The organism is Agrobacterium sp. 22-209-1, assembly GCF_053522485.1.
Window position 1 is genome coordinate 1 of record NZ_JBNWCH010000016.1, and the last position, 57,671, is coordinate 57,671.

At 59.1% G+C, this 57,671-nt stretch carries 46 protein-coding genes, 1 tRNA gene and 4 pseudogenes; 17 read left to right on the top strand and 34 right to left on the bottom strand.

All coding sequences use genetic code 11. The features are described 5' to 3' along the window. The 3 pseudogenes from ACQZ48_RS22435 to ACQZ48_RS22445 form a co-directional block, all read left to right on the top strand. Nucleotides 1-86 (top strand): annotated as a pseudogene (locus ACQZ48_RS22435) (IS5/IS1182 family transposase); the annotation flags it as partial. 99 nt (nt 87-185) lie between these two features. Then, a pseudogene (locus tag ACQZ48_RS22440) lies at nt 186-529 on the top strand (IS3 family transposase); the annotation flags it as partial. Further along, nucleotides 520-1,168, top strand: a pseudogene (locus ACQZ48_RS22445) (hypothetical protein); the annotation flags it as partial. The pseudogenes ACQZ48_RS22440 and ACQZ48_RS22445, both read left to right, overlap by 10 nt. 418 nt (nt 1,169-1,586) lie before the next feature. Here the strand turns inward: ACQZ48_RS22445 and ACQZ48_RS22450 are convergent. Together ACQZ48_RS22450 and ACQZ48_RS22455 are read right to left on the bottom strand one after the other, a co-directional pair. Beyond that, the gene (locus ACQZ48_RS22450) at nt 1,587-2,894 is read right to left on the bottom strand and encodes an Nramp family divalent metal transporter (protein WP_205635500.1); all 1,308 of its coding nucleotides are present in this window, start codon (nt 2,892-2,894) and stop codon (nt 1,587-1,589) included. Between the two features lie 132 nt (nt 2,895-3,026). After that, entirely contained in the window at nt 3,027-3,974 is a 948-nt protein-coding gene (locus ACQZ48_RS22455) for a dihydrodipicolinate synthase family protein (protein ID WP_165691241.1), read from the bottom strand. 150 nt (nt 3,975-4,124) lie between these two features. On the opposite strand from ACQZ48_RS22455, the gene ACQZ48_RS22460 reads away from it, so the two are divergent. Next, nucleotides 4,125-5,171: a LacI family DNA-binding transcriptional regulator gene (locus tag ACQZ48_RS22460; protein WP_443387494.1), complete on the top strand. Its 1,047-nt coding sequence runs from the start codon at nt 4,125-4,127 to the stop codon at nt 5,169-5,171. 771 nt (nt 5,172-5,942) lie between these two features. Beyond that, nucleotides 5,943-6,344, top strand: a pseudogene (locus ACQZ48_RS22465) (transposase); the annotation flags it as partial. A 165-nt stretch (nt 6,345-6,509) separates the two neighbouring features. Here the strand turns inward: ACQZ48_RS22465 and ACQZ48_RS22470 are convergent. Then, nucleotides 6,510-6,584 (bottom strand) — tRNA-Val (locus tag ACQZ48_RS22470). A gap of 81 nt (nt 6,585-6,665) precedes the next feature. Next, nucleotides 6,666-7,028, bottom strand: coding sequence for a cell cycle two-component system response regulator CpdR (cpdR, locus tag ACQZ48_RS22475; protein WP_003497910.1), 363 nt, complete (start codon nt 7,026-7,028; stop codon nt 6,666-6,668). Nucleotides 7,029-7,209: 181 nt separating this feature from the next. Between cpdR and ACQZ48_RS22480 the strand changes: the two genes are divergently transcribed. Then, nucleotides 7,210-8,094, top strand: coding sequence for an N-formylglutamate amidohydrolase (locus ACQZ48_RS22480; protein WP_448729491.1), 885 nt, complete (start codon nt 7,210-7,212; stop codon nt 8,092-8,094). A gap of 318 nt (nt 8,095-8,412) precedes the next feature. Beyond that, a complete protein-coding gene (gene hisN, locus ACQZ48_RS22485) occupies nt 8,413-9,189 on the top strand; it encodes a histidinol-phosphatase (RefSeq protein WP_448729492.1) in 777 nt (258 codons plus the stop codon). Between the two features lie 20 nt (nt 9,190-9,209). Here the strand turns inward: hisN and ACQZ48_RS22490 are convergent, their stop codons facing one another. Continuing rightward, nucleotides 9,210-10,151 (bottom strand): alpha/beta fold hydrolase, encoded by a 942-nt coding sequence (locus ACQZ48_RS22490; RefSeq protein WP_077983611.1) that lies wholly within the window; start codon nt 10,149-10,151, stop codon nt 9,210-9,212. A gap of 379 nt (nt 10,152-10,530) precedes the next feature. Between ACQZ48_RS22490 and hspL the strand changes: the two genes are divergently transcribed. After that, nucleotides 10,531-11,013, top strand: coding sequence for a heat shock protein HspL (hspL, locus tag ACQZ48_RS22495; RefSeq protein ID WP_003519731.1), 483 nt, complete (start codon nt 10,531-10,533; stop codon nt 11,011-11,013). Nucleotides 11,014-11,078: 65 nt separating this feature from the next. On the opposite strand, the gene ACQZ48_RS22500 is transcribed toward hspL, so the two are convergent. Continuing rightward, nucleotides 11,079-12,098: a bile acid:sodium symporter family protein gene (locus tag ACQZ48_RS22500; protein WP_448729493.1), complete on the bottom strand. Its 1,020-nt coding sequence runs from the start codon at nt 12,096-12,098 to the stop codon at nt 11,079-11,081. 98 nt (nt 12,099-12,196) lie between these two features. On the opposite strand from ACQZ48_RS22500, the gene ACQZ48_RS22505 reads away from it, so the two are divergent. Continuing rightward, nucleotides 12,197-13,057, top strand: coding sequence for a LysR family transcriptional regulator (locus ACQZ48_RS22505; RefSeq protein WP_077983255.1), 861 nt, complete (start codon nt 12,197-12,199; stop codon nt 13,055-13,057). A 5-nt stretch (nt 13,058-13,062) separates the two neighbouring features. Here ACQZ48_RS22505 and glpK read toward each other — a convergent pair whose 3' ends face one another. From glpK to ACQZ48_RS22600, 19 genes are all read right to left on the bottom strand, one after another. Further along, the gene (gene glpK / locus ACQZ48_RS22510) at nt 13,063-14,562 is read right to left on the bottom strand and encodes a glycerol kinase GlpK (protein ID WP_077983263.1); all 1,500 of its coding nucleotides are present in this window, start codon (nt 14,560-14,562) and stop codon (nt 13,063-13,065) included. Nucleotides 14,563-14,631: 69 nt separating this feature from the next. Continuing rightward, on the bottom strand, nt 14,632-16,353 hold the full coding sequence (locus ACQZ48_RS22515) for an ABC transporter substrate-binding protein (RefSeq protein ID WP_077983254.1): 1,722 nt from the start codon (nt 16,351-16,353) through the stop codon (nt 14,632-14,634). A gap of 74 nt (nt 16,354-16,427) precedes the next feature. After that, nucleotides 16,428-16,721, bottom strand: a complete 294-nt coding sequence (locus ACQZ48_RS22520) for a DUF2160 domain-containing protein (RefSeq protein WP_173991278.1) — start codon at nt 16,719-16,721, stop codon at nt 16,428-16,430. Nucleotides 16,722-16,723: 2 nt separating this feature from the next. After that, the gene (locus ACQZ48_RS22525) at nt 16,724-17,644 is read right to left on the bottom strand and encodes a carbohydrate ABC transporter permease (RefSeq protein ID WP_077983252.1); all 921 of its coding nucleotides are present in this window, start codon (nt 17,642-17,644) and stop codon (nt 16,724-16,726) included. Between the two features lie 3 nt (nt 17,645-17,647). Next, nucleotides 17,648-18,514, bottom strand: coding sequence for a carbohydrate ABC transporter permease (locus ACQZ48_RS22530; protein WP_077983251.1), 867 nt, complete (start codon nt 18,512-18,514; stop codon nt 17,648-17,650). Between the two features lie 2 nt (nt 18,515-18,516). Next, nucleotides 18,517-19,587, bottom strand: coding sequence for an ABC transporter ATP-binding protein (locus ACQZ48_RS22535; protein ID WP_448729494.1), 1,071 nt, complete (start codon nt 19,585-19,587; stop codon nt 18,517-18,519). A gap of 12 nt (nt 19,588-19,599) precedes the next feature. Further along, entirely contained in the window at nt 19,600-20,670 is a 1,071-nt protein-coding gene (locus tag ACQZ48_RS22540) for an ABC transporter ATP-binding protein (RefSeq protein ID WP_077983249.1), read from the bottom strand. 36 nt (nt 20,671-20,706) lie between these two features. Beyond that, nucleotides 20,707-22,230, bottom strand: coding sequence for a glycerol-3-phosphate dehydrogenase (locus ACQZ48_RS22545; protein ID WP_448729495.1), 1,524 nt, complete (start codon nt 22,228-22,230; stop codon nt 20,707-20,709). Nucleotides 22,231-22,338: 108 nt separating this feature from the next. Continuing rightward, nucleotides 22,339-23,112: a DeoR/GlpR family DNA-binding transcription regulator gene (locus ACQZ48_RS22550; protein ID WP_142913548.1), complete on the bottom strand. Its 774-nt coding sequence runs from the start codon at nt 23,110-23,112 to the stop codon at nt 22,339-22,341. 153 nt (nt 23,113-23,265) lie between these two features. Continuing rightward, a complete protein-coding gene (gene cysG, locus ACQZ48_RS22555) occupies nt 23,266-24,726 on the bottom strand; it encodes a siroheme synthase CysG (RefSeq protein ID WP_448729496.1) in 1,461 nt (486 codons plus the stop codon). Continuing rightward, nucleotides 24,698-27,346 carry a nitrate reductase gene (locus tag ACQZ48_RS22560; RefSeq protein WP_448729497.1) on the bottom strand — a complete coding sequence of 883 codons (2,649 nt, stop codon included), beginning with the start codon at nt 27,344-27,346 and terminating at the stop codon, nt 24,698-24,700. The genes cysG and ACQZ48_RS22560 overlap by 29 nt, the downstream gene beginning before the upstream one ends. 226 nt (nt 27,347-27,572) lie before the next feature. Beyond that, nucleotides 27,573-27,908 carry a nitrite reductase small subunit NirD gene (gene nirD, locus ACQZ48_RS22565; RefSeq protein WP_003519747.1) on the bottom strand — a complete coding sequence of 112 codons (336 nt, stop codon included), beginning with the start codon at nt 27,906-27,908 and terminating at the stop codon, nt 27,573-27,575. A gap of 5 nt (nt 27,909-27,913) precedes the next feature. Next, nucleotides 27,914-30,361 (bottom strand): nitrite reductase large subunit NirB, encoded by a 2,448-nt coding sequence (gene nirB, locus ACQZ48_RS22570; RefSeq protein ID WP_448729498.1) that lies wholly within the window; start codon nt 30,359-30,361, stop codon nt 27,914-27,916. A 5-nt stretch (nt 30,362-30,366) separates the two neighbouring features. Continuing rightward, complete coding sequence (locus ACQZ48_RS22575; protein ID WP_269823885.1) at nt 30,367-31,164, bottom strand: ABC transporter ATP-binding protein; 798 nt, start codon at nt 31,162-31,164, stop codon at nt 30,367-30,369. Nucleotides 31,165-31,177: 13 nt separating this feature from the next. After that, on the bottom strand, nt 31,178-32,071 hold the full coding sequence (gene ntrB, locus ACQZ48_RS22580) for a nitrate ABC transporter permease (protein WP_077983240.1): 894 nt from the start codon (nt 32,069-32,071) through the stop codon (nt 31,178-31,180). Nucleotides 32,072-32,184: 113 nt separating this feature from the next. Next, nucleotides 32,185-33,477 carry a CmpA/NrtA family ABC transporter substrate-binding protein gene (locus tag ACQZ48_RS22585; protein WP_077983239.1) on the bottom strand — a complete coding sequence of 431 codons (1,293 nt, stop codon included), beginning with the start codon at nt 33,475-33,477 and terminating at the stop codon, nt 32,185-32,187. A gap of 379 nt (nt 33,478-33,856) precedes the next feature. Further along, the gene (locus ACQZ48_RS22590) at nt 33,857-35,152 is read right to left on the bottom strand and encodes a CmpA/NrtA family ABC transporter substrate-binding protein (RefSeq protein ID WP_269833620.1); all 1,296 of its coding nucleotides are present in this window, start codon (nt 35,150-35,152) and stop codon (nt 33,857-33,859) included. Nucleotides 35,153-35,187: 35 nt separating this feature from the next. Continuing rightward, nucleotides 35,188-35,775: an ANTAR domain-containing response regulator gene (locus tag ACQZ48_RS22595; protein WP_077983262.1), complete on the bottom strand. Its 588-nt coding sequence runs from the start codon at nt 35,773-35,775 to the stop codon at nt 35,188-35,190. 101 nt (nt 35,776-35,876) lie between these two features. After that, nucleotides 35,877-36,542 (bottom strand): GntR family transcriptional regulator, encoded by a 666-nt coding sequence (locus tag ACQZ48_RS22600; RefSeq protein ID WP_077983237.1) that lies wholly within the window; start codon nt 36,540-36,542, stop codon nt 35,877-35,879. A gap of 266 nt (nt 36,543-36,808) precedes the next feature. On the opposite strand from ACQZ48_RS22600, the gene ACQZ48_RS22605 reads away from it, so the two are divergent. The 6 genes from ACQZ48_RS22605 (at nt 36,809) to amyA (ending at nt 44,712) form a co-directional block, all read left to right on the top strand. Next, on the top strand, nt 36,809-38,050 hold the full coding sequence (locus ACQZ48_RS22605) for an NRAMP family divalent metal transporter (protein ID WP_448729499.1): 1,242 nt from the start codon (nt 36,809-36,811) through the stop codon (nt 38,048-38,050). A gap of 123 nt (nt 38,051-38,173) precedes the next feature. Continuing rightward, a complete protein-coding gene (locus ACQZ48_RS22610; RefSeq protein WP_077983234.1) occupies nt 38,174-38,941 on the top strand; it encodes a LamB/YcsF family protein in 768 nt (255 codons plus the stop codon). 11 nt (nt 38,942-38,952) lie between these two features. Then, nucleotides 38,953-39,762, top strand: a complete 810-nt coding sequence (locus tag ACQZ48_RS22615; RefSeq protein ID WP_077983231.1) for a putative hydro-lyase — start codon at nt 38,953-38,955, stop codon at nt 39,760-39,762. Between the two features lie 7 nt (nt 39,763-39,769). Then, nucleotides 39,770-41,359 (top strand): 5-oxoprolinase subunit B/C family protein, encoded by a 1,590-nt coding sequence (locus tag ACQZ48_RS22620; RefSeq protein WP_448729510.1) that lies wholly within the window; start codon nt 39,770-39,772, stop codon nt 41,357-41,359. A 17-nt stretch (nt 41,360-41,376) separates the two neighbouring features. Continuing rightward, on the top strand, nt 41,377-43,113 hold the full coding sequence (locus ACQZ48_RS22625; protein WP_448729500.1) for an acetyl/propionyl/methylcrotonyl-CoA carboxylase subunit alpha: 1,737 nt from the start codon (nt 41,377-41,379) through the stop codon (nt 43,111-43,113). A 111-nt stretch (nt 43,114-43,224) separates the two neighbouring features. After that, nucleotides 43,225-44,712 (top strand): alpha-amylase, encoded by a 1,488-nt coding sequence (gene amyA, locus ACQZ48_RS22630; protein WP_448729501.1) that lies wholly within the window; start codon nt 43,225-43,227, stop codon nt 44,710-44,712. A gap of 30 nt (nt 44,713-44,742) precedes the next feature. On the opposite strand, the gene soxR is transcribed toward amyA, so the two are convergent. After that, nucleotides 44,743-45,198 carry a redox-sensitive transcriptional activator SoxR gene (soxR, locus tag ACQZ48_RS22635; RefSeq protein ID WP_003519761.1) on the bottom strand — a complete coding sequence of 152 codons (456 nt, stop codon included), beginning with the start codon at nt 45,196-45,198 and terminating at the stop codon, nt 44,743-44,745. A gap of 159 nt (nt 45,199-45,357) precedes the next feature. Then, nucleotides 45,358-47,466 carry a TonB-dependent receptor domain-containing protein gene (locus tag ACQZ48_RS22640; RefSeq protein WP_448729502.1) on the bottom strand — a complete coding sequence of 703 codons (2,109 nt, stop codon included), beginning with the start codon at nt 47,464-47,466 and terminating at the stop codon, nt 45,358-45,360. A gap of 146 nt (nt 47,467-47,612) precedes the next feature. On the opposite strand from ACQZ48_RS22640, the gene ACQZ48_RS22645 reads away from it, so the two are divergent. Then, nucleotides 47,613-49,082 carry a glycosyl transferase family protein gene (locus tag ACQZ48_RS22645; protein ID WP_269823891.1) on the top strand — a complete coding sequence of 490 codons (1,470 nt, stop codon included), beginning with the start codon at nt 47,613-47,615 and terminating at the stop codon, nt 49,080-49,082. Nucleotides 49,083-49,089: 7 nt separating this feature from the next. Here the strand turns inward: ACQZ48_RS22645 and ACQZ48_RS22650 are convergent, their stop codons facing one another. The 3 genes from ACQZ48_RS22650 to ACQZ48_RS22660 form a co-directional block, all read right to left on the bottom strand. Further along, the gene (locus ACQZ48_RS22650; protein WP_137411277.1) at nt 49,090-50,289 is read right to left on the bottom strand and encodes a low temperature requirement protein A; all 1,200 of its coding nucleotides are present in this window, start codon (nt 50,287-50,289) and stop codon (nt 49,090-49,092) included. A gap of 55 nt (nt 50,290-50,344) precedes the next feature. Continuing rightward, nucleotides 50,345-50,629 (bottom strand): hypothetical protein, encoded by a 285-nt coding sequence (locus ACQZ48_RS22655; RefSeq protein ID WP_077983224.1) that lies wholly within the window; start codon nt 50,627-50,629, stop codon nt 50,345-50,347. A gap of 69 nt (nt 50,630-50,698) precedes the next feature. Next, nucleotides 50,699-50,911 (bottom strand): hypothetical protein, encoded by a 213-nt coding sequence (locus tag ACQZ48_RS22660; protein ID WP_137411275.1) that lies wholly within the window; start codon nt 50,909-50,911, stop codon nt 50,699-50,701. A gap of 263 nt (nt 50,912-51,174) precedes the next feature. On the opposite strand from ACQZ48_RS22660, the gene ACQZ48_RS22665 reads away from it, so the two are divergent. Next, nucleotides 51,175-52,848, top strand: coding sequence for an IS66 family transposase (locus tag ACQZ48_RS22665; RefSeq protein WP_448729503.1), 1,674 nt, complete (start codon nt 51,175-51,177; stop codon nt 52,846-52,848). A gap of 5 nt (nt 52,849-52,853) precedes the next feature. Here ACQZ48_RS22665 and ACQZ48_RS22670 read toward each other — a convergent pair whose 3' ends face one another. The 4 genes from ACQZ48_RS22670 to repA all read right to left on the bottom strand — a co-directional run bounded on the left by ACQZ48_RS22670 (nt 52,854) and on the right by repA (nt 57,260). Next, entirely contained in the window at nt 52,854-53,201 is a 348-nt protein-coding gene (locus tag ACQZ48_RS22670; RefSeq protein ID WP_448729504.1) for a hypothetical protein, read from the bottom strand. A gap of 371 nt (nt 53,202-53,572) precedes the next feature. Continuing rightward, the gene (gene repC, locus ACQZ48_RS22675; RefSeq protein WP_448729505.1) at nt 53,573-54,850 is read right to left on the bottom strand and encodes a plasmid replication protein RepC; all 1,278 of its coding nucleotides are present in this window, start codon (nt 54,848-54,850) and stop codon (nt 53,573-53,575) included. Nucleotides 54,851-55,035: 185 nt separating this feature from the next. Further along, nucleotides 55,036-56,049, bottom strand: coding sequence for a plasmid partitioning protein RepB (repB, locus tag ACQZ48_RS22680; protein WP_077983222.1), 1,014 nt, complete (start codon nt 56,047-56,049; stop codon nt 55,036-55,038). Further along, nucleotides 56,046-57,260 carry a plasmid partitioning protein RepA gene (repA, locus tag ACQZ48_RS22685; RefSeq protein ID WP_077983221.1) on the bottom strand — a complete coding sequence of 405 codons (1,215 nt, stop codon included), beginning with the start codon at nt 57,258-57,260 and terminating at the stop codon, nt 56,046-56,048. Before repA ends, repB begins: the two co-directional genes overlap by 4 nt. Nucleotides 57,261-57,671 lie beyond the last annotated feature (411 nt).

Sequence of the window (57,671 nt, forward strand, 5' to 3'; positions counted from 1 at the left end):
TCGCCACGCGCTACGACAAGCGCCCGGAAAACTATCTCGCAGCTGTCAAACTCGTCGCCGCAAGAATCTGGTGTCAGAGTTTATGAGTCGACGGCCTAGGTCGCTCTCCAGTCGAGGCGCGCGGCTTCATGATGGACTTGCTTCGGAAAAGTGGAGAGGTTTTCTTGAGTTGAAAGGAAACCGTTATGACGAAGAAAGTGGCCTCTACGAAAGAATACGAGCGTGAGGCTGTTCGCGTGGCCGAAACGAACGGGCGTACGCGGCGCGAGGTTGCTGATGATCTTGGAATCGGGCTGTCGACACTGACGCGATGGCTTAGCCGAAGCGGGGATGTGGCTATGGATGATCCCGGACGTCGTGAAGGCGATGAAGATAAGGCGGCTGAACTCAAACGGCTGCGGCGGGAGAATGAGATTTTGCGTCAGGAGCGGGATATTCTGAAGAAGGCGACGGCTTTTTTCGCCAAGGAGGGAAGTCGAGGAGGCCCCGCTTCATCGATCAGGCGGGAAAAGAGGTCCCCGCACATCGCCACCGCTTCTGAATGGCCATATCGACTGGACGATGATCAGTCAGGCCCGTGGGATCGAAGCCCAGCTGACGGCAGAACTGAAAAAGCAGCTCCGGCCAGGCTTGGATGCAATCATCCGCTGGCTCGGCGCACCACCAACAGCCGAAGAACGACGACCGCCAAAGTCGACAGTTAGCTCGGGCAAGATGGCGCCCGCCAGGAAGGCAGCTTCTGCATCCTCAACCAGGAAGCCGCAATGCGCGGCAACCGACGGTGCCTTTGCCCGGTCTGCGTCGACACAGCGCGGGCCTGCACCAAAAGCAATAAGGCCCTTTCCCGGAAGCACTATTTGAAGCGACAAATGATCCGGCGAGCTTTCAGGACGCATTGATATACCATATGTGTCGTTTCGGTGACACATATTGGCAGCTCCACCGCGCTGTTGTTCATCTGGATGAGACATTCGATAACAAGACGCTGCTATCCTGGATGCAGGGGGAGCGCGTGCCCTGCTCCGTTGCCAGCTTTAATATCCTGCGCCGCATTGAGCGGCGCTATCGGTTGCAGGAAGGATATTTCAAGGACAAGCTACCGCACCAGGCGCGCTCGCTTTATGGTCATGATCTCGGCGATATCAGCCCGGTTGAGCGATGGCGCTTGTAGCTGACTGGCGAGGTGTTCATGCATGTGCGTCTATCGCAACCGCTCCTCACAAGGCGTTACCGTGACATCGCCCCATCGAGGGCCGTCAAGAAGCGTAGCGTGTCGTCGTCCAGCCCTGGGCGGCGCTGCGCCGCAGCGCCTCATCTAGCGATGTCGCGGACGTTAGCACGGCCACCGAAATAGCAGTTCTCCGTCTTGAACGGAGACAAACGCGGGGCACCGCAGTTTTCTCGCGCGCCTACGACAATCTAAAAATTCGTCGCAATCGACGCAGTCGCCGACAGATCAAAAACTCGGTAATCAAGAACAAGCGGATGAGATCCAACGCCTACAATTCGGAGCAGACACCGAAGGCTGATAAATGTGAACATGCACGGGGCTCAACCCCGTGCATGTAGTGAGCCAGTTGACGCCTTCAACTGCCAAGCATGCCCGACAGCTTGTAGATGAGAAGTCCGCTTGCAGCCAGGATGGACAGAAAACCGCAGACGCCGAGCACGTTCTGAAAAGGCTTGTTGCGCAGCGTGCCCATCTCCCGACGATTGGAGATGATCATCAGCAGGCCCGCCAGGAACGGTGCCACCAATACCGTCATTGCCTGGGCGAAGATAATCAACTGGACACGTGACCCGGGTGCAAGCACGACCACCAGAGCGCCGAAGGCGAGTACGCATCCGACCAGAATTTTCGTCCGCAGGGCATCGAACGAACCGCCCCAACCAACGCCATCGGAGAGTAGCGTCCCGCCCGCGGTTGAATTGGCGAGCATGGACGAGAAGGCGGCGGCGAAGAAGCCAAGGACAAAGAGCGTGCTGCCGACGGACCCCGCCAACGGTTGAAACACATTGGCAAGCTGCATCAGTGTCTGCACACGCTCCCCCGTATGGCCGAGCACAGCGGCCGCGACCATGATCACGAGGCAGGTCATTATGCCGGGCGCAATAATGCCCGGGAGCGTGTCGGTGACCGTCGAGTCCCGGTACTGGTCGGCGCGCGTCCCCTTGGCACGCGTAGCGTAGCTGGTGAAGAACGCCGCATTGATGGAGAAGTTTGTCCCTACAAGGGCGATAATCAGGAGTTGGGCGCCTGGGGGGAAGCTTGGAATGACACCGGTCGCGCTGGCGACCCAATCGGGTCGTGCGAGGATGGCACTGCAGACAAAGCCAATTGCCATCATCGCGACGAGAGCAAGCAGGATGCGCTCCACAACGCTGTATACGTTGCGCATCAGCAGGATGAACCCGACGGCAAAGCTGCAAACGAGCGTCCACAGGATCGATGAGCCCCCAAAAAGCATGGAGAGCGCAAGACCTGAACCCGCGGCATTTCCGACGGAAAAGCAAAGAGTAATGAAAAAGACACTGATACCGGCCAGCACACCGACGGGCTTGCCCAACGTGTCCTTGATCGTTTGAATTACAGAGCCGCGGGCGATGATACCGATACGCACGCTCATGTCGGTGAAGGCGATCATCAAGATCGTCGACAAGACGATTACCCAGATCAGTGAATAGCCATAGGCGCTGCCAGCCTCCACGGCCGAAGTCAGATTGCCGGGACCAAACTGCCAGGCGCCAGCAACGAAAGCCGGACCTATAAGGGCCAGGCGTTTGCTCCAGGTCAAGGCAGACGGTTTCGAATTCTCGACAGCTGCGGCGCGCATGGCCGGCAGCACGGAATCATTTTGCTCACGCACAGGCGTGTCCTCCTCCTCGAGCCACATACACACTTCGTCCTCCCGAAACGTGCGGTGGCGTGACATCCAACTTGATACAGCTCCTTCACGCTGTGCGTCGATCCTGCATCAAATACGGGCGAACTGGCCCCGCGTCGCCAGGAGCACGGGGCCGCGTTCTTATTCGGCGGCGATCAAGTCCTTGGCTCGACCGATTCCGGCAGCTTCAAACGCGGCGAAGATCTCAGCTTCCGCTTTTTCGCCCAGGTTCTTCAGCGGCTCGCGGATCGTTGCATGGTCGAGCACGCCGCGATGCACGAGGCCGAGCTTGAGTGCAACGGTGCCTTCCATATGCGAACCGCGGTGGTAGACGGCACGAGTGATTGGCAACAGACGCTCGAAGATTTCGCGAGCACGGGAATAATCCTGTGCCTTGCCGGCTGCAATCAGGTCGATGAGAAGCTCTGGAGCGATGTTGCCATATCCAACAAGCAGACCGTCGACATCGAACATAGTGGGAAGCAGCCACTCGTCATGGCAGCTGAGGATCTGAAGGTTCGAATTTGCCTTCTTGAGCTCAGGAATCTCGACGTACCACCGTTTCATATTGCGCACGCCGTTTTTGGTCGCGACAACGCCATCCTGCGTAGCGATCGCAAGCTGAGTATCCAGGTCGTAGCTTGCCCTGGTCGCATCCGGATACTGGAACAGGATGCACTGAAGCCCGGATTCCTGCCAGATCGCCTTATAGCGATCCTGCGGCGCGCCTTTCTGGAAGCCGAAGCGCAGCCAACCGTGATTGGGATAGACCAGCGCGCCGGTTGCCCCAGCAGCCTTGCACTTCTTTGCCTCTTCGGCTGCAACCTTCGTGCCTTCGCCAGTAATGCCGGCGATAATCGGAACCGCGCCATCGACGGCTTCGACGTAGGTTCTGACGAGCTTCAGGCGCTCTTCCTCGGTCAGGAAAGTGCCCTCCCCAGCGTGACCAAGAATGACTAGGCTCTTCACGCCATCCATGCTGACCAACCACTTGGCCAGGCGAGCATTGGCCGCGTAGTCGACTTCACCGTCGCGGGTGAAAACGGTTACCGGAGCGGGGCTCAGACCTCTCAAATCCATTGCTTGCATCGAACATCTCCTCCTGTTGTGCTCGCTGCCACTACTAAAGCAGCGTTGGGATCGTTATCGGGAACGTTCCCACTATCGTTTCCGAATATGTTGGAGTCAATCCCCATTTTGGTGCATGATCACGGTGCAGAATATTGATTGGTGCCAGTAATGAGCGACTTTGAGACAAAGACGGACGAGACGAGCCGACAGACACGGGTGACAATAATCGATGTCGCATTGGCCGCGGGGGTATCGAAGTCCACAGTATCGCGCATACTCGACGAACGGCTGCCGCGCTCGGACAACGACACAGCGCGCCGGGTGCGAAAAATTGCAGAAGACATGGGCTACGTACGCGATGTGTCCGCCGCAAGTTTGCGGCGTGGGAGCACGCAGACAATCGGGGTCATCGTGCCACGACTGACGGATACCGTCATGGCCATGCTTTACGAAGCGCTGACCAAAGCATGCAGCCGAAATGGCCGTTTTGCTATCGTAGCGACGACAGACGACCAGCCCGGTGCAGATCGTCTCGCCGCCGAATCGCTTTTGAAGCGGGGTGTAGACGGCCTGATCCTTTCGACGGCGCGGGAGGGCGACGATTTTGCAGATACGTTGGTGGAGAGGGGCATTCCCTTTGTACTGGCCTTGCGTACCGATGGCAGAAATCTCTCGGCCATAGGTGACGATCGGCTAGGGGGCTATCTGGCGACACGACATTTGCTCGATCTTGGGCATCGTAAGATCGGAGTGATTGCCGGCCCGTCCTATGCCTCCAGTGCCCGCCGGCGCCTCGAAGGTTATCGCCAGGCCTTTGACGAGGCTGGCCTCGCCGTGCACCCGGATTGGATCGTACCCTCAACCTTCGGAATAGATGCAGGAGCGCACGCAGGCGAAACGTTGATGCGGCTGAAAGACAGGCCATCGGCGATTTTTGCCGTCAACGACAATACGGCAATTGGCGCCCTATCAAGCTTATCGCGCCTGGGTCTTTCAGTTCCGGATGATGTGTCAATAGTTGGCTATAACGACATTCCAATCGTCAGTCATCTGCCGACCTCACTGACAACGGTGCGTGTACCTTTCGAACAAATCGCCTCTAATGCACTCGACTTGCTGACACACGGTGCCGCATCTGCAGATGACCGCATTCGCTTGTCAGCTCCGACCCTCATCCCACGTAAATCAACCTCCCTCGTCGGACTTCGACGCTGATCAACACACGTGTGTTCCGTGAGTGTTAACGACGGCGGAGCGATTACGAGGTAAGCGGTCTTGATTGGAATCGAGCCCGCGACCATCACATCTGTAAGTGGAGCCCTTGATTTCAATGATAAAAAACTTAACTTGCAAACAGGTGTATGTTCCCAATATGTTCCAGGCTGGACGGCGGGGACGTTGTTAGACGCCTGGAATTCGATGACGGATCGCCGGCGCTATTTCACTGAGCCGCGCTGATTAGGAAAATATTGTAGCTTTCATCGCGCGATCGCATCCGAGGCCGACAGGGACACAAGACCACAGCTGATGAAATGCGTGCTGAGGTTGACAAGGCCCGGTCCCGCAAATCCCGAGGAGCAAATGTTGCTATTCCACTCGGGGCGCCTCGAGCATCGTCTGGGCCTTGCTGATCCGGAAGCAATCCTACGCAGCGGCGGTTGCGTAATACCTATCCACATTCGAGGCATATCTTCTCGAAGTGGTTTGCATGAGGACTGGGTATTGATGACGCACCGGTCGAACAGGGGATTGGGACAACCCTTCCAAGCCAAGCGCTTCGTGCGCATAGAGGTGATTGGGATCCAATCTGCGGACTTCATCAAGGCCCGCGGCCACATGTGCGCCGCAGGTCGAGGCCTGACACATGGCTGCACCCGACCGCATCGAAACTTACTTTTTCCACTTACAAAAACGGGGCCGTCCACACATGGCTCGGGAAATCTGCACCGATAGGATAAGTGGAATTTCTGCCTGACTTCAGCTTCGATGCCAGGAACAGGAGATAGCACGACGAGACGACCGCGCCGGAACCATAGCCTGGCTCTCAAGGCAAAGGTGGCGCTCGCTACGATCCGCGGCGAGCAGACTCTGGTGGAATTATCGCAGCAATTCGACGTGCACGCCAACCAGATCAAACAGTGGAAAGACCAGCTCCTTGAGGGGGCGACAGGCGTTTTCGGCGATGAAGCCAAAGCGGAACCGGCGGGTCCAACCGTCGACGTCAAAACGCTGCACGCCATGTGACAAACTGCGTTTGCACGGAGATCGGCGAACTGACACTGGAGAACGATTTTTATCCGGTGCGCTCGGCAAGGCAGGATTGCTGGGCGCAAAGAAATGATCGACCGCGGGCACAAACTGTCGGTCGCACGCCAGACAAAGCTTCTCGCGCCGGATTACTCGAGCGCAGGTCGAATGGCCATAGACGCTTATTCGAGTCACTTGGCTTGTGACCTACACTGTTCCAAGGCTAGTTCACGTGTCAGAAGCATGTCAGTCGCTAAAAATGAAAAATCCCCAGAAGGGGATTTTTCAATGATATCAAAATTCGGATGGTGGGCGTGACAGGGATTGAACCTGTGACCCCTACGATGTCAACGTAGTGCTCTCCCGCTGAGCTACACGCCCTCCGTGGCGGCGGATAGACCACAAAACCGGTTCATGCGTCAACTGCTTTTTTTCGGTTTTGTGAAGGTTTTTTGAGAGGCCTTACGCCACAAGGAGTTTGTTCACTTCATCCACGAGATCGCGCAGATGGAACGGCTTGGAAAGCACCTTGGCATCCTTCGGAGCCTTCGAATCGGCATTCAGCGCGACGGCTGCGAAGCCGGTGATGAACATCACCTTCAGGTCCGGGTCGAGTTCGGTGGCGCGCCGCGCCAGCTCGATGCCGTCCATTTCGGGCATGACGATATCAGTCAGCAGAAGCGAGAAAGGCTCTTCGCGAAGCCGGTCGTAGGCGCTGGCGCCATTGTCGAAGGAAGAAACCTTGTAACCGGCTTTTTCCAGCGCCTTGACGAGAAAGCGGCGCATATCATTGTCGTCTTCAGCGAGAAGAATTTTCTGATTCATCATAAGTGACCGTAACTACTCAATGTTTGGGATACCCTAGCCCGATTATAGGATTTTCACGGTAAATATCCTGTGAACACGTGAATCGGTATAGCGCTGCTTGGGCGATAGTATGGACTTGCCGCACCGTAACTGGCAACATGAACATCCCGATTGTTTGCGACATGGTAAATGGCACTGAATGGACTGGGTAACGGGTGAATATGAACTCTTCGAAGTAACGGAACCTGCCGTTCAGACCCTGCCATTCGTCTATAATTCCCCCCATAGCGGCCGCTGCTACCCCATCTCCTTCTTGGAATCGGCAAGGCTCGATTCGCATGAGATCCGCCGCTCCGAAGATCACTTCGTCGACGAGTTGTTCGCGGCGGCGCCGGAGATCGGCGCGCCGCTTCTTAAAGCGAATTTCCCGCGCGCCTATCTGGACGTCAATCGCGAGCCCTACGAACTCGATCCCCGCATGTTCGACGGCACGCTCCCGCCTTACGCCAATATCGGCTCCATGCGGGTCGCCGGCGGCCTGGGCACAGTGCCGCGCATCGTCGCCGAGAATATGGACATCTATGCCCACCGCCTGCCCGTCGACGAGGCGCTTTCGCGGATCGAGACGATTTACAAGCCCTATCATGCCTGTCTGCGCCGCCTGCTTTCACGCACCCACGCCAATTTCGGAATGGCGGTGCTGATTGACTGCCATTCCATGCCGGGCAATATTCGCGTCGCCGGCTCGAATCTGAGGCCGGATGTGATCATCGGCGATCGCTATGGCACCAGCGCATCCCAGGAAGTCTCCCGCGCCGCGCTGCATTTTCTCGAGGAGCTGGGTTTCGTCGCGGTCTGCAACAAACCCTATGCCGGCGGCTTCATCACCGAACATTATGGCCGGCCAATCCGCTCTCTCCATGCACTGCAGATCGAGGTCAACCGAGCGCTTTACGTGGATGAAAAAACGCTTTTGAAAAAAGCCGATTTTCCCGCCATTCAGGCGTCGCTTGAAATCTTCATGCGCCAGCTCGGCGCCTTCGTTTCCGAATACGCGGTAGAAACGTCGCTCGCTGCCGAATAGCAGCGCGAATCATCCGCTATTTCAATTTTTATCCCGTATCGTCTGGCGGCCCGCCGGACAAAAAAAACCGCGCCTTGGCGCGGTCAAGTCTAGGGAGGAAACACCCAAGGAGGGTATTTACAGTCAAAGACTGCAGGATCACGCTACGTAGTAATTGCACAATTGTCAATCATTTTTTTATGTGCATATTTTTTAGGCTTATGCTGAAAATATGGAAACACAGGCGCCGCCATTCGTATGAGTGGACGGCGGATGTGATTCCGGTCTATGCATTGCCCCACAAAATTCAGACCAAATATCCAGGCAATGAGGTTTCGCATGCTGCCCGACCGGGATTTCTTCTTCAAACTTGCCGATGCCGCCAGCGCAGAAACGCTCCCCCGCTTTCGCACGGGCATTGCCGTCACCAACAAGCAGGATGGCGGCTATGATCCGGTGACAGAAGGCGATCAGGCGGCAGAAACAGCTATTCGCGCGCTTATCGAACATCGTTTTCCGCAGCATGGCATTCTGGGCGAAGAACACGGCAATATTGGTCTCGACCGCGATCACATCTGGGTCATAGACCCGATTGACGGCACACGCGCCTTCATTTCTGGCGTGCCTGTCTGGGGCACGCTGATCGGTTTCCAGTCCGCCGGCCGCGCCACCATGGGCATAATGGACCAGCCTTTCACGAAGGAGCGTTATTTCGCCGATGGCGAAGCGGCCTGGTATTTCGGGCCGGATGGCGAGCGGAAAATCCACACGCGCGACTGTGCGTCGCTATCGGACGCCGTGCTGTTCACTACGACACCCCACATCTTTACTGCGGAAGAAAAGCCCTTCTACGAAAAAGTACAGGATCAGGTCCGCCTTTTCCGCTACGGCGTGGATTGTTACGCCTATTGCCTGCTTGCGGCCGGCCACGTCGATTTGGTGATCGAATCCGGCTTGAAGCCCTATGATGTCGGCGCGTTGATCCCTGTGATCGAGCAAGCCGGCGGCATCATGACGACCTGGGATGGCGGGCGTCCGGAAAATGGCGGGCGCATTCTGGCGGCCGGCTCCAAGGCCGTGCACGAAGAAGCTCTTGCCATTCTCTCGAAACTCTAGGCAGCCCGCTTAAGCGGCCATCACTCCGGCGCGAAAAAGGCGTCGATGGCCGCCAGCGCCTGTTTGCGGAAAACATCGCGCTCATGCAGCAATTCGTGGCGCGCACCGGTGATCGGAAGAAGCTGCGCTGCCCGGAAATTTCGTGAGAGTTCTTCCTGTGCCTTGTAGGGCGTAATGGTATCCAGCATCGGCGCCAGAATGAGGGTCGGAATGGTGATATTCGTCAGATGGTCCTGAGTGACCACCCGTCCCATGGTCTTCAGCGCCTCATAGACCCAGCGCGCCGTCGGCGCACCGATGAAAAGCTCCGGAAACTGCCTGTGCAGCGAGAGATTTCTTGCAAAACGTCTGGAGTCCGAGGTGAGCGGATTGCCGTCAAAATCCCGCTCGCGCTGATCCTTGCCGAGCTGAACCCGCCCGAGGCCAACGAGACTTAGAGCCGTCGCCACCACCCGAATGACGGATGAGGGGACGGATTGCTGGCTGTCCAGCTCGATGAAGGGCGAGCAAAGCGCCAGACGGTCGATCCGGTTCGACAGGCCGGGCGCGGCGGCAAGCGCTGCAAGCGCGCCGGTGGAATGCGCGATCATGAAGAACGGCAGCCGCGTATCCGGCAACACCACCTGTTCGAGAAAAAGACCGATATCACGCTGGTAGTCGGAGAACCTTCGCACATGCCCGGCGCCCGGTTTTTTCAGCAATCTTTCGGAACCGCCCTGCCCGCGCGTATCGAAGGTCGCAACCCAGAAACCCATGGCGGTGAGATCGCTCACCGTTTCGAAATATTTCTCGATACATTCGTTCCTGCCATGCAGCAGAACCACGGTTCCGCGGGCCACCTGGCGGCTGGCGCGAAAGATCGCATAGCGAAGCTGTTTGCCGCGATAGCCGGTAAAATATCCGACGGTATGGTTGTCGGGAACCGGGTTGTCTTCGCTGGCGCGCAATGTGGCTTCGATCATCGGTCTTTTCCGGCTTTTCTGCCTCTTCGGGATAGGTCGGCGGCGCGGGAAGGTCAAAGAAAAAATTGCCGGAACCGTCGGTTAAAGCAGTCGCGGTTCCGGCGAATAAGACAGAAGAAGAAGGGACGTTATTGCTTCTGTCCACGGAGAATGTCTCCGATGACCGATGTTTTATGGCTCTCAAACTGAACGATGCCGGAACCTGACGTTCAGCCATGGTTCATGTTGCTTTCGCCTTTTCACGCCCCCTTGACGCGGCGGCAAGCCATTCCCATCTCATTCATGCGGTCGCCAGAACGGGACCGCGCCACATGTCCGGCCGTCGCCAGAACGGGATGCCGGGCTTAACCGCAAACAGTCGCTTCTTAAGGAGGACACCATGCGTCACGTTGATTTTTCACCGCTCTATCGTTCCACCGTCGGCTTCGACCGTCTTTTCTCGATGCTTGACGGCCTCGGCCAGCCCGAGCAGGCCCAGTCCTACCCGCCCTACAATATCGAGCGGACCGGCGAGAACACCTATCGCATCACCATGGCCGTCGCTGGTTTCGATGAGAACGAACTCAGCATCGAATCCCGCGCCAATGCGCTGACTGTGAAAGCCGAGAAATCCGCGGATGAGAAATCCACGGAAGGCGAGTTTCTTTATCGCGGTATCGCCACGCGCGCTTTCGAGCGTCGCTTCCAGCTTGCCGACCACGTCGAAGTCCAGACCGCTTCCCTGAAGAACGGCCTGCTCCACATCGACCTCGTCCGCAATATTCCGGAAGCCATGAAGCCGCGCCGCATTGCGATCTCGTCCGACAGCGCAGATGCGCCGAAGACCATAGAAGCCCAGATTTCGCCGGCTCAGGTCAACTAAGCTTTCCTTCATGCAAAACGAACGGCCTCTTCATGGGGCCGTTTTATTTGCGGAGAACCCTCGCGTCAGCGGCTGGAAGCAGCCGCGCCGTCCGTGGCAACCGGTTCCGGCATCGCCGCTTTTTCATGGGCCTTGCGCGCGTAGCGCTGAGCCAGAACCGCGCAGACCATCAGCTGAATCTGATGAAAAAGCATGATTGGCAGGACGATCGCGCCGATGCTCTGGCCGGCGAAGATGGCGCCCGCCATGGGCACGCCGCTGGCGAGGCTCTTTTTCGAACCGCAGAAGGTGATGGTGATTTCATCGGCCTTGTCGAAACCCAGCAAACGGCTGCCGAACATCGTCACGCACAGAACAAGCGCCAGCAGCAGGATATTGATGACAATGACCACGCCAATATCCCTGAGCGAAAATGTGTGCCAGATGCCTTCGATAACCGCATCGGAAAAAGCGAGATAAACGACCATAAGGATGGAGCCGCGATCGACCGGCGCCAGCAATTTCTTGCGCGCCCTGATCCAGTCGCCGATCCACGGCTGCAAAACCTGACCGACGATAAAGGGCAGAAGCAGTTGCAGGAAGATTTGCAGAAACGCATCCAGCGAAAATCCACCGCCATGGCCGCCCACCGTAAACAGCAGGCCGACCAGCAGCGGGGTGAGGAACATGCCGAAAATATTCGAAGCGGAGGCAGAACAAATTGCCGCCGGCACGTTTCCGCCCGCCATGGAGGTGAAGGCAATGGAGGACTGCACGGTGGATGGCAGCACGCAGAGGAACAACATGCCCATATAAAGCGGGGCAGGCAGAATATTCTCGGGAATGAAACCGATCGCCACGCCGAGCAGCGGGAACAGGCCGAAGGTCACGAGAAGGATCGCCAGATGCAGGCGCCAGTGCAGGATACCGGCAATCACCACATCCCGGGAAAGCCGCGCGCCGTGGAGGAAGAACAACAAAGCGATCGCGAGTTTTGTCGCCAGCCCGAAATACTCCGCCGGCTCACCGCTGATCGGGAAAATGGAAGCCAAAAGTACGGTGGCCACCAGCATCATGGTGAAGCGATCAGGTAGGAAGCGGGTCATGGGATGTCTTTCCGGCATCGGTTTTGCTTGAAACGCGCGTTACTATCGCTCATCATGAATTCCGATGCAAAGATTAACAGTTATCGCGATTCAGGATAATGCTGAACCTTCAACATCTTGCGAGCTTCGTGATGCTTCACCAGACCGGCAGCTTCACGCTGGCGGCCGAACGGCTGGGGATTGGCCAGTCCACTGTCAGCCAGCATATTCAAAGGCTTGAGACCGCACTTGGCCGCCGGCTGATCGCGCGCAGCACCCATCAGGTAAAACTGACGGGTGAAGGTGAGGCGCTGCTGGGTTATGCTCGCAATATGCTGGAAATCGACAGCAAGGTGTCGTCACTGTTCAGCGAGAACCGTCTACGCGGACGGTTGAGGCTTGGCGTTTCAGAAGATTTCGTCGCCAGCCGGCTGACCGCCATTCTGGAAGAGTTCATCCGCCTTTATCCCCTCGTAGATCTGGAACTGACGGTTTCGCTGAGCGGCGTGCTTTACCAGATGCAGGACAATGGTGAACTGGATGTGGTGCTCGCCAAACGCCGTCTTGGCGACAAGCTCGGGCACTTTCTCTACCGCGAACCGCTCGTGTGGCTGGCGCGCGACCCGGAGCGGATGCTGAACCAGCCGGATGCGCTGCCGCTGATTGCCTTTCCGCCGCCGAGCATCACCCGAAAGGCGGCGCAGGAGGCGCTCGACCGGGCCGGCCTCGCCTGGCGGATCGTCTGCACCTGCGGCAGTCTCAGCGGGCTGACCGCGGCAGCAAGGGCGGGCATGGGCATTCTGGTGCAGCCGCGCAGCATGGCACCGGCAGGCCTGAAGGAAATTACCTCAGGCGTGCTACCGCCGCTGGAGGACGTGGAATTCGTGCTTCAACCAAGCAAGGGCGCGGATGCGAAGCTGGTGCGCGCACTTTCCGATCTCGTTTCCAGCAAGAGCATCGCACCCGGCAGTTTCGTGTAGCCTGTTCAATTCTCCCGTCGCGACAGGCAGCGGCCGACGCTATCGCGCCAGCCGGCAATGGCGTCTTTCCTTTCGGCCTCTTCCATTGCGGGGCTGAAACGGCGATCACGCCGCCAATGCTCGGCAAAGGCCTTGCGGTCCGGCCAGATGCCGGCGCGTGAGGCGGCAAGCCAGGCCGCTCCAAGAATGGTCGTTTCCAGAAAAACCGGCCGATCGACCGGTGCCGCAAGAATATCCGCCAGCCGCTGCATGGTCCAATCGGAAGCGACCATGCCGCCATCGACCCGGAGCACTGTCTTGCCGTTGTCACCCGCCCAGTCCTTGCGCATGGCGTCCAGCAGGTCGAAGGTCTGATAGGCGACGCTTTCCAGCGCCGCGCGGGCGAATTCCGCTGGACCGGTGCCACGCGTCAGCCCGAAAATCGCGCCACGGGCCTCCGCGTCCCAATAGGGCGCGCCAAGACCGGTGAAGGCCGGAACCAGATAGACACGCTGATGGGCGTCGGCCTTTTCCGCAAGTGCGCTAACCTCGGAAGCGACCGAGATGAAACCAAGCTCATCGCGCAGCCATTGCACGGCGGCACCGGCAATGAAAATGGAGCCTTCCAGCGCATAGGTGGTGACACCGTCGAGACGGTAAGCAATGGTCGTCAGCAGCCGGTTGGTCGAGGCGACGCGATCCGTGCCGGTATTAAGGAGCGCAAAGCAGCCCGTGCCGTAGGTGGATTTCATCATGCCCGGCTCGAAGCAGGCATTGCCGATGACGGCTGCCTGCTGGTCGCCGGCCACACCCAGGATCGGAATTTCCGCTCCCAGCAGCGACTTGTCGGTCACGCCGAAATCGGCGGCGCAATCCAGCACTTCCGGCAGCATGGCGCTGGGAATGTCGAGGATCGACAGAAGCTCATCGTCCCATGTATTTTCTTCGATATTGTAGATCAGCGTCCGCGAGGCATTTGTGGCGTCGGTGACATGGCGGCGGCCGCCAGTCAGGCGATAAATCAGGAAACTGTCGACAGTGCCGAAGCAGATTTCTCCCTTCACGGCTTTTTCGCGAAGACCGCTGACGCTGTCCAGAAGCCATTTCAGCTTCGTGCCGGAAAAATAGGGATCGAGCAACAGACCGGTCTTTTTCGAAAACAGCGGCTCAAGTCCCCGGCGTTTTAGATCCTCGCAGATGGGCGCGGCGCGCCGATCCTGCCAGACCACGGCCCGATGCACGGCCTCGCCCGTGTTCCTGTCCCACAGTACCGTCGTTTCGCGCTGGTTGGTAATGCCGATCGCCTCGATATCGGAGGCGGCGATGCCGGCATCGGCAAGCGCCAGCCGAATGGTTTCGAGCACGCTTCTCCAGATATCCTCGGCATCGTGTTCAACCCAGCCCGAGGCCGGGAAATGTTGCGGAAATTCTCGCTGCCCGACACCGATGACCCGCATGTCGCGATCAAAGACCATCGACCGTGTCGATGTCGTTCCCTGATCGATCGCCAGAATATAACCGCCCATCATGCCACTCCCTTTCAGACGCAATGACCGGGGCGGCAAGCCGCCCCGGTTTCAGATTTTACGCAGAAATCACTTCTGCCAGCTTTTGACCAGTTCGTCGTAGTTGACGGTGACCGGCTTTTCCTTTTCGTCGGCTATCTTCAGCTGCGGCGCCAGATTGCCCTTCGAAACGGCATCCTTGTTCCAGTATTCGATATCGTGCTCTTCCGCCAGCTTCGGGCCGATATCGCCCTGCACGCCAGCGCGTTCCAGACGGCTCATGACCTTTTCCTGCTCGGCGCAGAGAGAGTCCATCGCGGCCTGCGCGGTTTTCGCACCCGACGAAGCATCCCCGATCGCCTGCCACCACAATTGCGCCAGCTTCGGATAATCCGGAACGTTGGTGCCGGTCGGCGACCATTGCACGCGGGCCGGCGAACGATAGAACTCGATGAGACCGCCGAGCTTGGAGGCCCGGTCCGTGAAGCTCTTGTGGTGGATGGTGGTGTCGCGAATGAAGGTCAGGCCCACATGGCTCTTCTTCACATCCACGGTCTTGGAGGTCACGAACTGCGCGTAGAGCCAGGCGGCCTTGGCGCGGTCGTCGGGGGTGGATTTCATCAGCGTCCACGAACCCACATCCTGATAACCGAGTTTCATGCCGTCCTTCCAGTAGACGCCATGTGGCGAAGGTGCGACACGCCATTTCGGCGAACCGTCCTCGTTCACGACCGGCAGGCCGGGTTTGGCCATATCGGCGGTAAACGCCGTATACCAGAAGATCTGCTGGGCGATATTGCCCTGCGCCGGCACCGGACCGGATTCGGAGAAGGTCATGCCCTGCGCCTCCGGCGGCGCATATTTCTTCAGCCATTCAAGATATTTCTCGATGGAGTAGACCGAAGCCGGACCGTTGGTATCGCCGCCGCGCGCCACGCAGGAGCCGACCGGCTGCGACTTGTCGTTGACCTTGATGCCCCATTCATCGACGGGCAGACCATTCGGCAGGCCCTTGTCGCCGTTGCCGGCCATGGAAAGCCAGGCATCTGTGAAGCGCCAGCCGAGCGACGGGTCCTTCTTGCCATAGTCCATATGGCCGAAGACCTTCTTGCCGTCGACATCTCGGCCGGTGAAGAATTCGGCAATATCCTCATAGGCCGACCAGTTGACCGGCACGCCGAGGTCATACCCGTATTTAGCCTTGAAATCGGCCTTGTTCTTTTCATCGTTGAACCAGTCGTAACGGAACCAGTAGAGGTTCGCGAACTGCTGATCCGGAAGCTGGTAGAGCTTCTTGTCCGGCGCCGTCGTAAAGGCGCTGCCGATGAAGTCCTTAAGGTCGAGACCGGGATTGGTGACGTCCTTGCCTTCATTGGCCATGAAGTCGGTCAGGTTGCGCACCTGCTGGTAGCGCCAATGGGTGCCGATGAGGTCGCTATCGTTGACCCAGCCGTCATAAAGGTTTTGGCCGGTCTGCATCTGGGTCTGGATTTTTTCGACAACGTCACCCTCCTGGATCAGGTCGTGCGTGACCTTGATGCCGGTAATGGCGGTGAAGGCCGGGGCCAGAACCTTGGATTCGTATTCATGGGTCGTCAGAGATTCCGAAACGACCTTGATTTCCATGCCCGCAAAAGGTTTCGCGGCATCGACAAACCATTGCAGCTCCTTTTCCTGATCCGCACGGGAAAGGGACGACATGTCGCCGATTTCCTTGTCCAGAAACTGCTTTGCTTCCTCCATTCCGGCGAAAGCGGAACCCGTCATTGCCAGCAGCATGGCCGCCGTCGTCGTCATCAAATGCCGTCGCATATCAGTCCTCCCAAGGGTTTGCGATTGCATGAAGTCTACGGGTGCGGTTTTCCTCCGCCGCACCATTTCCTGCTCTAGACAAAACGGAAAACGCCGATGGCGTAGACCAAGGATAGAGCGAGAGCCCACCACAGGTTCGGGCCGACCAGCCCGAGCCATGCGAGATGAATGAAGGCGCTGCCGAGCAGCGAGATGAACAACCTGTCGCCCCGCGTGGTCTCGAAGCGCAACAGGCCGAAGCGAGGATTGCCGCCGGGCGAGAGTTGCTCCCACACCCACATGCCGACGAGCAGCACGGCGATAGCGCCGAAAAACGCACCCGTCTGCCAAGTCCACGCCATCCAGCTAAAATCGGGCATCTTCATCATGGTCAAACCCTCCCGAGCGCAAAGCCCTTGGCGATATAATTGCGCACGAACCAGATCACCAGCGCGCCGGGGATCAGCGTCAGCACGCCGGCGGCGGCAAGCAAGCCCCAGTCCATACCGGCGGCCGAAACGGTGCGCGTCATGGTCGCAGCGATCGGTTTTGCGTCCGTCGTCGTCAGCGTGCGAGCGATCAGAAGCTCGACCCACGAGAACATGAAGCTGAAGAAGCAGGCGACACCAATGCCGGAAGCGATGAGCGGCATGAAAATCTTCACGAAGAATTTCGGGAAGGAGTAGCCGTCAATATAGGCGGTCTCGTCGATTTCCTTCGGCACGCCGGACATGAAGCCTTCGAGAATCCACACCGCCAGCGGCACGTTGAACAGGCAATGCGCCAGCGCCACGGCTATATGCGTATCGATCAGCCCGAAAGCCGAATACAGCTGGAAGAAGGGCAGCGCGAAGACGGCGGGCGGCGCCATGCGGTTGGTCAAAAGCCAGAAGAACAGGTGCTTGTCGCCCAGAAAACGATAACGCGAGAAGGCGTAGGCCGCCGGCAGCGCAGCCGCGACCGAAATCACCATGTTCATCACGACATAGATGATTGAATTGATATAGCCCGAATACCAGGACGAATCGGTAAAGATCGTCCGGTAGTTCTGCAACGTCGGCTCATGCGGATAAAGCGTCATGGACGAGACGATTTCCGTGTTCGTCTTGAAGCTCATATTGACGAGCCAGTAGATCGGAACAAGCAGCAGCAGGATATAGATCGTCGGGACCAGCCAGGAAAAACGCGACGGCCCATGGCGGCGACGCCGCGCATTGACGGCAAGTCCGGATCGCCCCGTCGCATTCGCTCTCACCGGCGAACTGCCGATGCCGTTGCGCTCCACGCTTGTGGTGACATTCGAGGCGCTCATGTCTCAAGTCTCCGCGTCGTGGCTGGTCATGACGGTGTAGAACACCCAAGACAGCAGCAGGATGATGAGGAAGTAGATCAGCGACATGGCTGCCGCCGGCCCGAGGTCAAACTGGCCGAGCGCAACCTTAACGAGATCTATCGACAGGAAGGTCGTGGAATTGCCCGGGCCGCCGCCGGTGACGACGAAAGGCTCGGTATAGATCATGAAACTGTCCATGAAGCGAAGCAGGAAGGCGATCAGCAGTACCCGCTTCATCTTCGGCAGCTGGATGTACCGGAACACCGCAAAACGCGACGCGCCATCGATCCTTGCCGCCTGATAATAGGCGTCCGGAATGGAGACGAGACTGGCGTAACACAGAAGCACGACAAGGCTCGTCCAGTGCCAGACATCCATGATGACCACGGTGATCCACGCATCGACCGGATCGTTGACATAGTTGTAATCGAGCCCGAGTTGATTGGCGTAATAGCCGAGCAGACCGATATCGCTGCGGCCGAAAACCTGCCAGATCGTGCCGACGACATTCCACGGCACCAGCAGCGGCAGCGCCATTGTGACAAGGCAGACGGGCACGCCGATGCCGGACTTCGGCATCTTGAGCGCGATGAAGATGCCGAGCGGAATTTCAATCGCCAGAATAATGCCGGAAAACAAAAGGTTGCGGCCCAGCGCATCCCAGAAACGGGCGGAACGGAGAATGTCCTCGAACCATTGCGTTCCCGCCCAGAAGAACTGGTTATTGCCGAACGTATCCTGCACCGAATAATTGACGACGGTCATCAGCGGAATGACGGCGGAAAAGGCGACCAGCACCAGCACCGGCAGCACCATGAACCATGCCTTGTTGTTCCAGCTCTTTTCCATGGTCAGGCCCCCATCTTTACACGCCAGGAATCGGCGAAGACGCCAATGGCGGCCGGATCGAAGCGAACGCCCGCTTCAGCCGGGATTTCCTCGTCTTCGGCAACGACAATCGCAAGCTTTTGTCCGGCAAACCGGGCGCGCACGATCTTCTGCCGGCCGATATCCTCGACCTTGTCGACAATGATGGGCATGCCGCCCCGTTCCAGCCGGACAAATTCTGGACGGATGCCGATCTCGATGCGTTGCGCTCCGTCAACCTTTGGCGCACCGGCGAGCGGTACGTCGAGGCCGCCGACCATTGCGGTCGCGCCGGCGATACTGGCGGGCAGCACGTTCATGCCGGGCGAGCCGATGAAATAACCGACGAATGTATGGCCCGGCCGCTCGAAGAGCTCAGCCGGCGTGCCGATCTGGACGATCTGCCCGTCATACATGACCACAACCTTGTCGGCGAAGGTCAGCGCTTCGGTCTGGTCGTGGGTCACATAGACCATGGTGAAACCGGATTGCCGGTGCAACCGCTTCAGCTGCGAGCGCAACACCCATTTCATGTGCGGATCGATGACCGTCAACGGCTCATCGAAGAGGATCGCGTTGACATCGGACCGCACCAGCCCGCGCGCCAGCGAAATCTTCTGTTTCTGATCCGCCGTCAGACCACGCGCATGGCGTTTGGCCATGCCGGAAAGATCGGTCATTTCCAGGATTTCCCGCACCCGGCGGTCGACTTCGGCTTCCGGCACATGCCGGTTGCGCAGCGGAAAGGCCAGATTGTCGTAGACCGTCATCGTGTCGTAAACGACCGGGAACTGGAACACCTGCGCAATATTGCGGTCTTCCGTGGCGAAATCCGTCACGTCGGTTCCGTCAAAAGCGATGCGGCCTTCGGAGGGGCGCAGCAGCCCGGAAATGATGTTGAGCAGCGTGGTCTTGCCGCAGCCGGAAGGCCCCAGCAGCGCGTAGGCCCCGCCGTCTTCCCATTCGTGGTGGACTTCCTTCAGCGCATAGTCGCCGGCAGCCTGCGCCTTTGCGTTATAAGCGTGGCGGATGTGATCGAGCGTGATGCGTGCCATGATCGATCTCCCTCAAGCCGCTTTGCCGATGGCGCGGCCATTCGCGTCAAAGGCCATCAGGTGTTTTGTATCGAGAAACAGTTCTATGTCCCTGTCCGGCTCGATGTCGTGAATGCCATGCGCCAGCATGACCCAGCGCCGGCCCGAAAATTCTACATGCACGAAGCTTTCCGATCCGGCGATTTCCGAAATCAGCGTCCGCGCCCGGATCGACTGGCGGGCCTCGCCCTTCGCTTGCGGGAAAAGATGATGCGGCTGGAAAGCGATGGTCAAAGGTCCATCCGGCACGGCGGCAAGATGCGCGGGCACCGCAATTACCGCCTGGTCGGCACGGGTGAATGCGCCGCCCGCCTTGACGACCTCGATGGTATTGAGCGGCGGGTCCGCAAAAATTTCGGCGGTGACGATATCCACCGGGCGCCGGTAAACCTCGATGGTGTGGCTGAACTGCGTTACCCTGCCCTCGTTGAGCGTTGCGGTATTGCCGCCCAAAAGCAGCGCCTCGGAAGGTTCGGTGGTGGCATAAACGAAAATGGCGCCGGATTCGGCGAAGATGCGCGGCAGCTCCTCGCGCAGCTCTTCGCGCAGCTTGTAATCGAGATTGGCCAGCGGCTCATCAAGCAGCACCAGATTGGCGTTTTTGACGATGGCGCGGGCGAGTGCTGTGCGCTGCTGCTGGCCGCCGGAAAGATTGAGCGGCGTACGGTCTAGATAGGGCGTCAGCTTCAAAAGCTCGGCGGCTTTCCTCACTTCCCTGTCGATGGTCGCCTGGTCCTTGCCGGCAACGCGCATGGGCGAGGCGATGTTTTCATAAACGCTGAGCGCCGGATAGTTGATGAACTGCTGATAGACCATGGCGACGTTGCGCTTCTGCACCGGAAAACCCGTTACGTCTTCGCCATTGAAAAAGATCGAGCCGGCGCTCGGCTTGTCCAGCCCGGCCATCAGCCGCATCAGCGTCGTCTTGCCCGAAAGTGTCGGTCCAAGCAGGACGTTCAGGCTTCCGCGCTGCAACGTCAGATCGGTCGGGTGAATATGATATTCACCGCCAACCATCTTCGAGACGTTTCGCAATTCAAGCATGGTGATCCAAAGCCTCCTCCGCTTTTATCCGGATCGTCAGATTGCCCTTAAGCGCCCACCTGCAATGTCTTCGACATAATCCTCCAGCGCACGCACCTCTTCCGGGTTAAAAAAGAGGCCCTGCTTGGTGCGGCGCCACAGAATATCCTCGGCCGTCAGCGCCCATTCCCGCGCCATCAGCCAGCGAACCTCAGCTTCGTAGAGCGTACCGCCGAAATGCCGTCCCAACGCCGTCGTATCCGTAGCGGAGCCGATTATCGCCATCGCATCCGTTCCATAACAACGAACGAGCCGCCCGGCATGACGCTCATCGAGGAAGGGATAGCGCGACCGTAAGGCCTTGACCTCTTCTGCATAGGCTTCGGCACCGAAGTTTCCGCCCGGCAGATGCGAACCCGCCGTCCATGGCGCACCCTTTTCACCCAGCGCATCGCCAATTTTTTCAAGAGCATGTTCGGCAAGCCGCCTATAGGTGGTAAGCTTGCCGCCGAATATATTAAGGAGCGGCGCTTCGCCCTCCGCCCCTTCGGTTTTCAGCACATAATCGCGGGTCGCTTCCTGTGCCTTCGATGCGCCGTCATCGAAAAGCGGCCGCACGCCGGAATAGGTCCAGACGATATCCGCGGGCTTTACCGGTTCAGCGAAATATTCACTCGCGGCATTGCAGAGATAGCTGGTTTCCTCATCGCTGATCTTAACAGCCCGGGGATCGGCGGTATAGTCGCGATCCGTCGTCCCGATCAGGGTGAAATCCTGCTCATAGGGAATGGCGAAGATGATGCGGCCATCCGGATTCTGGAAAAAATACGCACGCGGATCGGAAAATTTCTTGCGCACGATGATGTGGCTGCCCTGCACCAGGCGGACATTATGGACATTGTTTTTGCCGAATGCCGAGGACAACACCTTGTCCACCCAGGGACCCGCGGCATTCACCAGCATGCGCGCCCGGTAGGTCTTGGCCTCTCCGGCCGCATTTTTCGTTTCGACTCGCCAGAAGGCGCCTTCGCGCCGGGCTGAAACCACCTGCGTGCGGTTGAGGATGAGCGCGCCGCGATTGGCAGCGTCGCGGGCATTCAGCACCACAAGGCGGGCATCGTCCACCCAGCCATCCGAATATTCGAAGGCGCGGGCAAAAATCGGTTTCAAAGGTTTACCGGCGGGATCGCGGCGCAGATCGAGCGAGCGGGTCGCAGGCAGAAGCTTGCGGCCGCCGAGATGGTCGTACAGAAATAGCCCGAGACGCACGAGCCAGGCCGGGCGCACCCCGCCCTTCTGGAACGGCAGTACGAAGCGCATGGGCCAGATGATGTGCGGCGCCATAGCCCACAGCACCTCACGTTCCATCAGCGCTTCGCGCACGAGACGAAACTCGTAATGTTCGAGATAACGCAAACCGCCATGTATGAGCTTGGTAGCGGCGGAAGACGTGCCGGAGGCAAAATCGTTCATTTCCGCAAGTGCGACGGAATAACCTCTGCCGACGGCATCACGCGCGATGCCGCAGCCATTGATACCGCCGCCGATCACGAAAATATCGTGAATTGCCTCGTCAGACATGAATCCTCCCGCGCTTTCATCGACGCTCTCCCCATCGACATATTGAAAGCACGAACATCTAATTCGAAGACAAAACGAATGTCAAACGAAATTGATAGATCGTCCCGATCAGGACTCGCGCATCTCGGTTTCGATCAACCGGACGTCATGATCGGCACAGATGGACCGGATCGAATCCACCGGACAATGATCGGTGATGAAAGTATGCACCTGGGAAAGATGGCCGATACGAACCGGAGCCGTGCGCTCGAATTTGAGCGAATCCGACACGAGAATGACATGGCGCGCATTGGAGATGATTGCCTGCGCGACCTTCACCTCACGAAAGTCGAAATCCAGCAAGGCGCCGTCCTCATCTATGGCCGAAACGCCGATGACGGCGAAATCCACCTTGAACTGGCGAATGAAATCCACCGCCGCCTCGCCGACGATACCGCCATCGGAACCGCGCACGACACCGCCGGCAATCACCACCTCGATACCGGGGAAGACCCTCAACCTGTTGGCAACATTGATGTTGTTGGTAATGACCATCAACTCGTGATGATCCGCCAGCGCTTCGCCCACGGCTTCGGTCGTCGTGCCGATATTGATGAAAAGTGACGAGTTGTTGGGGATGAGGGCGGCAGCGGCGGCACCGATCGCCTGCTTTTCGGAAGAGGCTATCGCCCGACGCGCCTCGTATTTGACGTTTTCGTTGCCGCTTGGAAAAAGCGCGCCGCCATGGATGCGGGTCAGAACCCGCGTATCGCATAGATCGTTCAAGTCCTTGCGGATCGTCTGGGGTGTCACCGAAAACCGCGCCGCCAGCTCATCGACCAGCACCCGCCCATTGGCCTTCGCCAGCGCAACGATTTCCTCCTGACGCGGTGTGAGCAGCATTTCACCCTCCCTCCTCTTTCAATTTTTTCGTTTTATTGAAGAGCGAACGAAAAACCAATGTCAAGGGACGGTTTTGCAGTAGCGATGGTGGCGGTATCAAAACAGCGAAATGCGGTTCCGCAGGCAGGGCTTGAAGCCACTTGACGATATTATTTAGCCGACTTTCTCAATCAACAGGTTGGAGCGGGACATCGCCGAGGAGGCGACAGCAAATACATCGCCGATACCGATCAGCACAGGTTCGTTCACGCCCAGTCTCTTGACGGCGGCACCGAGTTCCATCAGGGGGCCGCACCAGCGCTGCTCATTCGCCCGGCTGACGGAAATCATGACCGCAACGGGCGTTGAAGCGGGCATGCCGTGAGCGAGCAGGCAGGCCTCTATGCTGGCTGCGGTTCGCCCGCCCATGTAAAAAATCGCGGTCACGGAAGGGTTTGACAGGGATTGCCAGTCGATATTCTCCGGTAGCTTTCCCTGCCGGGAATGGCCGGTGATGAAGCGTACCGACTGGGCATGGTCGCGATGGGTCAGGGAAACACCCAGACGCGAGGCCATGGCACTTGCGGCAGTGATGCCGGGCACAATCTCGACCGGGATATTTTCGGCTTCCAGCGCGGCGATCTCCTCACCGGCGCGCCCGAAAATCATCGGATCGCCGGATTTCAACCGCACCACCCGTTTGCCGGCCTTGGCGAGGCGGATCATCATGTCATTGATGTCTTCCTGCCGGCAACTTTCCCGACCGCCGCGCTTGCCGACCAGCATGCGCTTCGCCTCCCGTCGCGCCAGTTCAAGCACCTCGGCTGAAACGAGATCGTCGAACAGGATGACATCGGCCGCCTGCAAAGCGCGCACCGCTTTCAGCGTCAGCAGTTCGGCATCGCCCGGTCCGGCGCCCACAAGCGTCACAAGGCCGCGCCCCAATCCTGCCCGCGCAGCCTGCATTCCGATATCCGCAAGCAGCCGTTCCTCGCTGCCCTCATCCAGCCTTTCAGTGAAGGCCCGATCGACGAATTTTTCCCAGAAATAACGCCGCGACGCGCCGGGAGCGAGCCGCAGATTGACGCGCTCGCGGATTGTCTGGGCGAGCGCGCCCCAGTCCTTCAGCGAAAGCGGCAGCAATGTCTCGACGCGCCGGCGGATGGCCTGTGCCAGAATGGGGGCTGCACCATCGGTTGAAATCGACACCACCACCGGTGAGCGATTAACGATGGAGCCGAACTGGAACTGGCAGAATTCCGGCTTGTCGATGACATTGACGGGCACGCCGGCCGCGCGCGCGGCATGGTAAAATCTTTTGGCTTCCGCATCGGTTTCGCAATCGGCCAGCGCCAGTTCCGCGCCTTCGAAGATATCCGGACCCCACGGACGGTCATCCCACATCAGCATCTGGCTTTTCGCGACAAGCGCTGCAAAGCTTTCCGAAAGCTCGCTTGCCTCGCAATAAAGATGCAATTCCGCCCCGCAGGCAAGCAGCAGTTCTGCCTTCCAGGCGGCCGCGTCCGATCCGCCCGCCAGAACCACACGCTTGCCCTCAAGCCCCCAGAAGACCGGCAACTTGGCTAATCTTTCCATGCGGGCCGGTTCATTCCGCTGCGGTTTTAAGGCATCCATCGATGATCCCCCTGATTTCGGCGCGGCAGGAGCCGCAATTGGTTCCGGCATTCAGCGCTTTGCCGATGGCTTCGACACTGTGGCAACCCTCACGGATGGCGGCGGTAATCTGGTTCACCCCGACGTTAAAGCAGGAGCAGACAGTGGCGCCCGGATCGGCGCGGCCGGCGCCGGGGCGACCAGCGACCAGCGCAAAACGCATGCGCAAATCTTCATGGCGTTCGGTCAACTGCGAGATCGCCCAATTGCGGGCAACGGCCACCGGCTGCCTCGCGATGAACAGCGCCGCCAGCAGGATATCGCCGTCGAAGAAGGCAAGGCGCAGGTCGCCCGTGTGCCGGTCGCTGTAACCCAAGGGCTCGATTCTGGCCTCAATGCCGAAGACCTGCCGCGCCCAGAATGTCCAGTCCTGCGGCTCCTCCGCAAAAGCGAGTTCCATGCGATAGCCGCCATCCGCTTTGGCCATGGCCCAGTAGGCACAATTTTGCGCATCCGGCCGGATGCGGGAGATGGCGAAACCATAGGCTTTTGCTTCGAAGCGCCTTGCCCTTACGCCCATGTTTTTCGAGGCGGGCTGACCGGAATGCGGGTCCGTCACCGGGGCAACCACGACATCGATGCGCGCCTGCGAGGCGAACTGGTCGTTCCAGTGCATCGGCGCGAAGACCGAGCCGCGCGCCTGTCTTTCGCTCACCAGCACCCGCAGCAGCACCTTGCCATGCGGGCTTTCCAGCTCCACCAGATCAGCACTTTCTATTCCCAGCGCCTGCGCATCGCGCGGGTGAAACTCGGCGAAAGGCTCGGCGATATGGGCGGTGAGGCGGCCGCTTTTGCCGGTGCGGGTCATCGTGTGCCATTGGTCGCGAACGCGCCCGGTATTCAGCGTCAGCGGATAGTCCGCCGATGTCCTGTCTGTCTGCGGCAAGGCGGTGGGGATGAGCCTTGCCTTGCCATCTTCATGATAAAACCGGCCGTTCGCGAAAAAGCGCGTCACCTCGGCCTTGCCGGCCTCGGCTTTCGGCCATTGGAAGGGAGTCATCCCGTCGTAGCCATCCCGGTCGATCCCGCCGATATCGAAATCACGGCTACCGGCATTTTCGAAAGCGGAAAGAGCCGCGTGTTCGGCAAAAATTTCCGATGGCTGACGAAAAGCGAAGGCCGCGCCGAAGCCCATGCGCCGGCCCACTTCCGCCATCTGCCACCAGTCGGCCCTGGCTTGGCCAGGCACAGGCAGAAAGCCGCGCTGGCGAGAAATGCGGCGCTCGGAGTTGGTGACGGTGCCGTCCTTTTCCCCCCAGCCAAGCGATGGCAGAAGCACATGCGCATGGCGAGCCGTGTCGGTACTCGCCATGACATCGGAGACGACGACAAAAGGACAGGCCTTTATCGCCGTCTCGACGGCACCGGCATCCGGCATGGAGACGACCGGGTTCGTGGCCATGATCCACAGCGCCTTGATGCGACCGTCCGCCACCGCCCGGAACATGTCCACCGCCTTCAGGCCGGGCTTTTGCGCGATGACGGGCGATCCCCAGAAGCGCTGGACACGGCCGCGATCCTCGGCGCTTTCGATAGCCATATGGGTGGCCAGCATATTGGCAAGCCCGCCCACCTCTCGCCCGCCCATGGCGTTCGGCTGGCCGGTCAGCGAAAATGGCCCCATGCCCGGCCGGCCGATGCGGCCGGTGGCGAGATGGCAATTGATGATGGCGTTGACCTTGTCGGTGCCGCTTTCAGACTGGTTGACGCCCTGGCTGTAGCAGGTGACGGTTTTTTCCGTGCGTTCGAACACTTCGTAAAAGGATATCAGTTCGGCGATGGTCAGGCCGGTGGCCGCCGCGATTTCCGTCAGGCTATGCGCGCGTGCGGTCTGCATGGCGGCATCGAAGCCGACCGTATGGTTTTGCACGTAAGCGCGATCGATGGCCAAACTGTCGGAAAGGTGCGCCAGCAGGCCGGTAAACAGCGCCACATCCCCATCGGGGCGGATGGCAAGGTGCATATCGGCAATGTCGGCGCTCATCGTCCGGCGCGGATCGATGACGACGACCTTCATCCCCGGCCGCGCCGCCTTCGCCGCCGCCAGCCTTTGATAAAGAACGGGATGGCACCAGGCGAGGTTGGAACCGGTGAGGATCACCAGATCGGCAAGCTCCATATCCTCGTAGGTGCCCGGCACCGTATCGGCGCCGAAGGCGCGGCGGTGGCCGGCGACGGAGGACGACATGCAGAGCCTTGAATTGGTGTCGATATTGGCCGAGCCGATGAAACCTTTCATCAGCTTGTTCGCCAGGTAATAATCCTCGGTCAGCAACTGGCCGGAAACGTAAAAGGCGACCGAATCCGGGCCGTGTTCGGCAATGGCGTCGAAAAAACGGGACGCGACGAGATCGAGCGCCTCGCCCCATGCCGCCCGCCGGCCGGCGATTTCAGGGTAAAGCAGGCGGCCGTCGAGATCGATGGTTTCGGCCAGAGCAGAACCTTTAGAGCACAGGCGACCGAAATTGGCGGGGTGGTCCGGATCGCCTTTGACGGAAACGACGCCGTCATCGGCAACGGTGGCGATGACGCCACAGCCGACGCCGCAATAGGGACAGGTGGTTTTGGTTTCAACGGGCATGGTTTTGCCCTCTTATTTGCCCTCTCGGCGCGTGGCGTTTACCCCCCTCTGTCCTGCCGGACATCTCCCCCTCAAGGGGGGAGATCAATTGTGGCGCGAACGCCGATTCACAGCTTGCGATACGGCCTGCGGCTATGAAGATGGGAGCCATCCGCTTGTCGATCTCCCCCCTTGAGGGGGAGATGTCCGGCAGGACAGAGGGGGGTATCTTCGCCGCCATCGCCATTCACTCCGCCGCAATCATCAGAGTTTCAAGCGCGATGGACAGCCGCCCATCCAGATTACGCACCGGAATCGTCCGTACCTCCCCTTCATCCGCCCCCAACGCCTTGCCGGTTTCCAGCGAAATCACCCAATTGTGCAGCGGACACGTCACCGAAGCCCCGTGCACGATGCCCTGGGAGAGCGGCCCGCCCTTGTGCGGGCAATGATCCTCGATGGCGAAGACCTGATTTTCCGCCGTGCGGAACACCGCAATCTTGCCCATCGGTGTCTTCACGCACCGCGCGCCGCGCAGCGGGATGTCGGAGATATCGCCAATATCGATCCAGTTGCTGTCCATCGTTCTCACTCCGCCGCCTCGCTGAAACCGATCGCCGCCATGGGCCTGAACTCATGCTTGTCGCGGCCGGAGACACGCTCCGACCAGGGATCGATCTGCGCGAATTTTTGACTGAAGACGAAGCGCTCGAAATAGGCCCGGCGCTTGTCAGCATCCTCCATGATTTGGCGGCGCACCTCGTCGTAACCGATGCGCTTGGCCCATTTGTAGATACGCTCGAGATAGCGCGCCTGTTCGCGATACATCTGCGTCAGCGCGACGATATGTTCCAGCGCCTCGTCCTCGGTATGGACGAGACCCAGAACTTCCGTGCCCTTGATATCGAGACCCGCAGCACCGGCGAAGTGGATTTCAAAACCGGAATCGACGCAGATGACGCCGATATCCTTGCAGGTGGCCTCCGCGCAGTTGCGCGGACAGCCGGAAACGGCAAGCTTCAGCTTGGCGGGCGTCCACGAGCCCCACATGAATTTTTCGATGCGGATGCCGAGCCCGGTCGAATCCTGCGTGCCGAAACGGCACCATTGCTGACCGACACAGGTTTTTACCGTGCGCAAGCCCTTGGCGTAGGCCTGACCGGAAATGAAGCCGGCCTTGCCGAGATCAGCCCAGACGGCGGGCAGATCCTCCTTCTCGATGCCGAGCAGGTCGATACGCTGGCCGCCCGTTACCTTCACCATAGGGATATCGAACTTGTCGACCACATCGGCAATCGCCCTAAGCTCGGAGGAGGAGGTGACGCCGCCCCACATGCGCGGCACGACGGAATAGGTGCCGTCCTTCTGGATATTGGCGTGAACGCGCTCATTGATGTAGCGCGACTGGTAATCATCGGCATATTCGTCCGGGAAGTCGCAGACGAGGTAATAATTAAGCGCCGGCCGGCACTTGGCGCAGCCGCAGGAGGTCTTCCATTCCAGTTCCTGCATCACGGCGGGAATGGTCTTCAGACCCTTGGCCTTAATGAGCCGGCGCACATCGTCATGGCCGAGATCCGTGCATTTGCACATGGGCTGCACGGCGGCGGGGTTGTAGCTGTCGCCGAGCGTCAGCGTCATCAGTTGCTCGACAAGGCCGGTGCAATTGCCGCAGGAGGCGGACGCCTTGGTGTGGGCGCGCACATCGTCGAGCGATGTCAGCCCCTTGGAGGTGATGGCCGTGGTGATCTTGCCCTTGCACACGCCGTTGCAGCCGCAGATTTCCGCATCATCCGGCAAGGCTGCAACGGCCGCCATAGGGTCCAGCGGCGACCCTCCCTGATAGGCCTGGCCGAAGATCAGGGTTTCGCGCATGGCGGAAATGTCGGTGGATTTCTTCATCAGGTCGAAGAACCATGATCCGTCCGCCGTCTCGCCGTAAAGAACCGCGCCGATGATGCGGTTGTCCTTGAGGATCAGGCGCTTGTAGACACCGGCCGTGGCATCGCGCAGCACGATTTCCTCGCGGCCGTCGCCCTCCGCAAAATCACCGGCGGAAAACAGGTTGATGCCGGTGACCTTCAGCTTCGTATTGGTGACGGAGCCGTGATATTCGGCCGAACCGCCGCGAAGCCGGTCGGCCAGCACCCGCGCCGATTCGTAAAGCGGCGCAACGAGGCCATAGCAGATGCCGCGATGCTCGGCGCATTCGCCGAGAGCATAGATCGAGGCGTCCGACGTCATCATGCCGTCGTCGACGACGATGCCGCGATTGACGGCGAGGCCAGCTTCTTTGGCGAGACCGGAAGCCGGGCGGATGCCGACCGCCATCACCACCATGTCGCCCTTGATGACCCGGCCGTCTTCCAGCTCGATGCCCTCGACCTTCTCCTCACCCAGAATGCATTTGGTGTTGGCCTTGGTGATGATGTCGATGCCGCGCTCATTGAGCGCCTTTTCCAGAAGATAGGCCGCTGCCGGATCGAGCTGGCGCTCCATGATCGTCGGCATCAGGTGGATGACGGTGACATCCATGCCCTGACGCTTGAGGCCATAGGCCGCTTCCAGCCCGAGAAGACCGGCGCCGATGACGATGGCGCGGCCTTTCCCCTCGGCGATTTCCAGCATCTTCGTCACATCGTCGAGATCGCGGTAGGCGAGCACGCCCGGCAATTGATGTCCGGGGACGGGAATGATGAAGGGCGACGAACCGGTGGCGATCACCAGCTTGTCGTAGGAAACCGTGATGCCGTTTTCGCTGGTCACGGTCTTTCTGTCGCGGTCGATGCCGGTGACCTTCGCGCCCTTGTGCAGCGTGACATTATTGGCGGCGTACCATTCGTCACTATGAATGACGATGTCTTCATAGCTCTTTTCGCCTGAGAGCACCGGCGAGAGCATGATGCGGTCGTAATTGACGCGCGGCTCGGCGTTGAAAATAGTGACGTCGTAAAGGCCGGGGGCGGTGTCGAACAGGTTCTCCAGCATGCGCCCCGGCGCCATGCCATTGCCGATGATGACGAGTTTTTGCGTCATGGTCGTTACTCCGCAGCTTCGATGAAGCGGTGACGTTCGTAAAGGAATTTCAGAACGGCCTCGCGGCATTTGAGATAGGTCTTGTCGGAGGCGAGCTCGATGCGGTTGCGCGGGCGTGCCAGCGGCACGTCCAGCACTTCGCCGATATGGGCGGCGGGACCGTTGGTCATCATCACGATACGGTCGGAGAGCAGCACCGCCTCGTCGACATCATGGGTGATCATGACCATGGTGTTGCCGAGCCGCGCGTGGATTTCCATCACCGCGTCTTGAAGATGGGCGCGGGTCAGCGCGTCGAGCGCTCCGAAAGGCTCGTCCAGCAGCAGGATTTTTGGCTCCATGGCGAGCGCCCGTGCGATGCCGACGCGCTGCTTCATGCCGCCGGAAATTTCAGACGGTTTCTTGTCTTTTGCGTGGGCCATCTGCACGAGATCGAGATTGCGCATGACCCAGTCGTGCCGCTCGGCCCGTGTCTTGGTGTTGCGGAATACTTTCTCCACGGCGAGATTGACGTTTTCATAGACTGAAAGCCAGGGCAGCAGGCTGTGGTTCTGGAACACGACAGCGCGTTCCGGACCGGGCTCGTTGACCTCCCGGTTTTCGAGAAGCACCGCACCGGCGGAGACTTTCGTCAGCCCGGCGATGAGGTTCAGCATGGTGGACTTGCCACAGCCGGAATGGCCGATGACCGAGACGAATTCGCCTTTGCCGATGGTGAGGTTGATGCCTTTCAACACCTCGGCGCGTGCGCCGCCCTTGTCGAAATATTTGTCGATGTGATCGAGCTTCAGATAAACATTCATAATTTTGGCCCTCTCAATTAGCCGCAGCGCCGCGGGTGATGACCTTGCCGAGAGCAGCCACCAGCTTGTCGAGCATGAAGCCGACAACGCCGATGTAAGCGAGCGCCACGATGATGTCGGGCAGGCGCGAGGAGTTCCACGCATCCCAGATGAAGAAACCGATGCCGACGCCGCCGGTCAGCATTTCCGCCGCAACGATGGCGAGCCACGAAAGGCCGATGCCGATACGCAGGCCGGTGAAGATATAGGGCGCCGCCGAAGGCAGCATGATCTTGAAGAAAAATTCCAGCTGGTTGAGCCGCAGCACCTGCGCCACGTTGCGGTAGTCCTGCGGAATATTGCGCACGCCGACCGCCGTGTTGATGATGACCGGCCAGATGGAGGTGATGAAGATCACGAAAATGGCCGATGGGTTGCTGTCCTGAAAAGCGGCCAGCGACAGCGGCAGCCAGGCAAGCGGCGGCACGGTGCGCAGCACCTGAAAGATCGGGTCGAGACCACGCATGGCCCAGACCGACTGGCCGATGACGGCACCGAGAATGATGCCGGCGATCGCCGCAAGGCCGAAACCGTAAGCCACGCGCTCCAGCGATACCAGCACACGCCAGCCAAGGCCGATATCCTGCGATCCGTTCTCGAAGAACGGCGATACGATGAGATCGTAGCTTTCCTCGAAGACCTGGCTTGGCGGCGGCAGCGATGCGCCCGGCGCGGAACAGAGAAGCTGCCAGACACCGAGCAGAATGGCGAGTACGAGGAATGGCGGTATGGTGTTGCGGGCCGCCGCCGCACTCCATTTGCGCAGATCGATGCGCGGTGACTGTTTCGGCGCAAGCGACACGATATTTGCCTTCTGCGCTACCGGCTGATGCGGCTCTTCGTTGAATTTACGGGCCAATGCGGACATGGGCGTTCCCTCTTGATTTCGGTTGCGGTCTGGGCTCGCCCCTCATCCGGTCTTCAGCGGCGCCGGTTGGGTGGCACTGCTGGCGGATGAGGAGCGGCACCCGGCTCTCCTCCTCAGGAGGCCGCCTTGATGGACAGGCTTTCGAGATAGGCCGACGGGTTTTCAGGATCGAAGACCTTGCCGTCGAAGAAGGTTTCCTTGCCGCGCGAGGTGGAGGCGGGAAGATCGGCAACGCCGAGATCCTTGGCCGCCTCGCGCCAGATATCCTCGCGGTTGACCTTCGCGACCAGCGCCTTCACATCCGTATCGGGCGCGAATTTGCCCCAGCGGATGTTCTCCGCGATGAACCAGCTGTCATGGCTGCGGAAGGGATAGGAGGTGTGGTCCTGCCAGAACTTCATCTGCAGGCCGGTATTTTCGAGCACGCGGCCGTTGCCGTAATTGATATTGCCCTTGAGGCGACCGAGAACGTCCTTCGGTGGCACGTTAAACCATTGGCGTTTGCCGAGGATGGCGGACATTTCCTCCTTGTTCGCCATTTCATCGCACCATTGCTGCGCCTCCATGACGGCCATCAGCAGCGCCTTGGTGGCGTTAGGGTTCTTTTCCACCCAGTCGGCGCGCATGCCGAGCGCCTTTTCCGGATGGCCCTTCCAGAGTTCGCCGGTGGTACAGGCGGTGAAACCGATGCCCTGATTGACGAGCTGCTCGTTCCAGGGTTCGCCCACACAGAAGACGTCCATATTGCCGACCTTCATATTGGCGACCATCTGCGGCGGCGGAACGACAATGGTGGAGACGTCCTTGTCCGGGTCGATGCCGCCGGCGGCAAGCCAATAGCGAAGCCACAGATCATGCGTACCGCCGGGGAAGGTCATGGCGGCCTTGATTTCCTTGCCCTCGGCCTTCTTTTTCTCAAAAGCCGCCTTTAACTTGGAAGCATCCAGTTGAACGCCGGTTTCGGCATATTCCCTGGCGGCGGAAATGCCCTGGCTGTCGAGGTTGAGGCGGGCGAGGATGGCCATCGGCACCGGCACATTATTCTGGGTCACCCTGCCGGTATGCATGAGATAGGGCATGGGTGTCAGGATATGCGCGCCGTCAATGCCGTTCGATGCGCCGCCGAGCACGAGATTGTCGCGCGTCGCACCCCAGGAGGCCTGTTTCAGAACCTCGACATCCGGCATGCCGTGTTTGGCGAAGAGGCCCTTTTCTGCCGCAACGATGAGCGGGGCGGCATCGGTCAGCGCGATGAACCCTATTTTCGCGCCTTTCACCTCGGGCTCAGCGGTGGCTGCGAAAGCACCGGAAGGAAAGGCCGCGCGCACGGCGCTGACGAGGGCGACGGCGGCTGTCGTCTTCAATATCGTGCGGCGGCTGACAGCGCCGGAGACTATCTCTTTCATTCGCATGTTCCCCTTATTAGGCCACCTTTGCGGGTGACGTTTTCGCTTGCGAAAAAACCTGAAAATAAAAAAACGCCGCTCGGTGTTTGCGCCTGCGGAACGGGAGGTGTTCCGGGCAGCAAAACCTTGCGACGTCTATGTCTTTGAAAGCGCCTATGCCGCGCCCTGCTCGCCCCGATCGCCGTTGACCGGTGCAAACAAAGAGACGCAAGAGGCGTGCCAGTTTTCTATATGGAAGCTATATTATTGTAAATAAAACAGAATTTCTGAATTCTCGTCAAACGATCAAATTTTAACCAGCCGCAATTTTGTCTATCGTTTGCGCAACTGGAGAAATTCCGCGCTTGAAATTTGCGCAGCTAGCCCGGCTGAACTGCTCTCAGGCTTCGCCTTGGGAGGTGGAAACAGGGGCAGAACTGCGCACGGCAAAACCATTCACATACCCTGTAATGTCAGCGGGATCAAAGACGAAGCCGTCCACAAAACGGTCGCCAGCCTCCTGCCCTTCGATGCGGATATCGGCATCATCAGGCGCATTGGCATCGCCCAGCGCCGCCCTATAAATATCCGGCCGATAGGCAGACAGGGCGGCCTCCATACCTGCCTGTGAAAACTCGGCCTGCCCCCAGCGGATCATCTGGCTGTAAATCCACAATGCCTGGCTCTGGCGCGGATAATTGGCGTGACGGCCGTGGAAGATGAAATAATTGTCGATCACCCGGCGGTTGCCCTGGCTGTCGATGCTGAACTCACCGGCAAGCACACGGCGGATGATGCCTTCCGGTGCGCCGATATAGCGGGGATCAGCAAGCACCCGGCTCAGATCATCGTGATTTCCCGCAACATCACACCAGCGCGCGGCGGCATCGAGCGCCGACAGCAACCGCCCGACCGTTTCCTGCTGGTTTTCCGCCCATTCGGGTCGCATGCCAATGACCTTTTCCGGTGCGGAAGGCCACAGATCCTGCTTGGCGGCAACGATCCGGCCGACACCACGCTCGGCGGCGACGATGTTCCATGGCGCACCGACGCAGAAACCGTCAATGGCTCCGGCAGCGAGCGCATCCGAGGTCAATGGCGGCGGAACCACCACAAGCTTCACATCATGATCGGGATGAATACCGCCAGCGGCCAGCCAATAGCGAAATTCGTAATTATGCGATGAAAACGGATAGGTCATGCCGAGCGTCGGCGGCGGCTCGCCGCGGGCGCGCATATCATCGAGCACCCGCTTCAATGCCTCGGCGTTTTCCAGCGCTCCCGCCGTTTCGGAAAGCCCGGTCAAAGCCTTCATCCGCTCAAAAAGCCGGGTCGAGAGCGTGATCGCATTGCCGCCCCGCCCGAGTGAAAAGGGCGTGATCGTCGGCGACGGGTTGGAGCCGAGCCCGAGCATGGAGGCGACCGGCATCGGCGACAGCATGTGGGCGATATCGAATTGCCGAAACGCCAGCCGGTCGCGCACATTCGCCCAGGAAACATCCTTGACGAGATCGAGCGAAAGGCCTTCGCGTTCGGCGAAACCGAATTCGGCCGCAGCAATCAGGACGGATGCGTCGACAAGCGGAATAAAGCCGGCACGCAGGATTTTCTGCCGGTCGCTGCCGACGACTGCGGGTGCGCCCTGGGCTTGCGTTATTCCACTGTGTGATCCGGCCGTTTTTTCCGGTGCCGCCATATCATGCACTCCTTGACTGTCCGACCGGCGGTTCGTCACATCAACAGACCGGCCGCGGTGACCACGCTTTGCGCGATCTCGGAAATCTTCTTTTTCTCGTTCATTGCCGTCTGGCGCAAAAGCGCAAACGCCTCCTCTTCGGAAAGACCACGCATCTTCATCAGGATGCCCTTGGCGCGCTCGATGACCTTGCGTTCCTCAAGCGCCGACTTGGCGTCGGCAAGTTCCCGTTGCAGACGGCTGAAAGCATTAAAGCGGCTGACTGCCATATCGAGAATGGGCTTGACCCGCTCCTTCTTCAGCCCGTCCACCACATAGGCGGAAACGCCCGCCTCGACGGCCGCCTCGATGGACGCCGTGTCGGAACGATCGACAAACATGGCGATCGGCCGGCCAACCGTGCGGGTGAGCTGGAACAGATGCTCCATCATGTCACGATTGGGATTTTCCAGATCGATGAAAATGACGTCGGGCTGCAGCGTCTCGATGGTGCGCGCCACCCCATTCACCTCATGGATGACCGTGACGCGATAATAGCCCGCCTCGCGTAGCCCCTCCTCGATGATGGAGGCGCGGATCGCGTTTTCGTCGATAACGAGAATGGTCAGGTCGCGAAGCGTCATGTCGTCATTGATGACGCAGCGCAGCAAACTTGGCAATCGGCTGCGGATGCAAAAAATGGCGGGAGCGGCAAGGGTCGTTTCCTCCCCTGCCGCCCGTCATGTCAGGAAGCATGTTCGACGGCGCGTTCAAGCGCCTTCAGAACCGTACGCTCGGACAGATTGAGATAGATTTCCATCTCCTCACCGGCTTGTTGCGCCTTGCCTTCTTCCATCAGCGACAGGATCTTGCTGTTCATGTCCACAAAGGGGGAATGAAGCTGTTCGGGATCTTTCAGCAAACCGAAGCAAAGCCTGAGCTCAGCGGCGATACGCTCGTAAAAATCGCTGAGACGGGCACTGTCGAGAAGATCGACGACCGCAGCGTGGAATTTCATGTTGGCGCTTCCCACACCCAGCCAGTCGGCATCTTCACGCTTGACCTTGGCGTCCTCGACCGCTGCCCGCATTGTCTTGATCGCGGGGTGCTTGTGCCAGGCCTGACGCAACGCGCCACATTCCACCATGCGCCGCACCCGGTAGATATCGATCACCGAAGACATGGTGGGCACGGCAACGAAGACACCGCGATTGGCTTCATGGCGCAATAGCCCGTCCTTGGTCAAAAGCCGGAAGGCTTCACGCAACGAATTGCGGGAGACGTCGAAACGTTCGCTGAAGGCTGCCTCGGAAAGGCGCTGCCCCGGCGCCAGCTCACCAGATATCAGCAGGGTGCGAATACCCTTTGCCAATCGATCCGCAAGCGGCAGACCCTCTATCGTTTCCGTCATAGCGCTCCTTTCTGAAGAGCAATGCAGCATCGGGAATTCCGTGACAGGCATGTTCAGACACGGCTATGTTCTGCCCATAGCACAAAGCATTAGCAAAGCACGAAAAAAACGTGGCGAATTCATGCGCATAACGTCTAACAAATAGACAAAATAAGAGAACGATTATTATTTATTGTTGAACAATATTGACAATTTCACGGAACACGACAAACTCTTGCCATAAAGCATCCGCGAGGGGCGGATAGCGATAGGAGCGGAGAAAATCCATGGAGCAGAAAAAGCTCACCCCGACTGCCGATCTCAAAATGTCAAAACGCGCATCTCTTCTGGGAGCGATCTTCCTGATGGCGACATCCGCCATCGGTCCCGGCTTCATAACTCAGACAGCGACATTCACCACCCAGCTTGGCGCAGCCTTTGCCTTCGGCATTCTCGCCTCCATACTCATCGACTTCGTCGTGCAGCTCAATATCTGGCGCATTGTGACGCTGACGCGTATGCGCGCATCCGATATCGCCAATGCCGCCATTCCCGGCGCCGGTTATTTCCTGGCCATCCTCGTCATCATCGGTGGCCTGTTCTTCAACATCGGCAATATCGGCGGCACCGGCCTTGGTCTCAATGCCATTTTTGGGCTGGACCCGAAAATCGGCGGCGCCATCAGCGCGATATTCTCCATCGCCATCTTCGTTTCCAAGCGTGCAGGGCTGGCAGTCGACCGGTTCATTATCTTCGCCGGCCTCATGATGATCGTGCTGACGCTCTATGTGGCGTTCGTTTCGGCACCGCCGGTGGGTGACGCCTTCCGCCAGACCTTCTTGCCCGATACGATCAATTTCGCGACCATCACCACCATCGTCGGCGGCACCGTGGGCGGCTACATCACCTATTCCGGCGCACACCGGTTGCTGGACCGGGGAATGGTCGGCACTGAAAACCTGCCTGTCGTCAACCGCGCCGCGCTGACCGGCATCGCCGTCACCGGCATCATGCGCTATGTGCTGTTCCTCGCCATTCTCGGCGTCGTCGCCAGCGGCGTCATCATCGATACGTCCGGCCAGGCCGCCAACCCTGCCGCACAGGCTTTCCGGTCGGCTGCGGGCGATCTCGGCTTCCGGCTCTTCGGCATCATCTTCTGGGCAGCGGCCATCACCAGCGTCATCGGCGCAGCCTACACCTCCGTATCGTTCCTGCCCGTCTTCAAGCAGGACATGAGCGAACGTGCCCGTAACATAGCGACGATTATTTTCATCGCCGTTTCGCTCGTCTGCTACCTGCTGATCACCACGCCGCCTGCCGCCATGCTGGTCTTCGTCGGCGGCCTGAACGGCCTCATCCTGCCCATCGGCCTTAGCATCTTCCTGTTTGCCGCGTGGAAACGCGAAGACCTGATGGGCGGCCATCGTTACTCGCGCATCCTGCTCGGGCTTGGCGTTCTGACCTGCGCCTTGACATGGTACATGGGCTACAAGTCTGCTGGCACCATCTTCGGCCTGCTCGGCCTGTAATAAACTGGAGCGTTTCCGCATTTCGGAGAAAAGCGGAAACGCTCTACATATCTGTTTTTACGCATTTTCCGGACGCAAAACCGCGACACACTTTTGCTGGAAATGCTCTAAAGGGAGGCAAACATGGCCGCTATCGATCTCAACAGCGATCTTGGCGAAAGTTACGGCGCGTGGCGCATGGGAGATGATGAGGCGATGCTCGCCATCGTTTCCAGCGCCAACATTGCCTGCGGATTTCATGCCGGCGACCCTGCCGGCATCTACCGCACCGTCAAGGCCGCTGCGGAAAAAGGCGTGGTCGTCGGCGCTCATGTCTCCTATCCGGACCGCGTCGGCTTCGGCCGCCGCGATCTGGACGCCACCTCGGAAGAACTGATTGCCGATGTCATCTACCAGATCGGCGCGCTGAAGGGTGTTGCCGCCGCTGCCGGCACCACGGTGCGTTACGTCAAGCCGCATGGCGCGCTCTATAACCGCATCGCCAATGACGCAAAACAGGGACAGGCCGTCATCGACGGCATCAAGGCCATCGATCCTTCACTGGTGCTGATGGGCCTTGCCAACGCGCCCATCCTCGATCTCGCCCGCAGATCCGGTCTTGCCGTCGTTGCCGAAGCCTTTGCCGACCGCGCCTATACGCCTCAAGGCCAGCTCGTCTCCCGCCGCGAAGCCGGGGCCGTGCTGCACGACGCGGCAAAAATCGCCGACCGCATGGTGCAGCTTGCCCGCGAAGGCACGTTGGAGGCAATCGATGGCAGCGTCATAAAAATCGAGGCGCAATCCATCTGCGTGCATGGCGACAGTCCCGGTGCGGTCGCGATCGCCCAGGAAATCCGCCGCCGTTTCGAGGCTGATGGCATCGACATCCGCTCTTTTGCATCCAGTCTCTGAAAGGATAGCCGATGACGATACCGACATCCTATCTCAACCACACGGACGCCGACGCCGCACGAAAGGCCCGTGCGACCTATCGTGACGGCCTCGTCGCCCCAACTTCCGGCATTGCACCCGGCTTCACGCAGGCGAACATGATCGTGCTGCCGCGCGACTGGGCCTTCGATTTTTTGCTTTATGCGCAGCGCAATCCCAAACCCTGCCCGGTGCTGGATGTCTCCGATCCCGGTTCGCCCACCACGCTTCTGGCGCCCGGCGCCGATCTGAGAACCGACCTGCCGCTCTACCGCATCTGGCGGGACGGCAAGCTTGTCGAGGAAACGGCCGACGCCACCGCCGCCTGGGCGGAGCGTGACGATCTCGTCGCCTTCCTCATCGGCTGCAGCTTCACCTTCGAAACGCCGATGGTGGAAGCGGGCATCGAAATCCGCCACATGACCGACAAGAGCAATGTGCCGATGTATCTCACCAACCGCCCCTGCCGTCCGGCCGGTCGGCTGAAGGGCAATATGGTCGTTTCCATGCGGCCGATCCCGGCGTCGCGCGTGGCCGATGCCGCAACAATTTCGGGACGTTTTCCCGCCGTACACGGGTCGCCCGTGCATGTCGGCGCACCCGAAGAGATCGGCATTACCGATCTTTCAAAGCCTGATTTCGGTGATGCGGTGCGGATCGAGCCGGGCGAAGTCCCGGTGTTCTGGGCCTGCGGCGTCACACCCCAGGCCGCCGTGATGGCATCAGGCGTGCCCTTTGCGATTACCCATGCGCCGGGACACATGTTCATCACCGACATTCCCGACACTGCCTATCACGCGTGAGGATATGATGCGTTTTCTCCCCGTCAGCCTCACCACTATTCTTGTCGAACTTGCCGATCTCGATGAAACGCTGGCGCTTTTCGCCTCGCTTCAGAACGATCCGGTCGAAGGTATCGAAGAAACGGTGCCGGCTGCCCGCACATTGATGATCCGTTTCCGCCCTGAAACGATCAGCGTCGAAGCGCTAGCCGCGCGGCTGGCAAGCCGCGATCTCTCCGCAAAAATCGCGCCTTCGGACAATCTCGTGGAAATTCCCGTCCACTATAATGGCGAGGACCTCGCCGATGTTGCCGAATTGACCGGCATGAGCATCGAAGAAGTCATCCGCCGCCATACCCAAAGCGAGTTCACCGTGGCCTTCTGCGGCTTCGCCCCCGGCTTCGGTTATCTGGTCGGTGGTGACCCGGCCCTGCATGTGCCGCGCCGGCAAAGCCCGCGCACCCGTATTCCGGCAGGCTCCGTGGCGCTGGCCGGCGCCTTCAGCGGTGTCTATCCGCAAAACAGCCCCGGCGGCTGGCAGATCATCGGCACGACGCCGGTGAAGATGTGGGATATAGATCGTGATCCCGGCGCACTGTTCCAGCCGGGGTACCGGGTGCGTTTCTTCGACATGGACAAGGCCGGCAGAACGGTCGATGTTCCGGCACCGGCACCTCAGAAAAAAGAACCGAAAAAGGACGGCCCGCATTTCGAAGTGCTTGCCGCGCCCATGCCCGCCATCTTCCAGGATCTAGGCCGTTTCGGCCAGACCGGGCAGGGCGTCTCGGCCTCCGGCGCACTGGATCGTGGCGCATTCAACGCTGCAAACCGCATCGTCGGTAACCCCGCCAATACGTCGTGTCTCGAACTGACGCTCGGCGGCTTTTCCTTTAAAAGCACGAGCCGTACCGTCATTGGTATTGCCGGTGCGCCCTGCCCCGTCACGATTACCACGGCAGATCGCAGCTTCGCGGCCAAGGCCCATAGCCCGGTGTCACTCGAACCCGGTGATGTGGTGACCTTCGGGCAGCCGCCGAAGGGCATGCGCTGTTATCTTGCGGTGCGCGGCGGCTTCGCTGTCGAGCCGGTGCTCGGCAGTTTTGCGACCGATACATTGGCTGTCGTCGGTCCGGAGCCGGTGGGGGCAGGCGCCATCCTTTCGCTTAAGGGCGAGAAGACCGGCCTTTCCAGCGTATCGATCGACGAGGTTCCGGCCTTCGAACCGCCGGCAACGGGTGAGGTCGTCACGCTGGACATTGTTCTCGGCCCCCGCACCGACTGGTTCACGCAGAAGGGTATCGACACGCTGACCGGCCAGCTCTGGCAGGTCACGCCACAATCGAACCGCGTCGGCATTCGCCTTGCCGGCGACGTGCCGGTGGAGCGCAAGGACAGCGCCGAATTGCCGAGCGAAGGCACGGCAACGGGCGCGATCCAGATTCCCCATAGCGGTCAGCCGGTTCTCTTCCTTGCCGACCACCCGCTGACCGGCGGTTATCCTGTCATCGGCGCGGTCGCCGAATATCATCTCGATCTTGCCGGGCAAATCCCCGTCAACGCCAAAATCAAATTCCGCCCGATCGGCCCCTTTGCCGAAATCGCGGCTACAAACGCATAATTCCGAGGAGAAAAGCGATGAAAAAAGTGCTGATTGCCAATCGCGGCGAGATCGCGGTGCGCATCATCCGCGCCTGTCGCGATTACGGCCTGCAATCGGTCGCCGTATATGCCGATCCCGATCAGGACGCGCTTTTCGTCCGGCTGGCGGATGAAGCCTATGCGCTGGAGGGAATACGTCCTGCCGAGACCTATCTCGATATGGCCAAGCTGATCGCGATTGCCAAACGCGCCGGTGCGGATGCCGTGCATCCCGGTTACGGTTTCCTGTCCGAGCGTGCCGAATTTGCGCGTGCCGTTCTCGATGCCGGTCTCATCTGGATCGGCCCCGATCCGCACGTCATCGAGGCGCTGGGCGACAAGGTCGAGGCGCGGCGCATCGCCACCGGCGTCGGCGCGCCGCTGGTCGCCGGCAGCGACGGCCCGGTCGCATCCGCTGTCGAAGTCACGGCTTTTGCCGAAAAGCACGGCTTGCCCGTCGCGATCAAGGCGGCCCATGGCGGCGGTGGACGCGGCCTGAAGGTCGCGTGGAAGATGGAAGAGATTGCCGATCTCTACGAATCCGCCGTGCGCGAGGCGACCGCCGCCTTCGGCCGCGGTGAGTGCTTTCTAGAACGATTTCTCGACCGGCCGCGTCATATCGAAGCGCAGGTTATCGCTGACAAGCACGGCAATGTGCTGGTGCTCGGCACCCGCGACTGCTCGTTGCAGCGCCGGAACCAGAAGCTGATCGAGGAGGCTCCCGCCCCCTTCCTGTCCGACGAACAGCGGCAGAAAATCCATACGGCCGCCAAGGCTATCTGCGCCGCCGCCGGTTATTCCGGTGCCGGCACCGTCGAATTCCTGCTCGGTGTCGATGGCACGATTTCTTTCCTCGAGGTCAATACGCGGCTTCAGGTGGAGCACCCCGTGACCGAAGAAACCACCGGCATCGATCTCGTCATCGAGCAGTTCCGTATTGCCGAGGGCCATAAGCTGCGGGTACTCGAAACGCCGGAACCGCGTGGACACTCGATGGAATTCCGCATCAATGCCGAAGATCCCGGCCGGGGTTTCCTGCCGACGCCCGGTTCTATTTCGGTTTTCGACGCGCCATCCGGTCCCGGCATTCGTATGGATAGCGGCGTCGTCAGCGGCTCCAGCGTGCCTGGTGTGTTCGACTCGCTGATGGCAAAGCTCATCGTCACGGGTGCCGACCGCGATCAGGTCCTGCGCCGCGCCCGCCGCGCGCTCAAGGAATTCCGTATCGAAGGCATCGCCACGGTGCTGCCCTTCCATCGCGCCGCAATCGAGACCGAAGACTTCATCGGCACGGATGGGTTCAAGGTTCACACCCGCTGGATCGAGACCGATTTCGCCGCCATGCCGGATGCCATGGAGCGCCCGGCACCGGCCGACGATCCCTCCGTCACCCGCACTTTCCTGGAAATCGACGGCAAACGTGTATCGGTCGGTCTGCCCAGCCTGCTGCTTTCCAGCCTCGGTGCGGTTAGCGGCAACAGCGCAGCTGTTCCCGGCGGCACCGCCGCCGCCAAGGAAAAGGAAGGCGAAATCACCGCCCCGGTTTCCGGCACTTTGCAGTCCTTCAAGGTAAAAGACGGTGACACGGTTTCGCAAGGCGATCTTCTCGCCGTCATGGAAGCCATGAAGATGGAGACGCAGATTGTCGCCCCCATGGCCGGCAAAGTCCGTCTGATCGTTAAGGAAGGCGACTATCTGCCGGCGGGCGCTGCCCTTCTCGATATAGCCGGCTAATATACGGGCGGACCATCGGCCTCACAATCGCAGATCGCGCGGCACCGGCGGCGGAACCCTTTCGCCGCCGGGCCGTTTATGGCGCGACCTGCTAACCATCGTGAGGGAAATATGGCCGGACGCACCTTGCTTCAATTCTTCCATTGGTATTATCCGGACGGAGGGAAGTTATGGAGCGAGGTGACGGAAAAGGCCGAAAGCCTTGCGAAAATGGGTATCACCGACGTTTGGCTGCCGCCCGCTTACAAGGGTGCCGCCGGCGGTTATTCGGTGGGTTACGATACCTACGATCTCTTCGACCTTGGCGAATTCGACCAGAAGGGCACGGTCGCGACAAAGTATGGTGACCGTGGCGCCCTTGAGCACGCGGGCAAGACCCTGAAAGAGAATGGCATCCGCGTCATTCATGACGTGGTTCTCAATCACAAGATGGGTGCGGATGAAAAGGAAAAGGTGCGGGTTCGCCGCGTCAATCCCGAAGACCGTACTGAGATCGACGATGAAGACTTTCAGGCGCTGGCCTATACGCGTTTCACCTTTCCCGGCCGCAGCGGCAAACATTCCAAATTCGTCTGGGACCTGAAGTGCTTCAGCGGTGTCGACCACATCGAAGAGCCGACTGAAGACGGGATATTCCGCCTCGTCAATGAATATGGCGACGGCGAGTGGAATGAAGAAGTCGATCAGGAAAACGGCAATTTCGATTATCTGATGGGCGCGGATGTCGAGTTCAGAAACCGGGCGGTTTACGAGGAACTCAAATATTGGGGCCGCTGGCTTTCCGAGCAGGTGCAGGTGGATGGATTCCGACTGGATGCCGCAAAACATATCCCGGCCTGGTTCTTTCGCGACTGGGTCGGCCATATGCGCGAAACGGTCGATCCCGATCTTTTCGTCGTGGCGGAATATTGGCACCCCGATCTCGAGGCGCTGAAAAGCTATCTCGAACTCGTCGACAAGCAGCTGATGCTTTTCGATGTGGCCCTTCACCACAGCTTCCACGACGCCTCGAAACAGGGCGGCGATTTCGATATGCGCGGCATCTTCGATGGCTCGCTTGTCTCCGCCGTTCCCGACCATGCCGTTACGCTGGTCGACAATCACGACACACAGCCGTTGCAATCGCTGGAAGCGCCAGTGGAACCCTGGTTCAAACCTCTTGCCTATGCGATCATCCTGCTGCGCGAAGATGGGGTGCCCTGCGTCTTTTATCCCGATCTGTTCGGCACGAGCTACACCGACACCGGCAATGACGGCAACGAGTATAAGATCGATATGCCCGCCATTGAATGCCTGCCGAAGCTCATAGAGGCCCGCAGCCGTTTCGCCAACGGAGCCCAGACGGATATTTTCGACGATGCCAGCTGCGTCGCCTTTATCCGCCACGGCACCGCCGATGCGCCGGGCTGCGTGGTGATAATGTCGAATGGTGAGCCGGCGGAAAAGCAGATCGATCTCGGCCCCGATCACGCCAGGGCGGTCTGGCGCGACTTTCTCGGGCACCGTGAAGAACGGATTACCCTCGATGAGAGCGGCAAGGGTGTCTTTCCCACCAATGGCGGCAGCGTCAGCGTCTGGGTTGCAGCCGATTCCGAGTGAGGCTCAGCCGGTCCGGTCCGGAAATCCCGTTCATTCCGCAGAAACGAGGCGGCGCGGACCTGCGCCGTCATCGGCCAGAACATCGTTCGGATTGCGCAACGGACAATCATCCAGCGAAAGACACCCGCAACCGATACAGCCGGTAAGCTGATCGCGCAGCATGATCAGGCTATTGATGCGAAGCTGCAGCATTTCCCGCCACGATTGGGAGAACCTGCGCCAATCGGCCGTCGTCGCCACCCGATCCTGCGGCAGATCAGCCATCGCGTCCCTGATAATGCTGAGCTGTATCCCGGCGCGCTGCGCGATGCGGATGATGGCGATGCGTCTCAGAACAGCGCGATGATAACGGCGCTGGTTACCGGCGGTTCGCCAGCCCTCGATCAATCCTTTCGCCTCATAAAAATGGATGGTGGACACGGCGATGCCGCTGCGGCGGGCAACCTCCCCAACCGTCAGGCTGTGCTTGAATACGGTATTTTCCATTCTGGCTCCTGCTTCCGTAACGATTTCCGCTCGGAAAACGCGGAAACATAGTGAAGAGCAGCCGGTATAATTCCTCAACCATAGTTGAGGTCAATAGGCGATAGCCCAAAAAAAGAGGCGCCCAAAGGCGCCTGCAATTTTCGTGAATGTGGCGACGGATCAGAACTTAGCTGTCATGCTGATCCAGAAACGGCGGCCTTCCATGACGGTGTTGAAATCGTCGGTGCCGACATCCTTGTCGAAGAGATTATAAATGGCGGCCTTGAGATCGACATTTTCGGCGACCGCATATTTCGCCCCGATATCCAGCGTGGTGTAGGCGTCATATTTACGCCCGGCCTTGCCGTTGATCGTTACCGGCGTGCCGTTGGTGCCGATGCGCGGGCCGGCATTGATTTCCGATCCGTGGTAATTCAGCGAGGCCCAGGCTTCCAGACCATCGATTGGGGTTACCCAGTCGCCGCGCAGATTAGCCATATGTTCCGGCGTGCGCGCCAGCGGGAAGCCTTCATAATCGCCGGTTTTCTGTTCGGAATGCGTATAGGTATAGTTGCCGCGCAGCGTCAGGTCCGGCGTTGCATACCAGGTCGCCGTCAGTTCCACACCCTGAATGACCGCATCGTCGATGTTGTAATTGTACCAGAGACGATAGTTGCGGTCTTCGCTCCAGCGGGCCGGCGTTCCATCCGGATTGAGCACCAGCGCATTGGAAATCTTGTCCTTGAAATCGGTGTAGAAATAGGTGGCGCCGAGAGCGACGTCGCCATTGTCCCAAAGCGCGGCCACTTCATAGCTCGTGCTCTTTTCCGCTTCGAGGTTAGGGTCGCCAATGATGACGCCGCAGGTGCCGCTGGGGCCATAGCTGCAACCGCCACCACCCGTCGTATAGGCATAACCCGGCGCGATCTGGCGGATTTCCGGCGCCCGGAAACCGGTGGAAACGCCGCCCTTGATGGTCAGCTCTTCGGTCGCGCTCCAGACGCCATAAAGACGCGGGCTGAAATGATTGCCGTATTTTTCGTGATTATCGAGACGAAGACCGCCCGTCAGCGCGAAATTATCGACAATGCGCCATTCATCCTCGAGGAAGAGCGCCCATTGCGTCGCCGAAAATGTTTCGTCGCGGCCGGTGCGGCGTCCCGGGTTCTGGTCCGCCAGCCGCGCCTCGAAATATTGTCCGCCTGTCACCAGCGTGTGGTTGCCGAACAATTCGAACGGCGTCGTGAACTTGCCATCGAGAACGGTGTTGCGCACTTCCGGCGAGCGCGGGTTTTCGGTCACCCGGCCGGTGCGGATATTTCTGGTGAAGTTGGTACGCTCCGCCCATTCCTGCTGGAACGAGAATTCGGATGTGGTCGGCCCCCAGCGGCCGGTATGCGACAATGACCAATGGTCACGCGTATTGGTATTGTATGTGCCGTTGGCGTCCGTCGCCGCCAGCGTGTCGCCGGGCTCGGCGCTGCGGCGCAGCCGCGTCTTGCCGCCTTCGAGATAGATGTCGTGATCTTCATTCGGCGTGAATGTCAGGCGTCCATTGAAATCATATTCCTTGGCGCCCGTGGTGCCGCTCAGAATACGGTCTTCGCCACGCGTGAAGCCCCTGCCCCAAAGCTGTAGACCGAGCCGGTCCTTAAGTATCGGTCCGTTGGCATACCAGGAGACCTGGCCGCTATTGCCGAATTTGGAATGCTGCTGAACCGTGCCTTCGGTGGTGACGGAACCTGACCAGACATCGCCCACCTTGCGGGTGATGATGTTGATGACACCACCCATAGCGTCCGAACCATAGAGCGAGGACATCGGCCCGCGCACCACTTCGATACGTTCGATCGCCGAAACCGGCGGTACGAAACTCTGTTCGAAGCCGGAATTGCCGTTGGTGCGGGCGTCGCGCGTGCTCTGCCGCTTGCCGTCAACCAGAACCAGCGTGTAGGCGCCGGGCAATCCGCGAATGAAAATATCCTTTTCATTGGCAATGCCGGTGACGGACACGCCCTGAACTTCGCGCAGGGCATCGGTCAGATCGCGATAGGATCCCTTTTCAAGATCTTCACGCGTCACAACCGTGATGCTGGCCGGCGCATCTTTCACATTCTGCTCGAAACCGGATGCGGTGACGACAATCTGCTCGAGAACCGTGCTTCCTTCAGGCGCCTGCTGCGCAAAAGCTGGCAGAGCGATGCAAAGCGCCGTTCCAGCCATTGCTGCCGAAAGACCGGCCTTTATTATCGTCGCGGACTTCTCGCGGCCGCGGTACTTCAATTCCATGTTATGCCCCCGCATTTAACTTGAGAATTTAACCCCACTTATTTAGGAGGGAGTTCAGGCGCAATGCGTTTGTTTTCGAACAATTCTAAATTCTAGAAATTGCAAAAAGGGCTCCACGAACGAGCGGGGGAGTAAAAAATCGCAAGATGACAACCGGCAAGAGAAAAGATGAACGGGCCTCCACAACAAAACCCGACAGGCTTGGGCAGCTGAAACTACTTGTCGCTTTTGATGCTTTGTTAAGAGAAGGCAGCGTCAGCCGTGCTGCGGCGGGCATGGAACTGCCGACATCCTCCATGAGCCGGATATTGCAGCAGCTGCGCGACATATATGGCGACCAGCTCTTTCTGCGCACCGGTCAGGGCCTTCGTCCCACCCCCTTTGCCGAAAGCATGCGCCTGCGCATCCGGTCGCTGGCAGCGGAGGCCGAGAATCTTATGGACTATTCGCAGGAAAAACCCGCCGCCCCGGCCAGCGCCAGTGCAAGCGGTTGGGAGCGGCCCGTACTGATGAAGGCGCCGCCGCTTTCGCTTCGCCCTAGCGTTCTTCTGGAAGGTCAGCCGACACCGGAAAACATCGCCGACCGTCTCGCGCGCATTGGCCACAATGCCGATCCGCAGCAGAGGCTCGCCAAATATATCGCAACCTCGGCGATGGGCATCGGCAACAGCCGCCCGCTCAGCCAGGTGGAAGCGATGGATGCGCTCTCGATCATTCTCGATGGCGATGCCGATCCGATACAGATAGGCGCGCTGCTCGCCACCATGCAGTATCGCGGCGTAACCGCGGCGGAGCTGGCCGGTTTTATCGACGCCATGTGGAGACATATAAAAAGGGATCAGCAAGGTCCTGCATCGGTGGACCTCGACTGGCCCGCTTATATGTCACCGAAACATCGTGATGCGCCATGGTTTCTCCACTCCGCCCGTCTTGTCGCCATGGCGGGATACAGCGTCCTGCTGCACGGGCATGTGGGGCAGGGGGAAAACGGCGGCAAGCTTGAACTTGCAGCGCAGGCCTGCGGCATTCCCCTCTGCCGGTCGCTTTCGCAGGCGGCGAAAGCCACAGCTTCAGAACGCATCGCCTACCTTCCAATTGGCGGACTGTCCCTGCAGTTTCAAAGCCTGCTCGGCCTCCACGGCATTCTGGAGATGCGCCTGCCGCTCAATACGGTCGTGCATCTTCTCAATCCGCTTCGCGCCAGAAGCACGATCATCGGCGTCGCTCGCCCCTCCTACCAGGAACTTCATCGGGACACGGCACGGCTGCTTTCAATGGAAAACCTCGCCATTCTCAGCAACACGCGGGATTTCGCGCAATTCACACCGTTTCGCAGCACTCGGATTTTCGGTCTTTCGAAGGGCAAGGATATGGAATTCATCGTTCCCGCGCGTGAGACGCCGCCCGCTGAAATGCCGACCATGTTCACAACCTTCGAATATTGGCGGGCGGTGTGGACGGGCGCCGCAAAGGACGAAAGGGCGGAAACCATCATCATCTCCACAACGGCCATCGCGCTGATGCTGGTCAACGATATGGCTCTGTCTTTCGAGGAAGCCTATGCCCGCAGCCTTCGACTCTGGAACGACAGGGCGCGCGATCTCGTCAACGCCTGATCAGCGATCAAGCATTGGCGACCGCCCTTTCCAGCGCCAGATATTCCCAAAGCGCCACAAGCAGAAGAACGCCCATGCTCGCCAGTTGCAACGCGAAAAGCGGAATGCCCGGCACCGGCAAAAGCAGGCAGAGCGCCGCCACGCCGGCAAAATGCGAGACCGGTCGCTGATAGGCGGCGGCGATCTTGACGCCGATATTGCCGGCCAGAAACAGGACAGGACCGCCGAGAATGGCGATCGCCTCCCGCATTGTCGCGCCTTCTCGCGGGTGGGAGAGGCTGAAATCCTCACCCACCGCCGTCAGGATGATACCGGCAACGATTGGCAAATGCCCATAGTTAAAAAGATTATGGGCGATCTTCGTCTTTTCTTCAGCGTTCTCGGCTTTCCTTGAGGCCTCTTCCTGCCCATGATGGAAATAAATCCACCACATCGCCACTGTACTGATGAAAGCGGAGCAGAAGACGATGAATGTCAGGCCGGAATTCATATATTCGGTTGCCGTGCGCCCGGTGGTGAGGATCGTTTCCCCAAGACAGATGATGACGAAGAGCGCACATCGCTCCGCCAGATGCTCACCGGAAAGATGCAGCCGGTCCTCGTCGCTCGAGGCTACACCCGGCACGACATAACGGCAGGCGGGGCCGGCATATTCAATTGCAAGTGCGATACCCCACAGGAGAATGCGGTCCGTCAGATCGGCAAGCCCTCCGGCCAGCCAGAACAGACTGGAAACCGCAAGCCAGATCGTCACACGCACGAAGACCAGAAAAGACTGCCGGTCTTCGCCCCTGAACGCATAAAGGGCGAACAGGCTTCGGCCGACCTGCATTGCGCTGTAGATCAGGGCGAAGACGAGGCCCTGTTCCGCAAATGCCTCCGGCAGCGCAATGGCCAGCAGAACGCCGCCGAACATCAGCACGAAAAGCAGGATCCTGACTGGCTCCTTTTCCGTGTTCAGCAAGTTTGTGATCCAGGTGGTGTGTATCCACAGCCACCAGAGCGACAATATCAGGATGCCGGCCTCAAGCGCCGCCGTTGGCCCAAAATCCTTGGCCAGCGCGTGGGAAAGCTGGATCAGCGCGAAAACAAAGACCAGATCGAAGAACAGTTCGGGGAAACTGGCCGTGCCGGCGTCCTGACCCTCTTGCCTTATCCAGCTTTTCGCATCTGATATGCCACCTTGAAGTTCACCCCTGGTTCTCATTCCACCTCCGCCGCCAGATGTCGATCGTCGCGACCGGTTCTGTCACCACGCATCCTCACTGTTGCGACAAAGCCTCTTCGCTGTCCGATACAGCCGGGTTAGACCTTCGGCCGGGAAATTCCAGCGCCCGCGCACTGTCAGGATAAAAGCGTGGCCCAACCAGACGGACTTTCTTCCCGGACACGTCGGTAATGTAGTGCGGGGCGGTAGGGTTCGGCGACACTGAAATCCGGTCGGCGCCGGAAACCGCAAGCGTGCTGACCTCGAGAGGCTGGGCAATCGCCGGCAGGCCCGTCATCGCGGCAAGTGCGGCTGAGAAAACAAATGATCTTGGAAACATGGGACATATATCCTGGCGTCAATTATCTGCGCCATAAACAGCCCTCGCCAGCTTTGGTTCCGCCGCTCTTCAGTTATCCCCATCGAGGTAGGAGCTGTATTGAACATACTCGGCACTCGGTTGCCCACCGACGATCTCCGGCGGCCGCGCTTCGTCGCCGGGCAGATGGCCGGTGTTTTCGAACTCCGCCCGCAGGAGCTTTTCGATAGCCCTTTCCCGCGGCAAGGCGTTGTCCGCCATATAAAGAGCGACAGCCAGTTCCATGTCGTCTGGAAAATTCATCAGATCAGCCATCCGTTCAAGCAATGAAGCGCAAACGCAGGACCTTGCAGAAAGTTCAACTTCACCGTCTCGGGGCGCGGCTTTGTCTGTTGACAGACCATTTACGTCAGATGGACCATGCCCTGCTATATGCAGTGCCACTCGCCTGTTCGCCATATGCTCCGCGCATACAGATTGCACTTTTCCGCTCTTCTCGTGTACTTGGAGCAAATCTGGTGGCAGGAGGGATTCCCGTTTTCTGCAAATCATGAGATTCTTCTTTCATGACGAAGCGCCGCCTTCCCATGGCCGAGCATGCCGATACGTTGTCGCTGAAGGCGCTGCGTGAGCTCGTGACCGGCCTGGTGGAGCGGGCCGATCGGGCGGACGCCCGGATTGAGAAGCTCGAAGCCGAGAACCAGAGGCTTTGCGATGAGAACGATCAGCTCAGGCTCGAAAACACCCGGCTGAAGATCGACAACCAGCTCCTGCGAGATGAGATTGCGCGGCTCAAAAACCTGCCGCCGCGCCCGCCGTTCAGAGCCTCGGGAATGGAGAAAGCAACGGGTGACAAGACGCTCACCGGCAAGGATCCGGCGTCCCGGCCGCGAGGGCCGAAGAACGATACGAAGCGGGTCACGCGTGAAGAGGTGCTGTCTGTCAGTGTGCCGGCCGGATCGCGCTTCAAGGGCTACAAGGACTGCTTCGTCCGGGATCTGGTGCTCAGGGTCGAGGTGGTTCGTTACCGTCGGGAATGCTGGGTGACGCCGGACGGAGACACCATCACAGCACAGCTGCCTGCGGGGATAAGAGGCGGCTTTGGGCCTAATCTGCGGCGGTTTTGTCTGATGCTGCATGCGCATGGGCAGGTCACGACGCAGCGAATGGCAACCTTGCTCAACGACGTCGGTGTCGAGATTTCCAAACGCCAGGTGGTGCGGTTTCTGACAGAGGGGCTGGATGGCTTTCATGCGGAGGATGCAGCCGTGCTGCATGCCGGCCTCGTCTCGACGCCCTATGTTACGGTCGATGACACCGGTGCCCGTCATGCCAACCGCAATTTTCATACGACGCATATCGGCGGTGAGCATTTCACCGCCTTTCGCACGACGTCCTCGAAGTCGCGACTGAACTTTCTGGCCCTGCTGCGCGGCAACTATCAGGATTATGTCCTCAACGATGCCGCCTTCGCTTTTCTCGAAGACCGGCAGGTGGACCCTGTTCTTCTGGCGCCGCTGAAGAGGCAAGAACCGCAGCGGTTCGCCAATCAGGTTCCGTTTCTTGAGCATCTGGCAGAACATGGCATCGACATCTTTGACAAGGACATCATCCGCCCATTTGCCGAAGCCGGCATCTGGGGTGCCATCCGCCATCATGGTTTGGTCGGAAAGGCAGTGATCGTCTCCGACGATGCCGGACAGTTCCGGGTCGGCACCCATGCGCTGTGTTGGGTCCACGCAGAGCGTTTGCTGCACAAGCTGATGCCGGCGACGCCGCGCCAGGTAAAACATGTCGAAACCCTGCGCGAGCTGATCTGGCTTTTTTACAAGCAGCTGAAAAACTATCAGCGAAGTCCAAGCCAGCGTGCAGCTCACGGTCTTCAGGTCCGGTTCGATCGGATTTTCTCCATCCGCACCGGCTATGGCGATCTCGACAAATTGCTGTTTCGGCTGAGGCGCCGCAAGCCGGAACTGCTGTGGGTTCTGGAGCGGCCCGAGATCCCGCTCCACACCAATGCGTCGGAACGCGATCTGCGTGGCTTTGTCATCAAGCGGAAGATTTCCGGAGGGACGGTCAGTCGCAACGGGCGGCTGGCGCGCGACAGCATGCTGGGCCTTTCGAAGACCTGCCAGAAGCTCGGCCTGTCGTTCTGGCGCTATCTCGGCGATCGGCTGGGGATCGGCACATCGCACCCAACCATTCCCCCATTGGCCACGATGATCGTTGCCAGATCCTGAGCGCATCACCGACGGTCTGTCCTTGGGAAGGACACGACCTTATCGTCCTCGGACTGTATAGGACCGGTAGTATCGAGCGCGTGGGCGCCGGTGGGTTTCAGCAATGTCGGCGATACATTCCATTGACGGTTATCATCGGCATGCACCGTCACTGTCTTCTTGTTGCGGCGGATGACGACACCCCGGACCAAAACGCCGCCAGGGCCTTCAAACTCCACGCCGCTTCCGACCCGGATTTCTTGAAGGGCGGAGGTGGTTCGCTGGTGATGCAAATATTGCAGACGCTCGACGATGCGCGCGTTGAGTTCGATGAGGGTTGCCTCGTCAAGGCTGTCGATATCGATCTGCCGCATTTGCTCCGCCCCACTCTCCTGTTGTTCGTCTACGCCACAATGCCAATCGCTACTCCGGCAGACAACCAGATGCCCAGGGATCGGATTGTTTTCGGGCACTGCCACCGAATCTGCCCCGCTTACCTTCTCGTCGCAATTTCGACGAAAAACGCCCTCGACTCAAGGGATTGAAACCAATCACGGAAAAACGCAAACGAAAGCTAAATGGAACTTAGTTTTCATTACCTTGCATTAACCATAGAAATCCACCAGCTGCATTGATCGTTACAGCAGCCTCGTGCGAATCTCTTTCTACCTGCGGAAACGGCGTTAATGTATCTTCCGTCTGCTTTTTTCGCAAGCGATGACCATTTCCCGAGGCCCGTGTTAGCTCACAAAAGCATGTTCGCCTCCATGGTGTCCTTACGCCCTCGCAACTGCGCCAGAAGCATGGTCTTTACATCGAAGCCGCCTTCCTGCGCCTTGCGGGTGAGATTACGCAGATATCCGCCAAGCGAGCTTATCTGGTCCGCTTTCTGCAAAAGGCAGGCGAGAATGGCTGCTGTTCCCTGTCGACCGAACGTGGCAAGCGCGTCCTGATACGCCGACTGGCTGATGTTGAACATGGTTTTGATGACCGATGTCGCCACTTCGAGATCGCGCCATCCGGTAACTGCGCCGCCTGGGGCATAGAGCGAGATATCCGGGCAAGCCTTCAAAACCAAAACAATATCAGGAACAAAAAATTGCTTATGAAGAACAGGTTCTGCTGACTGCGGCAACGCTTTGGCACTGGCTGGTGCCGCATATGCCGGCTGGGTGCTTGCCGTGCGGGCAGGTGCAACGGTTGCCGGTTCGCGCAAATCTTGCCGTTCAGATATAGATTCGGATTCTGAATTCTTTATGAGGCGCTCATTTTGGCAGTCATTGCCGCCCATTTTTTCCGGTTTTTCAATATTTTCCAGATAGTTGGTCACTTCCGCGCGTAAAGAGGCCAAAAATCCGGCGATTTCCCGAAGTTCCGCGGGCTTGGAGTTGCGGCCGAGAGAGTGGGCAATGGCGTTGTAGCGGGTCTGAAATCCTTCGGAGGTTTCGAGTTTACCGCTTGCGGCAATCATTTCGCAGAGTTTCTGGATATCGCGGCGGCAAAGGCTGATGTTTTCACGAAGCCGCTGAAGATCGAGCCGCTCGCTGACGATGCGTTCGGCCAGTTCCTCGATTTCGGCTTTGCGGGCAAGAAGCGGCGCCAGCGAAAAACCGTAAGCCTCGCTGATTTCCCCTCCCCTGTGCTTGCGGGCGTATCGTTTTCCGTTCGGGCTGTCCTTGCGAATGATAAGCCCGGCCTCGACAAGAGCCGAGAGATGCCGGCGCAATGTCTGCTCGGCCATGCCATGGGCCCTGAGTGATAATTGCGTATTCGACGGGAAGACGACCAATCCGGCTTCGCTGGAAAGCTCGTTTTTCGGATAAAAGCTCAAAAGCGCGTTCAGGACCGCAAGCGATCGATCAGTCACGCCGAGCAATGGCCTGGCTTCACAGACCGAACGATAGAGTTTCCATTTGTCGACCGCTTCGATTTTCTTGTTTTTCTGCGCGGCGAACTGGGTTGCGAGGACGCCAAACGACATCGCTCGCCGCCCAAAGGGCGTCGTTACACATGTGCTGTCCATGTCTTTCACCTTTCACAAGGCAAAAGAAAATCGCTCACCGAAAAATTCGATGCCAAGACTCTTGACTATGATTCGCGGAAATGAGATTCTTCGGGTGCTTAAATCAAAGAAAGGCTTCCGCGCGGCAACGTTCGGGGGCTTTTTTCTTTTGTGATGCGTCTCCTGTTAGTCGTTCGAGTTAAAAATCACTGCTTGGACCGGTATTCGGCAAACAGCGTCTGAAGATGTTCCAGAACGAACTCGGCAAATTCCGGGGCTTCGTTCTTGTCGATAGAGATATCCAGCTTGCGGTCGCTTTCGACTACCTTCGCCAGCCGGCCGCCGGTCTGCGATGACCAGACCCCGGTCCTTTTGGGTTGCGCCTTGGGTTTCAGAAAATCCAGAAGCGACTTGAAACGTTCTTCCGATGGCAGGGCGGCAACCAGTGGGTCCTTGACGTATGCGCGGGCTGCTTCCTTGACTTGCGAGGAGGAAAGCTGATCGGCAAGATCCATCCAGTTACGACGGCCGACGGTCGGGGCCGGGCCAATCAGGTCGACGAGATCCTCGGGAATGCGGCCGACAACGGACAGCATGTTGGAAAGATCGCCCTTGTGCAGCGACATGGCGGCCATGATCGTATCGCGGGGAAACCGCATCTGCAGTTTCTGGGCAAAACGCGCCTTTTCGATATAGGTGAGGTCACGGCGCTCGTTGTTTTCCTGTCCCTGGGCAACGACGAGCTGCTCGTCACTAAGATCGCGAACGACCGCCTTGACGGGGATACCGAGGCTGGAGACGGCGCGCAGGCGACGATGACCGAAGGCGACCTGATAACGGCCGGGGAATTCGGGATGCGGGCGCACCAGAATGGGAACCTGCTGGCCCTGTTCACGAATGGCCTCCACCAGGCCTGCATCTGCCTCTTCAGAGGCCGGCATGCGATCCGGTATGAAAGAAGGATCGATATCGGCTGGGCTGAGCGAAACGATCGTAAGACCTTCAGCGAGCTGCTTTTCGATCTCTTCTGCGCGCTTGGCGCGTTCCGATACTTCGTTGAGCGACTGGCCAATCATGCCGACCGGGGAATTCAGAACATCCGTCACGAGTTCCGGAGAACCGAGAATAGGCCTGATACGCGGACGCGACCGCTCGGCGGCAGTCTCGTTGCTTTCGGCTCCCGGCGTACCGAGATTGGCGAATATTTGTTTTCTGCTCATGCTGCCCTACCCCACGCTTTTTTAATCAGTCCTTCGATTTCAGCGTTTACGTTGTTCATGGCTTCCAGCGCACGGTCATAGGTGGACCGGGTGAACTGGGTTCTTTCCACTTCGAAAAGTGTCTGGTTGGTCAGTCCGGCATCCGAGACGGCCGTGCTCTTCAGCATCGGGTGGATGAGGACATTTTCACCGAAAATAGAACGCAGGAACGCGACCATCTGGTTCTGCGGTCCATCGCTCGGTTCAAAACGGGTGATGAGGTAACGCATCCAGTTATAGTCGGACCGCGCCCCTGCCCGGCCGATTTCCGCCAGGAGATCACCGGTCATGGCAAGGAACTGGTTCATCGACATGACATCAAGCATTTGCGGATGAACAGTGACGAGAACCGAAGTGGCGGCCGTCAGCGCTGAAAGCGTCAGGTAACCAAGCTGCGGCGGGCAATCGATGACCACGACGTCATAGAAATTCTGTGCCTGGGCTATCGCCTGGCCAATGCGGGCAAAGAACAACGTATCGCCAGGTGCGCGACGCATCAAAGCGCGGGGCGTGTCGTGTTCGAATTCCATAAGCTCCAGATTGCCGGGTACGATGTGGAGATTGGGAATATAGGTGCCACGAACGATCTCAGCGATCGGCCGACGTTCATCGTCGTAACGGATCGCGCCATAAAGCGTTTCATTCGGACCGACATCAATCTCCGGCTGATGACCGAAGAGGGCGGAAAGACTGGCCTGCGGATCAAGATCGATGGCAAGCACCCGGTAACCACGCAGCGCGAGATATTGCGCCAGATGCGCCGATGTCGTTGTTTTTCCCGAGCCGCCCTTGAAGTTCATGACAGCGATGACCTGCAATTCTTCGCCGTCACGGCGATGCGGCAGGTAACGCCGCGAGCCACGCGCGCCCTGATCGAGAAATTTTCTGATCTCGTCCATGTCCTCGACGGAATAGGATCGACGACCGGAAGCCTGCGCCGCATCGAGCTCCGGACGCTCGGCGGCGATCTGGCGAAGATAGGCCTCGCCGATGCCAATCAACCGTGCGGTTTCTGCCGGCGAAAAATGGCGCATGCTCTTTTCGGTGTGCGGTGAAAATGTATTTGCATTATGAGCCTGCAATTGGGCTGACAACGCAGCCGAATGCTGTTGTATAAGACTCGTCAGGTCGGGTGCTCCTGCGGCACGTCTTAAATCGGCACTCTGTGTCATCGGTCTTCTTTCGCTCGAAATTGCAGTAGCGGTTTTTTTCGAAAAAGGCGGTTTTTTCCGCAACTGAGATATAAGCGCCGATTCTCTTTTCGGCGCAATAGGCTTTTTTCTCAGGTTGGAAAGTGCCGCTAAAGCATTGTGGAAGAATCACATTTGGTTTTTGTGACGGTTTGACGGTTAGCCGCGGCTAACTTCTTCCTGGAGGTCATAGTGACGGGCGTTGATCACGTCTTTGGCATGCGAAATCTACGCCAGTTCGGAAGTTTGCCGCGGCTAACTTCTTAAGACTGACCTTCCACGTCTCTGATGATCGCGGCGCCAGAAAGTGAAGGGTAGACATTCGCATCTGATAATCTCTACTCGTTGACTAGAGTATCGTTGGGTTCGACATCCGCCGGCTGACTGTTCAAC

What these genes read in the sequence shown, in the direction of transcription:
- ACQZ48_RS22450 (WP_205635500.1), bottom strand. Translation starts at nt 2,894, where the DNA reads ATGTGGCTCGAGGAGGAGGACACGCCTGTGCGTGAGCAAAATGATTCC.
- ACQZ48_RS22455 (WP_165691241.1), bottom strand. Translation starts at nt 3,974, where the DNA reads ATGCAAGCAATGGATTTGAGAGGTCTGAGCCCCGCTCCGGTAACCGTT.
- ACQZ48_RS22460 (WP_443387494.1), top strand. Translation starts at nt 4,125, where the DNA reads ATGAGCGACTTTGAGACAAAGACGGACGAGACGAGCCGACAGACACGG.
- cpdR (WP_003497910.1), bottom strand. Translation starts at nt 7,028, where the DNA reads ATGAATCAGAAAATTCTTCTCGCTGAAGACGACAATGATATGCGCCGC.
- ACQZ48_RS22480 (WP_448729491.1), top strand. Translation starts at nt 7,210, where the DNA reads ATGGACTGGGTAACGGGTGAATATGAACTCTTCGAAGTAACGGAACCT.
- hisN (WP_448729492.1), top strand. Translation starts at nt 8,413, where the DNA reads ATGCTGCCCGACCGGGATTTCTTCTTCAAACTTGCCGATGCCGCCAGC.
- ACQZ48_RS22490 (WP_077983611.1), bottom strand. Translation starts at nt 10,151, where the DNA reads ATGATCGAAGCCACATTGCGCGCCAGCGAAGACAACCCGGTTCCCGAC.
- hspL (WP_003519731.1), top strand. Translation starts at nt 10,531, where the DNA reads ATGCGTCACGTTGATTTTTCACCGCTCTATCGTTCCACCGTCGGCTTC.
- ACQZ48_RS22500 (WP_448729493.1), bottom strand. Translation starts at nt 12,098, where the DNA reads ATGACCCGCTTCCTACCTGATCGCTTCACCATGATGCTGGTGGCCACC.
- ACQZ48_RS22505 (WP_077983255.1), top strand. Translation starts at nt 12,197, where the DNA reads ATGCTGAACCTTCAACATCTTGCGAGCTTCGTGATGCTTCACCAGACC.
- glpK (WP_077983263.1), bottom strand. Translation starts at nt 14,562, where the DNA reads ATGGGCGGTTATATTCTGGCGATCGATCAGGGAACGACATCGACACGG.
- ACQZ48_RS22515 (WP_077983254.1), bottom strand. Translation starts at nt 16,353, where the DNA reads ATGCGACGGCATTTGATGACGACGACGGCGGCCATGCTGCTGGCAATG.
- ACQZ48_RS22520 (WP_173991278.1), bottom strand. Translation starts at nt 16,721, where the DNA reads ATGATGAAGATGCCCGATTTTAGCTGGATGGCGTGGACTTGGCAGACG.
- ACQZ48_RS22525 (WP_077983252.1), bottom strand. Translation starts at nt 17,644, where the DNA reads ATGAGCGCCTCGAATGTCACCACAAGCGTGGAGCGCAACGGCATCGGC.
- ACQZ48_RS22530 (WP_077983251.1), bottom strand. Translation starts at nt 18,514, where the DNA reads ATGGAAAAGAGCTGGAACAACAAGGCATGGTTCATGGTGCTGCCGGTG.
- ACQZ48_RS22535 (WP_448729494.1), bottom strand. Translation starts at nt 19,587, where the DNA reads ATGGCACGCATCACGCTCGATCACATCCGCCACGCTTATAACGCAAAG.
- ACQZ48_RS22540 (WP_077983249.1), bottom strand. Translation starts at nt 20,670, where the DNA reads ATGCTTGAATTGCGAAACGTCTCGAAGATGGTTGGCGGTGAATATCAT.
- ACQZ48_RS22545 (WP_448729495.1), bottom strand. Translation starts at nt 22,230, where the DNA reads ATGTCTGACGAGGCAATTCACGATATTTTCGTGATCGGCGGCGGTATC.
- ACQZ48_RS22550 (WP_142913548.1), bottom strand. Translation starts at nt 23,112, where the DNA reads ATGCTGCTCACACCGCGTCAGGAGGAAATCGTTGCGCTGGCGAAGGCC.
- cysG (WP_448729496.1), bottom strand. Translation starts at nt 24,726, where the DNA reads ATGGATGCCTTAAAACCGCAGCGGAATGAACCGGCCCGCATGGAAAGA.
- ACQZ48_RS22560 (WP_448729497.1), bottom strand. Translation starts at nt 27,346, where the DNA reads ATGCCCGTTGAAACCAAAACCACCTGTCCCTATTGCGGCGTCGGCTGT.
- nirD (WP_003519747.1), bottom strand. Translation starts at nt 27,908, where the DNA reads ATGGACAGCAACTGGATCGATATTGGCGATATCTCCGACATCCCGCTG.
- nirB (WP_448729498.1), bottom strand. Translation starts at nt 30,361, where the DNA reads ATGACGCAAAAACTCGTCATCATCGGCAATGGCATGGCGCCGGGGCGC.
- ACQZ48_RS22575 (WP_269823885.1), bottom strand. Translation starts at nt 31,164, where the DNA reads ATGAATGTTTATCTGAAGCTCGATCACATCGACAAATATTTCGACAAG.
- ntrB (WP_077983240.1), bottom strand. Translation starts at nt 32,071, where the DNA reads ATGTCCGCATTGGCCCGTAAATTCAACGAAGAGCCGCATCAGCCGGTA.
- ACQZ48_RS22585 (WP_077983239.1), bottom strand. Translation starts at nt 33,477, where the DNA reads ATGAAAGAGATAGTCTCCGGCGCTGTCAGCCGCCGCACGATATTGAAG.
- ACQZ48_RS22590 (WP_269833620.1), bottom strand. Translation starts at nt 35,152, where the DNA reads ATGGCGGCACCGGAAAAAACGGCCGGATCACACAGTGGAATAACGCAA.
- ACQZ48_RS22595 (WP_077983262.1), bottom strand. Translation starts at nt 35,775, where the DNA reads ATGACGCTTCGCGACCTGACCATTCTCGTTATCGACGAAAACGCGATC.
- ACQZ48_RS22600 (WP_077983237.1), bottom strand. Translation starts at nt 36,542, where the DNA reads ATGACGGAAACGATAGAGGGTCTGCCGCTTGCGGATCGATTGGCAAAG.
- ACQZ48_RS22605 (WP_448729499.1), top strand. Translation starts at nt 36,809, where the DNA reads ATGGAGCAGAAAAAGCTCACCCCGACTGCCGATCTCAAAATGTCAAAA.
- ACQZ48_RS22610 (WP_077983234.1), top strand. Translation starts at nt 38,174, where the DNA reads ATGGCCGCTATCGATCTCAACAGCGATCTTGGCGAAAGTTACGGCGCG.
- ACQZ48_RS22615 (WP_077983231.1), top strand. Translation starts at nt 38,953, where the DNA reads ATGACGATACCGACATCCTATCTCAACCACACGGACGCCGACGCCGCA.
- ACQZ48_RS22620 (WP_448729510.1), top strand. Translation starts at nt 39,770, where the DNA reads ATGCGTTTTCTCCCCGTCAGCCTCACCACTATTCTTGTCGAACTTGCC.
- ACQZ48_RS22625 (WP_448729500.1), top strand. Translation starts at nt 41,377, where the DNA reads ATGAAAAAAGTGCTGATTGCCAATCGCGGCGAGATCGCGGTGCGCATC.
- amyA (WP_448729501.1), top strand. Translation starts at nt 43,225, where the DNA reads ATGGCCGGACGCACCTTGCTTCAATTCTTCCATTGGTATTATCCGGAC.
- soxR (WP_003519761.1), bottom strand. Translation starts at nt 45,198, where the DNA reads ATGGAAAATACCGTATTCAAGCACAGCCTGACGGTTGGGGAGGTTGCC.
- ACQZ48_RS22640 (WP_448729502.1), bottom strand. Translation starts at nt 47,466, where the DNA reads ATGGAATTGAAGTACCGCGGCCGCGAGAAGTCCGCGACGATAATAAAG.
- ACQZ48_RS22645 (WP_269823891.1), top strand. Translation starts at nt 47,613, where the DNA reads ATGACAACCGGCAAGAGAAAAGATGAACGGGCCTCCACAACAAAACCC.
- ACQZ48_RS22650 (WP_137411277.1), bottom strand. Translation starts at nt 50,289, where the DNA reads ATGAGAACCAGGGGTGAACTTCAAGGTGGCATATCAGATGCGAAAAGC.
- ACQZ48_RS22655 (WP_077983224.1), bottom strand. Translation starts at nt 50,629, where the DNA reads ATGTTTCCAAGATCATTTGTTTTCTCAGCCGCACTTGCCGCGATGACG.
- ACQZ48_RS22660 (WP_137411275.1), bottom strand. Translation starts at nt 50,911, where the DNA reads ATGAATTTTCCAGACGACATGGAACTGGCTGTCGCTCTTTATATGGCG.
- ACQZ48_RS22665 (WP_448729503.1), top strand. Translation starts at nt 51,175, where the DNA reads ATGACGAAGCGCCGCCTTCCCATGGCCGAGCATGCCGATACGTTGTCG.
- ACQZ48_RS22670 (WP_448729504.1), bottom strand. Translation starts at nt 53,201, where the DNA reads ATGCGGCAGATCGATATCGACAGCCTTGACGAGGCAACCCTCATCGAA.
- repC (WP_448729505.1), bottom strand. Translation starts at nt 54,850, where the DNA reads ATGGACAGCACATGTGTAACGACGCCCTTTGGGCGGCGAGCGATGTCG.
- repB (WP_077983222.1), bottom strand. Translation starts at nt 56,049, where the DNA reads ATGAGCAGAAAACAAATATTCGCCAATCTCGGTACGCCGGGAGCCGAA.
- repA (WP_077983221.1), bottom strand. Translation starts at nt 57,260, where the DNA reads ATGACACAGAGTGCCGATTTAAGACGTGCCGCAGGAGCACCCGACCTG.